The organism is Acinetobacter brisouioides, from assembly GCF_004331075.1.
Taxonomy (GTDB): Bacteria; Pseudomonadota; Gammaproteobacteria; order Pseudomonadales; family Moraxellaceae; genus Acinetobacter.
On record NZ_SJNX01000001.1, the window covers coordinates 1 to 57,671 of the forward strand.

50 protein-coding genes, 1 tRNA gene and 1 pseudogene (1 of these 52 running past the window's edge) are annotated in these 57,671 nt (G+C 41.1%); 19 read left to right on the plus strand and 33 right to left on the minus strand.

What is annotated here, in order from left to right:
• From hfq to tsaE, 4 genes are all read right to left on the minus strand, one after another.
• Positions 1 to 368 (minus strand): RNA chaperone Hfq (gene hfq, locus E0H77_RS00005; protein ID WP_131373951.1); only part of this gene is annotated, 368 nt, incomplete at its 3' end.
• A gap of 92 nt (positions 369 to 460) precedes the next feature.
• A complete protein-coding gene (gene miaA, locus E0H77_RS00010) occupies positions 461 to 1,405 on the minus strand; it encodes a tRNA (adenosine(37)-N6)-dimethylallyltransferase MiaA (protein ID WP_131373953.1) in 945 nt (314 codons plus the stop codon).
• Between the two features lie 6 nt (positions 1,406 to 1,411).
• Positions 1,412 to 3,331 carry a DNA mismatch repair endonuclease MutL gene (gene mutL, locus E0H77_RS00015; RefSeq protein WP_131373955.1) on the minus strand — a complete coding sequence of 640 codons (1,920 nt, stop codon included), beginning with the start codon at positions 3,329 to 3,331 and terminating at the stop codon, positions 1,412 to 1,414.
• A complete protein-coding gene (tsaE, locus tag E0H77_RS00020; protein ID WP_131374799.1) occupies positions 3,318 to 3,800 on the minus strand; it encodes a tRNA (adenosine(37)-N6)-threonylcarbamoyltransferase complex ATPase subunit type 1 TsaE in 483 nt (160 codons plus the stop codon). The genes mutL and tsaE overlap by 14 nt, the downstream gene beginning before the upstream one ends.
• An 86-nt stretch (positions 3,801 to 3,886) precedes the next feature.
• Here tsaE and E0H77_RS00025 point away from each other — a divergent pair, with 86 nt between their 5' ends.
• The 3 genes from E0H77_RS00025 to E0H77_RS00035 all read left to right on the plus strand — a co-directional run bounded on the left by E0H77_RS00025 (position 3,887) and on the right by E0H77_RS00035 (position 5,712).
• Positions 3,887 to 4,789: an RluA family pseudouridine synthase gene (locus E0H77_RS00025; protein ID WP_131373958.1), complete on the plus strand. Its 903-nt coding sequence runs from the start codon at positions 3,887 to 3,889 to the stop codon at positions 4,787 to 4,789.
• An 83-nt stretch (positions 4,790 to 4,872) separates the two neighbouring features.
• A complete protein-coding gene (locus E0H77_RS00030; protein WP_131314781.1) occupies positions 4,873 to 5,172 on the plus strand; it encodes a type II toxin-antitoxin system RelB/DinJ family antitoxin in 300 nt (99 codons plus the stop codon).
• 96 nt (positions 5,173 to 5,268) lie between these two features.
• Positions 5,269 to 5,712 (plus strand): GNAT family N-acetyltransferase, encoded by a 444-nt coding sequence (locus tag E0H77_RS00035; protein ID WP_131373960.1) that lies wholly within the window; start codon positions 5,269 to 5,271, stop codon positions 5,710 to 5,712.
• A gap of 1 nt (position 5,713) precedes the next feature.
• Here the strand turns inward: E0H77_RS00035 and E0H77_RS00040 are convergent, their stop codons facing one another.
• Entirely contained in the window at positions 5,714 to 6,427 is a 714-nt protein-coding gene (locus E0H77_RS00040) for a pseudouridine synthase (protein WP_131373962.1), read from the minus strand.
• A gap of 125 nt (positions 6,428 to 6,552) precedes the next feature.
• On the opposite strand from E0H77_RS00040, the gene E0H77_RS00045 reads away from it, so the two are divergent.
• Positions 6,553 to 7,008, plus strand: coding sequence for a DUF441 domain-containing protein (locus E0H77_RS00045; RefSeq protein WP_131373964.1), 456 nt, complete (start codon positions 6,553 to 6,555; stop codon positions 7,006 to 7,008).
• A 61-nt stretch (positions 7,009 to 7,069) separates the two neighbouring features.
• On the opposite strand, the gene E0H77_RS00050 is transcribed toward E0H77_RS00045, so the two are convergent.
• Positions 7,070 to 7,990: a LysR family transcriptional regulator gene (locus tag E0H77_RS00050; protein WP_131373966.1), complete on the minus strand. Its 921-nt coding sequence runs from the start codon at positions 7,988 to 7,990 to the stop codon at positions 7,070 to 7,072.
• Positions 7,991 to 8,117: 127 nt separating this feature from the next.
• Between E0H77_RS00050 and metE the strand changes: the two genes are divergently transcribed.
• Complete coding sequence (gene metE, locus E0H77_RS00055; protein WP_131373969.1) at positions 8,118 to 10,406, plus strand: 5-methyltetrahydropteroyltriglutamate--homocysteine S-methyltransferase; 2,289 nt, start codon at positions 8,118 to 8,120, stop codon at positions 10,404 to 10,406.
• Positions 10,407 to 10,484: 78 nt separating this feature from the next.
• Here metE and E0H77_RS00060 read toward each other — a convergent pair whose 3' ends face one another.
• Both E0H77_RS00060 and tkt read right to left on the minus strand, forming a co-directional pair.
• Positions 10,485 to 11,717, minus strand: a complete 1,233-nt coding sequence (locus E0H77_RS00060) for a chloride channel protein (RefSeq protein ID WP_131373972.1) — start codon at positions 11,715 to 11,717, stop codon at positions 10,485 to 10,487.
• Positions 11,718 to 11,868: 151 nt separating this feature from the next.
• On the minus strand, positions 11,869 to 13,857 hold the full coding sequence (gene tkt / locus E0H77_RS00065) for a transketolase (RefSeq protein ID WP_131373974.1): 1,989 nt from the start codon (positions 13,855 to 13,857) through the stop codon (positions 11,869 to 11,871).
• Positions 13,858 to 14,248: 391 nt separating this feature from the next.
• Between tkt and metK the strand changes: the two genes are divergently transcribed.
• A complete protein-coding gene (gene metK / locus E0H77_RS00070; RefSeq protein ID WP_131314789.1) occupies positions 14,249 to 15,415 on the plus strand; it encodes a methionine adenosyltransferase in 1,167 nt (388 codons plus the stop codon).
• A 71-nt stretch (positions 15,416 to 15,486) separates the two neighbouring features.
• Here metK and E0H77_RS00075 read toward each other — a convergent pair whose 3' ends face one another.
• A complete protein-coding gene (locus E0H77_RS00075) occupies positions 15,487 to 15,723 on the minus strand; it encodes a hypothetical protein (protein WP_131373977.1) in 237 nt (78 codons plus the stop codon).
• 191 nt (positions 15,724 to 15,914) lie between these two features.
• Between E0H77_RS00075 and E0H77_RS00080 the strand changes: the two genes are divergently transcribed.
• Positions 15,915 to 16,094, plus strand: a complete 180-nt coding sequence (locus E0H77_RS00080; protein ID WP_131373979.1) for a hypothetical protein — start codon at positions 15,915 to 15,917, stop codon at positions 16,092 to 16,094.
• 45 nt (positions 16,095 to 16,139) lie between these two features.
• Here the strand turns inward: E0H77_RS00080 and E0H77_RS00085 are convergent, their stop codons facing one another.
• Together E0H77_RS00085 and E0H77_RS00090 are read right to left on the minus strand one after the other, a co-directional pair.
• The gene (locus tag E0H77_RS00085) at positions 16,140 to 16,688 is read right to left on the minus strand and encodes an FxsA family protein (protein ID WP_131373982.1); all 549 of its coding nucleotides are present in this window, start codon (positions 16,686 to 16,688) and stop codon (positions 16,140 to 16,142) included.
• Between the two features lie 253 nt (positions 16,689 to 16,941).
• Positions 16,942 to 17,124, minus strand: coding sequence for a hypothetical protein (locus E0H77_RS00090; RefSeq protein ID WP_131373985.1), 183 nt, complete (start codon positions 17,122 to 17,124; stop codon positions 16,942 to 16,944).
• A gap of 193 nt (positions 17,125 to 17,317) precedes the next feature.
• Here E0H77_RS00090 and ruvC point away from each other — a divergent pair, with 193 nt between their 5' ends.
• Positions 17,318 to 17,863 carry a crossover junction endodeoxyribonuclease RuvC gene (gene ruvC, locus E0H77_RS00095; protein WP_004901216.1) on the plus strand — a complete coding sequence of 182 codons (546 nt, stop codon included), beginning with the start codon at positions 17,318 to 17,320 and terminating at the stop codon, positions 17,861 to 17,863.
• A 2-nt stretch (positions 17,864 to 17,865) separates the two neighbouring features.
• Here ruvC and E0H77_RS00100 read toward each other — a convergent pair whose 3' ends face one another.
• A complete protein-coding gene (locus E0H77_RS00100; protein WP_131373987.1) occupies positions 17,866 to 19,341 on the minus strand; it encodes an NAD(P)H-hydrate dehydratase in 1,476 nt (491 codons plus the stop codon).
• A 19-nt stretch (positions 19,342 to 19,360) separates the two neighbouring features.
• Between E0H77_RS00100 and queG the strand changes: the two genes are divergently transcribed.
• Positions 19,361 to 20,461: a tRNA epoxyqueuosine(34) reductase QueG gene (gene queG / locus E0H77_RS00105; protein ID WP_131374801.1), complete on the plus strand. Its 1,101-nt coding sequence runs from the start codon at positions 19,361 to 19,363 to the stop codon at positions 20,459 to 20,461.
• Between the two features lie 231 nt (positions 20,462 to 20,692).
• Complete coding sequence (gene bioB, locus E0H77_RS00110; protein WP_131373989.1) at positions 20,693 to 21,688, plus strand: biotin synthase BioB; 996 nt, start codon at positions 20,693 to 20,695, stop codon at positions 21,686 to 21,688.
• Between the two features lie 60 nt (positions 21,689 to 21,748).
• On the opposite strand, the gene E0H77_RS00115 is transcribed toward bioB, so the two are convergent.
• From E0H77_RS00115 to E0H77_RS00130, 4 genes are all read right to left on the minus strand, one after another.
• Positions 21,749 to 21,958, minus strand: a complete 210-nt coding sequence (locus tag E0H77_RS00115) for a hypothetical protein (RefSeq protein ID WP_131314797.1) — start codon at positions 21,956 to 21,958, stop codon at positions 21,749 to 21,751.
• Between the two features lie 1,051 nt (positions 21,959 to 23,009).
• A complete protein-coding gene (gene proB / locus E0H77_RS00120) occupies positions 23,010 to 24,143 on the minus strand; it encodes a glutamate 5-kinase (protein ID WP_131373991.1) in 1,134 nt (377 codons plus the stop codon).
• A 17-nt stretch (positions 24,144 to 24,160) separates the two neighbouring features.
• Positions 24,161 to 25,366 carry an Obg family GTPase CgtA gene (cgtA, locus tag E0H77_RS00125; protein ID WP_131314799.1) on the minus strand — a complete coding sequence of 402 codons (1,206 nt, stop codon included), beginning with the start codon at positions 25,364 to 25,366 and terminating at the stop codon, positions 24,161 to 24,163.
• 100 nt (positions 25,367 to 25,466) lie between these two features.
• The gene (locus E0H77_RS00130) at positions 25,467 to 25,829 is read right to left on the minus strand and encodes a winged helix-turn-helix transcriptional regulator (RefSeq protein WP_131373993.1); all 363 of its coding nucleotides are present in this window, start codon (positions 25,827 to 25,829) and stop codon (positions 25,467 to 25,469) included.
• A 122-nt stretch (positions 25,830 to 25,951) separates the two neighbouring features.
• Here E0H77_RS00130 and E0H77_RS00135 point away from each other — a divergent pair, with 122 nt between their 5' ends.
• A complete protein-coding gene (locus E0H77_RS00135) occupies positions 25,952 to 26,806 on the plus strand; it encodes an SDR family oxidoreductase (RefSeq protein WP_131373995.1) in 855 nt (284 codons plus the stop codon).
• 59 nt (positions 26,807 to 26,865) lie between these two features.
• On the opposite strand, the gene E0H77_RS00140 is transcribed toward E0H77_RS00135, so the two are convergent.
• From E0H77_RS00140 to uvrB, 4 genes are all read right to left on the minus strand, one after another.
• Positions 26,866 to 28,323, minus strand: coding sequence for a glyceraldehyde-3-phosphate dehydrogenase (locus E0H77_RS00140; protein WP_131373997.1), 1,458 nt, complete (start codon positions 28,321 to 28,323; stop codon positions 26,866 to 26,868).
• A gap of 183 nt (positions 28,324 to 28,506) precedes the next feature.
• The gene (gene rarD, locus E0H77_RS00145) at positions 28,507 to 29,451 is read right to left on the minus strand and encodes an EamA family transporter RarD (RefSeq protein WP_131373998.1); all 945 of its coding nucleotides are present in this window, start codon (positions 29,449 to 29,451) and stop codon (positions 28,507 to 28,509) included.
• A 165-nt stretch (positions 29,452 to 29,616) separates the two neighbouring features.
• The gene (locus E0H77_RS00150; RefSeq protein ID WP_171478292.1) at positions 29,617 to 30,159 is read right to left on the minus strand and encodes a lipocalin family protein; all 543 of its coding nucleotides are present in this window, start codon (positions 30,157 to 30,159) and stop codon (positions 29,617 to 29,619) included.
• 134 nt (positions 30,160 to 30,293) lie between these two features.
• A complete protein-coding gene (uvrB, locus tag E0H77_RS00155; RefSeq protein ID WP_131374002.1) occupies positions 30,294 to 32,309 on the minus strand; it encodes an excinuclease ABC subunit UvrB in 2,016 nt (671 codons plus the stop codon).
• 131 nt (positions 32,310 to 32,440) lie between these two features.
• Here uvrB and E0H77_RS00160 point away from each other — a divergent pair, with 131 nt between their 5' ends.
• The 3 genes from E0H77_RS00160 to E0H77_RS00170 all read left to right on the plus strand — a co-directional run bounded on the left by E0H77_RS00160 (position 32,441) and on the right by E0H77_RS00170 (position 36,233).
• Positions 32,441 to 33,223: an A1S_2505 family phage non-structural protein gene (locus E0H77_RS00160; protein WP_131374004.1), complete on the plus strand. Its 783-nt coding sequence runs from the start codon at positions 32,441 to 32,443 to the stop codon at positions 33,221 to 33,223.
• Between the two features lie 49 nt (positions 33,224 to 33,272).
• A complete protein-coding gene (locus E0H77_RS00165) occupies positions 33,273 to 34,712 on the plus strand; it encodes a sensor domain-containing diguanylate cyclase (RefSeq protein ID WP_131374006.1) in 1,440 nt (479 codons plus the stop codon).
• A gap of 132 nt (positions 34,713 to 34,844) precedes the next feature.
• Positions 34,845 to 36,233, plus strand: a complete 1,389-nt coding sequence (locus E0H77_RS00170) for an FAD-binding oxidoreductase (protein ID WP_131374008.1) — start codon at positions 34,845 to 34,847, stop codon at positions 36,231 to 36,233.
• A 54-nt stretch (positions 36,234 to 36,287) separates the two neighbouring features.
• Here the strand turns inward: E0H77_RS00170 and E0H77_RS13690 are convergent, their stop codons facing one another.
• Complete coding sequence (locus tag E0H77_RS13690) at positions 36,288 to 36,452, minus strand: hypothetical protein (protein WP_165491465.1); 165 nt, start codon at positions 36,450 to 36,452, stop codon at positions 36,288 to 36,290.
• A gap of 210 nt (positions 36,453 to 36,662) precedes the next feature.
• Between E0H77_RS13690 and E0H77_RS00175 the strand changes: the two genes are divergently transcribed.
• A complete protein-coding gene (locus E0H77_RS00175; RefSeq protein ID WP_131374010.1) occupies positions 36,663 to 37,895 on the plus strand; it encodes a pyridoxal phosphate-dependent aminotransferase in 1,233 nt (410 codons plus the stop codon).
• 87 nt (positions 37,896 to 37,982) lie between these two features.
• Here E0H77_RS00175 and E0H77_RS00180 read toward each other — a convergent pair whose 3' ends face one another.
• Complete coding sequence (locus E0H77_RS00180) at positions 37,983 to 38,414, minus strand: hypothetical protein (protein WP_131374012.1); 432 nt, start codon at positions 38,412 to 38,414, stop codon at positions 37,983 to 37,985.
• A 233-nt stretch (positions 38,415 to 38,647) separates the two neighbouring features.
• Between E0H77_RS00180 and E0H77_RS00185 the strand changes: the two genes are divergently transcribed.
• Positions 38,648 to 38,723, plus strand: a tRNA-Asn gene (locus tag E0H77_RS00185).
• A 274-nt stretch (positions 38,724 to 38,997) separates the two neighbouring features.
• Here the strand turns inward: E0H77_RS00185 and E0H77_RS00190 are convergent.
• The 6 genes and pseudogenes from E0H77_RS00190 to E0H77_RS00215 form a co-directional block, all read right to left on the minus strand.
• On the minus strand, positions 38,998 to 39,231 hold the full coding sequence (locus E0H77_RS00190) for a hypothetical protein (protein WP_116726236.1): 234 nt from the start codon (positions 39,229 to 39,231) through the stop codon (positions 38,998 to 39,000).
• A gap of 203 nt (positions 39,232 to 39,434) precedes the next feature.
• Positions 39,435 to 39,851 carry a DUF6691 family protein gene (locus tag E0H77_RS00195; RefSeq protein ID WP_131374014.1) on the minus strand — a complete coding sequence of 139 codons (417 nt, stop codon included), beginning with the start codon at positions 39,849 to 39,851 and terminating at the stop codon, positions 39,435 to 39,437.
• 1 nt (position 39,852) lies between these two features.
• Positions 39,853 to 40,266 carry a YeeE/YedE family protein gene (locus E0H77_RS00200; protein WP_131374016.1) on the minus strand — a complete coding sequence of 138 codons (414 nt, stop codon included), beginning with the start codon at positions 40,264 to 40,266 and terminating at the stop codon, positions 39,853 to 39,855.
• A gap of 12 nt (positions 40,267 to 40,278) precedes the next feature.
• Entirely contained in the window at positions 40,279 to 41,073 is a 795-nt protein-coding gene (locus E0H77_RS00205; RefSeq protein ID WP_131374018.1) for a sulfite exporter TauE/SafE family protein, read from the minus strand.
• A 25-nt stretch (positions 41,074 to 41,098) separates the two neighbouring features.
• Positions 41,099 to 42,319: pseudogene (locus tag E0H77_RS00210) on the minus strand (NAD(P)/FAD-dependent oxidoreductase); the annotation flags it as partial.
• 52 nt (positions 42,320 to 42,371) lie between these two features.
• A complete protein-coding gene (locus tag E0H77_RS00215) occupies positions 42,372 to 43,076 on the minus strand; it encodes an MBL fold metallo-hydrolase (RefSeq protein ID WP_004901156.1) in 705 nt (234 codons plus the stop codon).
• A gap of 182 nt (positions 43,077 to 43,258) precedes the next feature.
• Here E0H77_RS00215 and E0H77_RS00220 point away from each other — a divergent pair, with 182 nt between their 5' ends.
• Complete coding sequence (locus tag E0H77_RS00220) at positions 43,259 to 44,536, plus strand: sigma-54 interaction domain-containing protein (RefSeq protein ID WP_131374022.1); 1,278 nt, start codon at positions 43,259 to 43,261, stop codon at positions 44,534 to 44,536.
• 154 nt (positions 44,537 to 44,690) lie between these two features.
• On the opposite strand, the gene E0H77_RS00225 is transcribed toward E0H77_RS00220, so the two are convergent.
• The 5 genes from E0H77_RS00225 to E0H77_RS00245 all read right to left on the minus strand — a co-directional run bounded on the left by E0H77_RS00225 (position 44,691) and on the right by E0H77_RS00245 (position 55,750).
• On the minus strand, positions 44,691 to 44,912 hold the full coding sequence (locus E0H77_RS00225) for a hypothetical protein (protein ID WP_131374024.1): 222 nt from the start codon (positions 44,910 to 44,912) through the stop codon (positions 44,691 to 44,693).
• Between the two features lie 206 nt (positions 44,913 to 45,118).
• Entirely contained in the window at positions 45,119 to 47,758 is a 2,640-nt protein-coding gene (locus E0H77_RS00230) for a bifunctional aconitate hydratase 2/2-methylisocitrate dehydratase (RefSeq protein WP_131374026.1), read from the minus strand.
• A gap of 438 nt (positions 47,759 to 48,196) precedes the next feature.
• Complete coding sequence (locus E0H77_RS00235; RefSeq protein WP_131374028.1) at positions 48,197 to 48,541, minus strand: hypothetical protein; 345 nt, start codon at positions 48,539 to 48,541, stop codon at positions 48,197 to 48,199.
• Between the two features lie 21 nt (positions 48,542 to 48,562).
• On the minus strand, positions 48,563 to 53,068 hold the full coding sequence (locus E0H77_RS00240) for a translocation/assembly module TamB domain-containing protein (RefSeq protein WP_131374030.1): 4,506 nt from the start codon (positions 53,066 to 53,068) through the stop codon (positions 48,563 to 48,565).
• A gap of 15 nt (positions 53,069 to 53,083) precedes the next feature.
• The gene (locus tag E0H77_RS00245; RefSeq protein WP_131374032.1) at positions 53,084 to 55,750 is read right to left on the minus strand and encodes an autotransporter assembly complex protein TamA; all 2,667 of its coding nucleotides are present in this window, start codon (positions 55,748 to 55,750) and stop codon (positions 53,084 to 53,086) included.
• Between the two features lie 141 nt (positions 55,751 to 55,891).
• Here E0H77_RS00245 and E0H77_RS00250 point away from each other — a divergent pair, with 141 nt between their 5' ends.
• Positions 55,892 to 57,208, plus strand: a complete 1,317-nt coding sequence (locus tag E0H77_RS00250) for an MFS transporter (protein WP_131374034.1) — start codon at positions 55,892 to 55,894, stop codon at positions 57,206 to 57,208.
• A 3-nt stretch (positions 57,209 to 57,211) separates the two neighbouring features.
• Positions 57,212 to 57,671, plus strand: the 5' portion of a protein-coding gene (gene coq7 / locus E0H77_RS00255) for a 2-polyprenyl-3-methyl-6-methoxy-1,4-benzoquinone monooxygenase (protein ID WP_116726248.1). Its footprint extends 176 nt past the window's final position; the window shows 460 of its 636 coding nt (coding positions 1–460); it begins with the start codon at positions 57,212 to 57,214; its stop codon lies off the right edge, out of view.

The window sequence follows — 57,671 nt, forward strand, 5'->3', positions numbered from 1 at the left end:
CCGCCTTGACCACCGAAGCCACCCTGACCACCAAAGCCACCGCCTTGACCGCCACCGAAGCCACCTTGACCACCGCCAAAGCCACTCTGACCACCAAAGCCACTACCTTGTTGACCACCACCAAAACCACCTTGACCGCCAGCTACAGGCGCGCCTGCTGGACGAGGGTTACGTGCTGGAACTACTGTTGAAATCGCATGTTTGTAAACCATTTGGCTTACTGTGTTTTTCAATAAAACCACATATTGGTCAAAAGATTCGATATGACCTTGTAATTTAATACCGTTTACTAAAAAGATAGAAACTGGAATGCGCTCTTTACGAAGCGAATTCAAAAAGGGATCTTGTAAAGTTTGACCTTTAGACATGTCGTTACTCCAAAAAAAATAAAAATGTAATCAGCGCAAAAACTATCTTTAATTTTTTAAATTTATAAAAAAGATAGTTCGCAAATTTTGCTTTATCTGTAACAGATACGCAAGTCTTCTTGAGCCTGCTTTAACGTTAAAAAAGTGGTGAATTTGTGATTTTCTCTTAATGAACGTAACCAAGTATATTGACGCTTAGCCAATTGTCTTGTAGCAAATAAAGCCTGCTCACGCATTATATGCTGATTATTGTGATTTTTGTCACTATTTATCAAGAAATTGAGCGCTTGTCGATATCCAACACAACGCATTGAGGGAATATCTGGATTTAAATCGTATTTACCAATCAACGACTCAACCTCATTTAAAAATCCAATTTCCCACATATCATTGAGTCTTTGCTCAATTCTCTGATGTAATTCTAACCGATCTGGTAGCAAAGCATAATTATGAAATATGTAACGGTATGCTACATTTTTAGGCTGCTGTGCTTGCAACTGAGTAATTGGAATACCTGTTAAGCGAAAAACTTCTAGAGCACGAATAATACGCTGTTTATCGCTCACCTTAAACTTCATTCCTGCTTCGGGGTCAACTCGGCATAATTCTTCATAGACATCTTCCCAGCCTAATTGTTCTGCTTGAGCCATAATTTGGTCTCGAATCTGCTGATCTGCACTTGGAAGTTGATCAGATAATCCTTCAAGCAAAGCTTTGAAGTACAACATCGTACCACCAACCAAAATCGGAATTTTACCTTTAGCATGAATTTGATCAATCAGACGAGTAGCATCCTCTACAAACTCTGCTGCTGAATACACTTGCAGCGGTGTAATAATATCAATTAAATGATGCGGGTATTTTTCCTGCTCTGCTTTGCTTGGCTTGGCTGTACCAATATCCATATCCTGATAAACCAGAGCAGAATCGACAGAAATCAGCTCAAAACTCCCTTGCTCATAGAGCTCACATGCCAAAGCGGTTTTACCACTTGCAGTTGGACCCATTAAATTGATGACGGGCAATGTATTTGGCATGTAACTCTATTCTCCTCGAGCAAATAATTTATCTAGTTGTGCCAGTGGAAATGCTCGCCATGTCGGGCGCCCATGATTACACTGGCTGGCAAATTCGGTTTGTTCCATCTGGCGCAGTAGCGCATTCATTTCGGATAAACTCAATTGGCGATGCGCACGTACAGCACCATGACATGCCATACCTGCTAGTAATTGATCCCGCTTTTGCAGTAGTCCCTGCACTTCATCATTTGGATCTAAATCGTTGAGTAATTCAGGAATCAATTGTGAGAAGTCTGCTTTATGCAAAATGGCAGGTACACCACGCACAATTGCCTGCTCATCTCCGTACTGATCTAATTCCAAACCCAAACGCTGCAACTGTGGCTTGAGTTCATCAATTCGCATGGCTTGCATACGGCTAATGGAAATGACTTTAGGAATTAAAAGCTGTTGTGATGTCCAAAACTCAGGTTTATCCCATGCTTGTTTCATCTGTTGCAACAAAATTCGTTCGTGTGCAGCATGCATATCGACAATAATCAAGCCTTGGGTATTTTGCGCCAAGATGTAAATACCATGTAACTGTGCAATGGCAATACCTAAAGGATATTCATCCTGTGGATTTGATGGAGAAGTTAAAGCTTCTTCAGTTTGACGCAGCGGCGTTAAATAGGTTTTTAACGCATTATTAGCCTGTGGGCTTGGCTGATAATTCGCCATCGTTGAGCGTTGATACTGCACAGGTTCGACTTTTGCTTGATCAAACTCGGTCATCAACTCAGTCGATGGCTGAGGTATTTCAATTTGTGGCTGTTTAGCGGCATACTCTGCATACTGATGCAGAACGAACTGTTCCTGAATTTTCGGCTGAGCCAATTCTACAGTTGTACTCATCGCTTGCGCTAAATCTGCACTTGCCGTTTGAAACCGCGCCAAAGTATCTTTAGCATAATGTCGTACAAATTCATGTACTTCACGTTGATTTAAAAAGCGAATTTCATGTTTGGTTGGATGTACATTCACATCGACATTTTCAGGTTCAACTTCTAAAAATAGTAAATATGCTGCATGTTGATGCCCATGCAAAATGCCATCGTATGCCATACGCAGTGCATGGGAAATGGTTTTATCTTTAACAATCCGACCATTCACATAAACATATTGCAAATCTGCCTGGGCTCGCGCATCAGATGGATGCCCTAACCAGCCGCTCAAGCGCATCGAAATACTTTCAGCATCAATCCAGTACGCATTTTCAGTAAAAGAGCGACCTAAAAGCTGTTGCACACGTTGGAAACGCAATTCACCACTATCGGCAATCGGTAAATTCAAGCGAATCTGATCATTGTGTTCAAGTACAAAACGAATATCAAAATGCGTGAGTGCCAAACGGCGTACAACTTCTTCAATATGCCCAAATTCGGTACTCGGCTTTTTTAGAAATTTACGACGTGCGGGAACATTAAAAAATAAATCTTGCACACGAATCTGTGTACCTTGGTTACTAGCAACAGGTTTCACGTCTTGCACATCAAACGCAGTGCCATTGACTTCAACCTGATAACCAATCCCTGACTGATCTTGGCTACTGGTCAAACTTAAACGCGATACTGCGGCAATCGATGCCAACGCTTCTCCGCGAAACCCTAAACTAACAATCGCGTGTAAATCATCAGCAGTCTGAATTTTACTGGTAGCATGGCGCATCACTGCAAGTGGCAGATCTTCAGGGTGGATCCCTGAACCATTATCCATGATTTCAATCAGCGTGCTGCCGCCCTGTGCCACCCGAATAATCAATTCTGTTGCTTGGGCATCAATTGCATTTTCCAGCAGTTCTTTAACCACAGATGCAGGGCGTTCAATAACCTCTCCTGCGGCAATCTGGTTAGCAAGCGCAGGGTTTAATGTATGAATCCGCCGCATGGCATCATCCAACGACATTGAAAGCATCCTGAATCTGTAACAATACTTGTGGATCTTGGGCAGTTAAAATTACGCTACGCTGCAATTCATCATCTTCATTTTTTAAAATTTCGATACTCAGATCGGCATCTGGAATTTCATCACCGCCTTTACTTGGCCACTCAAAAATAAATAATGCGTTTGGTGTTTCCAGATAGTCACGAATCCCCATCAATTCCAATTCATACGGATCATTAAGACGGTACAAATCAAAATGAAATACCGCATGTTCGGCGATTTGATAAGGCTCGACAAGCGTATAAGTCGGGCTTTTGACTGCGCCTTTGTGTCCAAGTTTTTGTAAAAAATAACGCGTCAGTGTGGTTTTGCCTGCACCCAAATCACCCATTAGATAAATCACGCCTTGTGAGAAATGGTCAGCTAATGCTTGTGCAAGTCGTTGCGTATCCTGTTCAGAGGCTAAAGAAAGTTGCAAGGTATTACTCATAACGCTGGAAATAGTCAATAATGCTATGCTTATGATAGCATTGCCCCCTATGAAAACCTACCACCTGTTATGTCAGTTGCTGTGCCATGAATAAATCTGATTTCACTCCACCCATGATGCATGGTGTTACTGCCAGTAAAGTATTTTTAATGCCACAGACTGAACATGACACAATTTTTGCTTTTCTCTGTGCACATTTTCCGCATATTCAAGCAACAGAATGGCAACAACGCTTTGATGATGGTTTAGTTTTTGATTTGTCAGGTGAAAAAATCACTCGGCAGACACCTTACCAAAGTAATCGACACATTTATTATTATCGTTTTTTAGAAAATGAAATCGTTGTTCCGTTTGAACACCAGATTGTTTTTAAAAATGATGACTTACTGGTGGTTGATAAGCCACATTTTCTAACCATGACACCTACAGGACAATATGTACAACAAACGCTTTTGGTTCGTCTAAAGCAACAAACTGGCAATGCTGAATTAACTCCAATTCATCGACTAGATCGCGAAACAGCAGGAATTGTATTATTTTCCAAACGACCTGAAACACGCGGTGTATATCAACAACTGTTTGCAACACGACAAATCGAAAAAATCTATCATGCGATTGCCCCCTACCGTGCTGAACTCAAGTTTCCCATCAGAACGCGATATCGTATGGAAAAAGGCCAACCTTTTTACACCATGCAAATTGTTGAAGGCACAGTCAATAGTGAAACTGATATTGAACTTTTAGAACACAATCAAACCTGGGCGAAATATCGCCTCTACCCAAAAACCGGAAAGCAACATCAGTTACGGGTGCACTTAAATGCATTGCAAATTCCAATTCGCAATGACCCATTTTATCCTGTTGTTGCACATAAAGCAGACGATGATTTTTCTCAGCCACTTCAGCTTCTTGCTAAAGCACTTCACTTTTATGACCCAATTACCAAGCAAGAATTGAGATTTACATCACAAAATGATTTATTTTTGTAATGACACAACCATAACATATGCATTGAATTTCGTTATGATTTGATTAAAATGGATCAATACTTATTTTTGTTCTGGTTTTAGCCATGAGAAAAACAGAAGTCTATCAAGTGCGTTTAGACTCACAAGAAAAAAAACAGGCTTTTGCAGTATTTAAGCAATTGGGGATTACGCCTGCACAAGCCGTTCGTTTATTTTTCAAACAAGTTGTTCTCACAAGATCTATTCCTTTTTCGATAGAAAATCAGAATATTGATTTGGATCAACTCCTCAAACTAAAAAAATATCAGCTGACCGCAGCAGCATCTCTTGTCGAATCAGAAGCCGATCATCAAGATATTTTTGATGAACTCGATGCAATTTTAAAAGAAAACTCTCAGAATTAACGGTATTACATTTTTCTACAATACGCATAATTCTTTGAGTTTTTTTTTGCTATTCTCAAAAAGAATAATAAATCAAATACAGCAATGGAGTATGCCATGATTGTAAGACGTGCAACTGCTGAAGATCTACCACAACTCGCGGTGCTATTTGATGAATATCGACAATTTTATGGAGCGTCCTCTCATATTGAAGAATCACTCAATTTTCTAAAACAACGTTTTGACAATAAAGAAAGTGTTATTTTTATTCATATTAAAGACGATGTTTTTACCGGATTTATTTTGCTTTATTTAGGTTTTTCTTCTGTGACCTGTTCAACCTACTACATTTTAGATGATGTTTATGTCACACCTGCCTATCGACGCCAAGGTTCTGCACAACAACTGATTGATACAGCGATTCACTTTGCTCGCTATGAAAACGCACTGCGCATTACGCTTGAAACCCAAAAAACCAATCTCATTTCCCATAAACTCTATGAAAAAATGGGTTTTGTGAAAGATCAGGAATTTCAGACCTTTCACTGTTTTTTAAAGTAACCTAATCTTGTATACGTGCTGTTGCTAACTCAACCTGCTCAGGTGTGAGATAAATCCATTCACCATGTTTAAGTTCTTCTGGTAATGCAAATTGCCCTACCCGATGGCGGTGCAATTCAGTGACTTTATTGCCAACTGCTGCCAACATACGCTTGACCTGATGATAAACACCCTGATGAATGGTCATGCGCAATTCATGCTCAGATGTTTGTTGAAGCTGTGTGGCTTGAAAAATTCCTTTTTCATTGCGTAGTTCAACACCTTGTTCTAATTGCTGGATTTGCTCTGAGGTAATCGGATCGGCTGTGGTCAGCCAATATTCTTTATCGACATGTTTTTTAGGGTGAGTCAGTGCCTGTAAAAATTTACCATCATCGGTCAGCAAAATTAAACCAGTTGTGTCCTGATCCAGTCGCCCAACGGTTTGAATACCACGTTCGCGCAAATATTCTGGAAACAGCTCGAATACGCTAAAATGATATTGTGCTTGGTGTGAACATTCATAACCTTGCGGTTTATTTAACGCAATATAGACCTGTTCACGGTACAAAGCGTGTTGTTGCCCGACCTGAAATTGCAAGTTTTGGGGATCAATCTGCATTTTGGGTTGGTCGCACACCTCACCTGCAATCTTAACCATACCTTGTTTAATTAAACTCTGGCATTGCTTACGCGAACCAAAACCTTGAGATTGCAAAATTTTTTCCAACAACACGATATTTTATCTCAATGTTTAAATGTGCAGTATTTTACGCAATTTTTGAGGAATAATCTCGATTTATGAAAATTCCGACTATTTCAGTTAGAATACTTGGCATTTGAACTGACTGAGAATTGTGGATGACTTCATCTTTAGATTTAAATTTAATCGCGCTGATTGTCTTACTTGCCTGCGGTGTTCTTAGTCACAACACGTCTATCACTATTGCCAGTGCTGTACTGATTGCTGTCCGTATCTCCCCACTCGAGCAATATTTCCCATTCTTACAAACCCATGCGCTCAGTCTAGGCATCACCATTTTAACCATTGGTGTACTGACTCCCATCGCAAGCGGTAAAATTCCGGGAGAAATGATCTTAAAATCATTTATGAGTTATAAATCCATCTTAGCCATTGTGATTGGCTTAGTTGTGGCTTGGCTCGGTGGTCGTGGTGTCAAACTCATGAGTAATCAACCCGATGTTGTTGCAGGATTACTCATCGGAACTGTGGCTGGGGTGGCTTTACTCCGTGGTGTCCCTGTAGGCCCATTGATTGCGGCGGGTATGTTATCTCTACTGATTAACCACTCGTAAAATTTTTTAAATGTTATGCTCTCAAAAGAGAGCATAAAGTGAATCCATCGAAATGGATCATTTAAGAAGAATAGTAACTCATTCTTTTTTGAGAAAATTTATCTAACTGTTTTAAAAATCCTTCAAAATAATTTTTTTCTTTATCTTCTGTACGAAAACCTGCATATAAAGTACGGCGCAAACCTTTTGGAGAAACGCAGTCTAAACGGCGACTGGTCACCCAGCCTTTCTGTTCGTATTCATTCACCACCCAATCTGGCAATGCGGCAATTCCACGTCCACTTGCCACTAGTTGAATCAGCATTTGGGTGAGATCGGTAGTACGAATGTTTTTTGGCTGAATGTTGGCAGGAATAAACAAGTGCGACATGATGTCTAAGCGGTGTTTATCAACAGGATAAGTAATCAGAGTTTCTTCCGCCAGTTCCTGTACGGTAATGCGACCGACACGCACTAAAGGATGCGTATTTGACAAGACTAGACGCGATTCGTATTCAAAAATTGGGAAATATTCAATACCTTTTAGCGCGATTGGATCTGCGGTAATCAGCAAATCAAACTCGCCACTTTGTAGTAATTCATGCGGGTTGGATTCAAATGCAGAAGCAAAATCCAGATCTACATCGGGATATTGCTGACGATACTGGTTGAGCAGTGGCATGAGCCAGTCAAAACAACTATGGCACTCCGATGAAAAAATAATCCGTCCCGTTTGCCCATGCACAATACGGGTAATATCACTTTGGGTAATCTGAATTTGCGGCAAAATATCATCGGCAAGTTTTAACAGGCGCTGTCCGACATTGGAAAACTGCACGGGACGACTACGGCGATTGACCACTTCTACGCCATACCACAAGTCTAACTCTTTCAACTGATGCGAAATCGCAGAAGGTGTCAGGCACAGATCATTGGCAGCAGACACCAACGAACCATGCTCTCTTAAAGCAATTAAAGTTTTTAAATGTCGAATTTCTAACATACAGCAATCTTAAATTGAATTTAATTCACTATAACATGAAATTAATTAGTTTGCCTCAACATGAATTCTATTCCACTATTATTCCATCAAATGAATTCTACTAATATTTAGTTTTAGGTAATCTTCCATGACCATTCCAACTCATATTTTAGGCTACCCACGCATTGGGGCAAAACGCGAACTTAAATTTGCCGAAGAAGCATATTGGAAAGGTGAAAGCACTCAATCTGAGTTTTTAAGCAAAGCGCAAGCTATTGAAGCAAGCAACTGGCAGGCGCAAGTCGATGCGGGCTTATCTTTATTGACTGTTGGCGATTTTGTCTTTTATGACAGCATTTTAACCCATGCTGTACGTTTAGGTGTAATCCCTCCACGTTTTGATGAAGCAGCAAAACTCAACCCAGTCGACCAACAGTTCTATTTGGCGCGTGGTCGCGCACCTGTTTGTACTGACGTTGCAGCACTTGAAATGACCAAATGGTTCAACACCAACTACCACTACTTAGTGCCTGAATTTACAGTCAACCAAACATTTACAGCTGACTTTTCTGACTTGTTTGCTCAAATTGACCGTGCAAAAGCATTCAACACCCCATTAAAAGTGGTTGTTCCTGGCCTGCTCACCTTCCTGTATTTGTCTCGTATCGTAGATGATCAGCAAAAAATAGAAGAAACTCATGTATGTGGTTATGGTTCAGAACACAAAGACATTGCCGCAGACAAAGCAACTTTACAATTTGTAGATGCTTTAATTCCTGTTTATGCGCAATTGTTTGACGAACTAAAAGCGCGTGGCGTAGAACATGTTCAAATTGATGAACCGATTTTAGTTCTGGACTTGGCATCTGAATGGCAAGCCGCATTTGAACGCGTATATAACCTGTTACAACGTCGCGACGGCTTAAAACTGATTGTCACCACGTACTTTGAAACTTTAGGTACGAACCTGAATCTGGCAGTCAATCTTCCTGTTGCAGGCTTGCACATCGACATTACCCGTGAAAAAGTAGGCGAATTTTTCTGGAAGAAAGTGATTGACCAGCTGCCAACTCATAAAATCCTGTCTTTAGGCGTGATCAATGGTCGTAGCGTTTGGGCAAGTGACCTACCTGCACTGAATGAAGTGGTTGAAACTGCAAAGAAAGCGCTTGGTGATCGTCTATGGTTGTCAACGGGTTGTTCATTACTACACGTTCCTGTCGATTTAAACTCTGAACAAGTGCCTGCTGCAATTGAGGGTAAATTGGCATTTGCACGTCAAAAACTCGATGAACTGGTGGCTTTGGTGACTGGCAACATTTATGCCAATGAAAAACTCAACAAAACAGCTCAATCCGCATTTGAGTTAGTCGGTCAATCTCGCCCAGAACCTTTTGCAGTACGTTTCAAAGTTCAGCAAGAGAAATTCAACTTGCCGTTGATTCCAACCACAACCATTGGTTCATTCCCGCAAACGGCTGAAATCCGCGCCGCACGTGCCGCATGGAACAAAAGCAACTTATCCAATGCCGACTATGAAGCAGCCATGAAAAAAGAAATCACCTATGCGATTGAGCAGCAAGAACAACTTGATCTTGACGTACTTGTCCACGGCGAAGCTGAACGTACCGACATGGTTGAATATTTTGCAGGTTTATTAGACGGTTTCTGGTTGTCTAAGTTTGGTTGGGTTCAATCGTATGGTAGCCGCTGTGTACGTCCACCTATTATCGTGGGCGATATCACTCGTCCAAATGCAATGACTGTAAAATGGATCAAATACGCCAATTCATTGACGGACAAAATCGTCAAAGGCATGCTGACTGGCCCTGTTACGATTTTGAACTGGTCTTTCCCACCAGCATACCGTACACGTCGTGAAGTCTGCTTACAGTTGGCCGAAGCAATTCGTCTGGAAGTTGCAGACCTGCAAAATGTGGGGATTGAAATTATTCAGATCGACGAAGCTGCATTCCGCGAAGGCTTACCACTTCGTAAAGCAGATCAGGCTGAATACTGGGATTGGGCGGTGAAATCATTTAAACACTGTTCAAGCAGCGCCAATGTGAGTACACAGATTCATACTCACATGTGTTATTCAGACTTCAAAGACTGCTTACCGCAAATCACCGCAATGGATGCCGATGTGATCACCATCGAAACTTCACGCTCTGGCTTGCAATTACTTGAAGTGTTCCATCAGCAAGGTTATCCAAACGCGATTGGGCCAGGTGTATACGACATTCACAGCCCTCGCACACCAAGCGCTGACAACATGCGTACAGTCATTGATGGCGCACTACAAACCATTCCCGCTGAACGTTTATGGATCAATCCAGACTGTGGTCTGAAAACACGTAACTGGGAAGAAACACGCGCTGCATTGAAACAGCTTGTCGACATGGCAAAACAGGTTCGTGAAGAACTTGCTACATAATAATAAAAAACAATAAGATCAAGTGTCTAAGTTCACTTAGGCACTTTTTTATGCTTTGTACAATGCTAAAGCCTAACTCTATTTATATTCAGAATAATCAGGTTTTTGAATACGATACAGACCACAATTCCCTGAAAACAAATAAGCCAATAAACAGGTAATGACCGCATAAATAGAGACAGAAGTTCCGAATAATTCTATCGCCAAGACAATCGAGGTCAACGGCGCTTTACTCGCACCAGAGAACAAACTCACCAAACCCAAGCCTGCCAACAAAGACAGTGGCAAAGGTAAAAATTGACTCAAGCCATTACCTAATGTTGTTCCCACAAAAAATAATGGCGTAATTTCTCCACCTTTAAACCCTGAACCCAAAGTAATCGCAGTAAAGACTGTTTTGTTAATAAAATCAGTCATCGGCAATGGGACTTGAAATGACGCAATAATCGTTGGGATACCCAAACCATTATAATGCTGATGACCTGCCAACAAAGTCAGCAACATAATGATGATACCGCCAAGCATCGGACGAAATGGGATAAAAGTGACATACTTGGCAAACAAATCACCGACGGTATGAATCGCCACAATAAAAAAACGTGTCACCAAGCCAAAGATTAAACCTGCGACAATTAAGCTTAAAATGACAGATAAATTGAACTCAGGAAAGCTGGCAATTTTATAAAAACGATGCGGATGCAAGATGTGAAAAAACTCAGGTACACTTGCCGCAACAATAGAAGAAACAAAACAAGGAAATACTGCAGAATAACGCAAACTGCCTAATGCCGTAATCTCCAGACCATAAATCGCACCTGCCAATGGCAAACCAAAAATGGCTGAAAAACCAGAACCAATACTGGAAATCAGAAAAATCTTGCGGTTATCTTTGGATACTCTAAGCAACTGGGCAATATGATCAGTCAATGCCCCTGAAAGCTGAACCGCAGGTGCTTCCCGCCCTGCTGAACCACCAAAAAACTGGGTTAAAATCGCAGTAAAGAAAATCAGTGGACTCATACGTTTGGGAATAAATGAACGAGGCTCATGAATTTCATCAATCAGTAAATGCGTACCCCGTTCAATGGGCGTGCCATAGCGATAAAATAAAAAACCAATTCCCAAACCGACAAAAGGTAAGAAAAAAACTAACCAGGGATACGCTGTCCGAACTTGGGTTGCCAAATCAAAACAAGTAAAAATGAGCGTAGATGCCAAACCCGAAATTAGCCCGATTACTGTCGATGCAACCAACCAATACAGTGAATATCGAATAATTTGCTTATATTCAGAAGAAGGGAAAATTTTCATTGTGGTCACATGCCGCAAAGCAGCGATTTACCAAGGCGAGTTGAGTATGGGGCAGCTATTTTAGCATGAGTTGTTTTGATTTGAGTTGGCGTTTTTAACCAAACAAAAGAAGCCCTGAATCATTCAGGGCTTCTTTCAGATATACGATAAATTATGCAGTCAATTCATTCACAGCGGCTACAACAGCATCCGTTGTAATTCCGAAGAATTTAAACAAATCTTTAGCAGGTGCAGACTCACCATAAGTCGTCATGCCAATCACTTTGCCATCTAAACCAACAAATTTCCACCAGTAGTCAACATGCGCAGCTTCAACTGCAACACGTGCACGCACGGCAGCAGGAAGTACAGCTTCACGGTATGCAGCATCTTGCTTCATGAACTCTTCAGCACATGGCATAGACACCACACGCACACCTTCAAGTTGTGCATAAGCCTCCATTGCCAAAGCAACTTCTGAACCTGTTGCAATGATGATGGCTTTTAACTCGCCTTTTTCTTGAGCAAGAACGTAACCACCTTTAGCCGCATTCGCAATTTGTTCAGCAGTACGAGTTTGGAATGGTAGGTTTTGACGAGAAAGGATCAACGCTGTTGGGCCATCTTTACGAACCAAGGCAGATTTCCATGCAATCGCAGTTTCAATCGTATCTGCTGGACGCCATGTATTTAGGTTTGGTGTACCACGTAAAGATGCAATTTGTTCGATTGGCTGGTGTGTTGGGCCATCTTCACCAAGACCAATAGAGTCATGTGTATAAACATGAATTACACGTTGTTTCATGAGTGCAGACATACGCACAGCATTACGCGCATATTCCATAAACATCAGGAATGTTGCAACATAAGGAATGAAACCACCATGCAATGCAACGCCATTGGCAATTGCAGTCATACCGAACTCACGTACACCATAATGCACATAGTTACCCGCAGCGTTGTCTTGCACGCCTTGGCAACCTTTCCAAAGTGTCAGGTTAGAACCTGCCAAATCCGCAGAACCACCTAGAAGCTCAGGTAATAATGGGCCAAAAGCTTGTAACGTATTTTGGCTTGCTTTACGTGTTGCAATGGTTTCTGCTTTTTCATTGGTTTGAGCAATGAACGCATCCGCTTGAGCTACAAATTCAGCAGGCAAATCACCCTCAATACGGCGAAGTAATTCTGCTGCTTCAGTTGGGTATTTTGCTTGGTATGTTGCAAATACAGTATTCCAAGCCGCTTCTGCTTGAGCACCCTTCGCTTTAGCATCCCATGCTGCATAAATATCAGCAGGAATTTCAAACGCAGCTTCAGTCCAGCCTAAAGCTTGACGAGTTAATGCAATTTCATCATTACCGAGCGGAGCACCGTGGCAATCTTCTTTGCCTTGTTTATTTGGTGAACCTAAACCAATAATAGTTTTACAGATAATCAGCGTTGGTTTATTGGTTTCAGCTTTGGCTTCAACAGTTGCTTGACTGATTGCAGCAGCATCGTGACCATCTACACGTAGAACTTGCCAGCCATACGCTTTGAAACGTTGTTCTGTGTCATCACTGAACCAGCCTTCCACTTCACCATCAATTGAAATGCCATTGTCATCGTAATACGCAATCAATTTACCAAGTTGCAGTGTACCTGCCAAAGAACATACTTCGTGTGAAATACCTTCCATTAAGCAGCCATCACCCAAGAAACAGTAAGTGAAGTGATCAACAACGGTTAAATCATCTTTGTTAAATTGAGCAGCCAAGGTTTTTTCAGCTAAGGCAAAACCAACAGCATTCGCAATCCCTTGACCTAAAGGACCTGTAGTCGTTTCAATACCAGGTGCATAGCCATATTCTGGGTGACCAGGCGTTTTAGAATGTAACTGACGAAATTGTTTCAAATCTTCAATTGAAAGGTCGTAACCTGTTAAATGAAGCAAAGCATAATGCAACATAGAGCCATGACCATTTGACAATACAAAGCGGTCACGGTTTGCCCATTGTGGGTTGGTCGGGTTATGTTGTAAAAATTCACGCCAAACCACATCGGCGATATCTGCCATCCCCATTGGCGCACCAGGATGCCCTGAATTAGCTTGTTGCACTGCATCCATCGCAAGTACACGAATTGCATTTGCAATACGACGTTCGTTTAAAGGGGTTGTCATAGGTCAGAATCCAAAAATTGAATGTTTAAAGAGAAATAAGTGAATTAAATATTCAAGACCCGACTATTGTCTTAAAAAAATGGTGGTGGGTAAAGCCTATTGCTGATGAATTCAACAAATCCCATGAAATTCTTTAGCAATTCACTCAGATTACATACAATCTGCAAAAAATCCAGCTTAATTCACTTAGCAACTATAACAATCTGTTTTTATTCTAAAATCACAATTTCTTAAATATTTCAAATAACTTATCAGTTTTGCGAATGCTGAATATCAGTAAAAAGAAAGCTATTTAGCAAGAAATTTATTCAATTTATTCAGGTTTCTCTAGTCGTATCGTGCTAGTCGAGGTAACATATTGCGTCTTTAAATTTACTGTGATAGGACTTTCATGCGCGAGTACGCTGTTTTTACTTCGGAATCTGTAAGCGAAGGTCATCCAGATAAAATGGCCGATCAAATCAGTGATGCTATTTTGGATGCAATTTTAAGAGAAGACCCATATGCGCGGGTGGCTTGTGAAACATTAGTAAAAACCGGTGCGGTTGTACTTGCGGGTGAAATCACAACCACTGCCAATGTCGATGTTGAAGCGATTGTGCGTAAAACAGTGAATGGTATCGGTTACCATCATTCAGATCTTGGTTTTGATGGCTCAACATGTGCTGTTATTAACATGATTGGTAAGCAGTCTCCTGAAATTGCACAAGGTGTTGACCGCCAAAAACCTGAAGATCAAGGTGCAGGCGATCAAGGTTTAATGTTTGGTTACGCAAGCCGTGAGACTGATGTACTCATGCCTGCGCCAATTTCTTATGCGCACCGTCTCATGGAACGTCAGGCTGAATTACGCCGCTCTGGTACATTGCCTTGGTTGCGCCCAGATGCAAAAAGCCAAGTGACTTTTGCTTATGAAAATGGCAAACCTGTTCGCCTAGATGCAGTGGTACTGTCAACACAACACGATCCTGAGATTTCACAAGCGAACTTAAAAGAAGCCGTAATTGAAGAAATCGTGAAAAAAATCATTCCTGCTGAAATGTTCCATGCAGGCACTCAATTCCACATCAACCCAACAGGTATGTTTGTGATTGGTGGTCCTGTAGGTGACTGTGGTTTGACAGGACGTAAAATTATTGTAGATACCTACGGCGGTATGGCGCGTCACGGCGGTGGAGCTTTCTCTGGTAAAGATCCATCTAAAGTTGACCGTTCTGCTGCTTATGCAGGTCGTTATGTTGCAAAAAATATTGTTGCAGCAGGTCTTGCTGACAAATGTGAAATTCAAGTGAGTTATGCAATTGGTGTTGCAGAACCAACTTCGATTTCAATCAACACATTTAATACCGCAAAAGTGGATGACGAAGTGATTGTTGCTTTGGTTCGTGAACACTTCGACTTACGTCCGTACGGTATTACTCGCATGTTGAACTTGATCCAGCCAATGTACAAGCAAACAGCAGCATACGGTCACTTTGGTCGCCAAGGCTCTGACACTGCATTTACATGGGAAAAAACTGACAAGGCCGAAGCACTTCGTCAAGCTGCTGGTCTGTAAGCGTAAATGTAGATACAGTTCAACTCAAAAATAGCTCGCTCTCAGCGGGCTATTTTTATGCCCGTTTTAATTTATTGTTTTTTCTCTGAATTTAACAAATCTGTAATCGTCTTTGACTCAGGCTCAACTTGATGATTATTAAAATAAAGTTTGCCTAGAGTAACTCCCAAAGCAATCACCACTCCAGCAACACAACAAAAGAACCAGAAGCCAAAAGGACTACGAATATTGTGAGAGCCACAATTTGGACAGGTGTTATCCGTTGCACGAACAACCTGATTACAACAGCCACAGCGATACTGATACATTACCTCCCCCCTTTAATTTAGATGAAGCGATTATGTCCAAGCCATTTTTTGATCATAGTCACAGAATAAAATTGCTTCAAGATATTTTTATGAATTTAGTCGAGTAAATTATTCAAAGATATTATCTATAGAGTTCGATGTATTCTCAGTTTAAAATAGCATCTTTATCGCAATCCAAACATCTCTAGCTTATGGAAAAACTTATTGTTAAAGGCGGTTTTCGTGAACGTGCCAATCGCCAGCGCAAATACCAAAACTCGGAAAATCAGCAAACAACTCTACAGCCACATCGCTATACAACAACTGATCAAGCACCTGCCACACCCAGCAAGACTCAAACGACGGAATCAGAGACAAAATCTGAACAATAAAAAACCGAATCTAAAGATTCGGTTTTTATACATTCAATTTAAAATTTAGTTTTTCTTTACATCTTTCATTTCAATTTTTTGACGGTCTGGATTCACTTCACGCGCTTCACCATCAATAACACTTGAATCATGCCTATTACCTTGGTGATTTTGTATGCCTTGCATTTGACGCATTAAATCTGCAAAAGGATTTTGAGCGTTCTGTTCACCGCCCATCATCTTATTCATCATGGCTTGTTGACGTTTTGCCATTGCTGACATTAGAGCATTGACCAACAGTTTTTGCACAGGAGGTAATAATACTAAAACAGCGATCACATCAGTGATTAATCCAGGAATCATCAACAAGATGCCTGCAACCGCAACGGCAATTTTACGTGTCACAATGGGGTCTGTCGCAAGCTGCCCTGTCATTTGTAATTGCTGTAACTGCGGCATAATGGTAGCTGCACTTGAGCGCAACAACTTAAAACCGATGACGAATGCAATGATGAACCAGAAAAACACATACCATCCACTAATGAAATGTGCTACACCAATCCATACCGCAATTTCAAGTATTGCGCCAATCAGCACAGCTAGTATTAAGTTCATGAAATTTAAGTTAATCCTTTCAAAATAAATCAGATATACTGCTTTTTTCAAGCTATCTTTTAACAATATGGGCATTCTTTTATTTTTAAAGCCCTAGAGATTTAGAATTATTGATTTTTACAAAAATACAGTCTTTTTTTAACTTTTACAGAATAAAGGACAATCCAATCAAAACCCATAAATTGCCCTCTATTCTTGTTCTCATACTCATTACCCCATGAGGGGAAATTCAAGTAAAAGCTTGTTTTACAACCTAGCAACGTCCTTTCTTCGCTTGTCCTGGTGGGCAAAAATTACCTCTATCTCCGTCATCACCATAACCGCCGTAGGAAGCATGACCAGGGTCGACCACAACACTTCCCGCTGGGGTATATACAGCACAGGCAGATAAAGACAAAGTGAATATCACGCCTAAACCTAAAAGTATTTGTTTCATTTACTTAACAGCCTTTTGATATTTTATTTCTGTATGATGTAACATTTATTCATAATAATCAGTATTATTTTGTTACTTATCTGAAAGTTGAATCTTGCAGAACTACAAATTCCTGCGGTTTCCAGCAGATTCAACTGCATAAATAATCATGAAACCCTATAATGAAAAATGTTTGTATAACACAGTGAATAGAATGTCATTAATTATTGGTATCGATCCTGGTTCTCGCCTGACTGGTTATGGGATTATTGAGCATCAGGGTAGCCAGCTAAAATTTGTCGATGCGGGAACGATTCGCACAGAAACTCAAGAGATGCCCGAACGCCTAAAAAGAATTTTTGCAGGGGTTGAACGTATTGTAAAATTTCATGGTCCAACTGAAGCCGCTGTTGAACAAGTATTTATGGCACAAAACCCTGACTCGGCACTGAAACTTGGACAAGCGCGTGGCGCAGCGATTGCTGCTCTCGTCAATCTTGATTTGCAAGTTGCCGAATATACTGCCCGCCAAATCAAGCAGTCTGTGGTCGGTTATGGTGCTGCGGACAAAGAGCAAGTGCAAATGATGGTCATGAAGCTTTTAAAACTCGAAATTAAACCTCAAGCCGATGCTGCCGATGCACTTGCTGCGGCGATTTGCCATGCCCATGCTTCAGGTAGCATGAGCAAACTTGCAGTACTGAATGCTTTAGGCGGTATGGCTCGTGGACGTAGTCGTTATAGCTCTCGCCGCCGTTAAGCTTATTGGGCAGCATTAACAACTTGATATACGGCTTGTGGCATGTGAGATGCCTGAATCCCTCGCATGCCCTGTTTCGCAAGTAAATCTCCTGCCTGCGCATGCAATGTCACCACTTGATGTAAAGCAACCTGCTCATGCAACTGTACTTTTAACCCTGCTATCATGCCTGCTAACGTATCACCCATCCCGCCTGTACCCATACCTGCATTGCCCGCAGTACACACCCAAAGCTGCTGTTTTTCCAACACTAAACTTCCTGAACCTTTGAGCAGCCATTGCCCTGAAAATTTGGCAGCCAATGCTTGAATTGCAGCCACCCGATCTTGTTCGACCTCTGCACTGCTACAACCCAACAAACGCGCAGCCTCACCAGAATGCGGCGTTAGATACATCTGTTCAGACAGTTGCATCGGCTGTTCGGCCAAGAACCATAAAGCATCTGCATCCAAAACTACTTCTAAATGCGTATGTTGTCGCAAAAGCTTAAACCATGCCTGAAACACCTGCCTTGACCAAGCATCACGCCCAAGCCCCATACCCAAACAGACGGCATCAACAGCGTGTAAAGTTTCATCAATCTGCTCGGCAGTAAAAGCTTCAATATCTCGCACCATTACATTTGGAGCACGTGCCAGTATGGCTGCATGATGTCGCCGATGACAAATCACACTCACCTTGCCTGCACCTACTGCAAAAGCGGCTTCAGCTGCCATAATCACTGCGCCGCCCATATCAGCATGCCCACCAATCACCAACGCATGCCCATAACTGCCTTTATGCCCAAAAGCCTGTCGCGGAGGTAAATCAATGGTGGTCGGTGATAACTGCGCTAAAGCATTTAACTGTGAATCGGGTGGAATCAGGGAGAGTAATTCTACCTGCCCTGAAAATTCTTTGCCTTGCCCTGTCAACAATCCAATTTTATAACCTAAAGCAGTCAAGGTCAGATCGGCTTTAATGGCACAAGGTAAAGGCTGACCTGTATTGGCATGCAAACCACTTGGAATATCCACACTGACTTTTAGCCCAGTACAACCATTAAACTGCTGAATGATCTGCTGCCAGTCCTGATGCAACTCACGGTTTAATCCAATACCAAACAAGGCATCGATATGAGCATCGTAGTGATCTGCTACATTAAAATGTGTATATAGGTTTTCAACTTTATCTTGTGCATACAAAAATGCCTGTTGCAATGCTGGAGAGTCACCACGTTCAGCCGCATAAATATCAACCTCATATCCTTGCTCTGCCAAGTAAGCAGCAATAAAATAACCATCTCCTGCATTATTGCCTGTACCACACCAGACTGCGATACGTTTTATCATCTTAGACTGCTGTACAAAATAGCCCAGCAAGTACACATGACTCTGCCATGCAACCTGTTTCATCAAGCCCAATGCGCTATTATTCTGAGCAAACCAGCGTTGCTCCCATGCTTGAATTTCACGGCTATGGTACACTTGCTGCTGCATGTTTATTCCCCTTGTTGTTATGCCGTCCACCATACCACTTCAACAATTTGATCCACAAGAATTAAAAGCATGGATTAAAGCTGAAGCTTTAGCACTTGGCTTTGCTGATTGTGTTGTTGCAAAACCCGCTCACCAAGACAAAGAAATGCCACGGTTTTTAGAGTATCTGGAGCGTGGTTATCATGCGGATATGCACTATTTAAACGACAATTTAGATAAACGCGCCGACCCGACCTTATTGGTACCTGGTACGCAAAGCATTATTTGTGTACGCATGAATTATTTGGTTGAAACCCCAAAACCTCGCTATGTGCCATTTGCACCAAACAATGCAATCATCGCCCGTTACGCCCGTGGGCGCGATTACCATAAAGTCATGCGTGGACGACTCAAGACTTTGGCACAAAAAATCCGTGAGCGTGTTGGTGACTTTGAAGCCCGGCCTTTTGCCGACTCGGCCCCTATTTTTGAAAAAGCTATTCATGAAAGTGCGGGTATGGGCTGGACGGGCAAACATACACTCCTCATTCAAAAAAAATCAGGGTCTTTTTTTGTTTTGGGCGAGTTATTCACTTCGCTCGACTTACCTGCCGATTCACCGACAACTGCGCACTGTGGTTCATGCTCAGCGTGTATAGATATTTGCCCAACACAAGCCATTGTTGAACCTTATATGCTCGATGCGCGCCGTTGTATTGCTTATTTAACCATTGAGTATAAAGGGATTATTCCTGAAGAATTTCGTGAAGGCATTGGTAACCGTATTTTTGGTTGCGATGACTGTCAACTCATTTGCCCGTGGAATAGCTTTGCGAAAGTCACCCCGATTGAAGACTTTCATCCACGTCACGGATTAGATCACGCTTCTTTACTCGACCTCTGGACATGGAATGAAACCACATTTTTACAATGCACAGAAGGTAGCCCTATTCGGCGGACAGGATTCCAAAGTTTTAAACGTAATGTGGCGATTGGTTTAGGTAACGCTCCTTATCATTCTGAAATTATTAAAGCTTTAGAACAAGGCAAAAACCTGCATGATGAAATTGTCAATTTACATATCGACTGGGCGATTCAGCAACAACTTAAAAAAGCTACTTCAACGCATTTTTTTAAATAACAAAATATAAGATGAATAAACTCCCTCATTCCAGATTGAATTATTTTTCACCAAAATAAAAAATCCAACAGGTAAATTCGAGGTTTTTGCAATGATCTTGCAATCAATCGCTTTAAATTCACAAAAGATAAGCAATCAAATTTTTTAACAAATTTTGGAAAGTTTTGCCCTGTTGTTTTTATATGAACGAGTTAATATCATGCTATTAACTTGATGCACAACAGGGCGATTATGCACGTGAGAAACGATTGGACTCGTGAAGAAATCCAAAAGCTATATGAACAACCTTTTCTAGACTTGGTGTTTGAAGCTCAGCGTGTTCACCGCGAGAATTTTTCTGCCAATACTATTCAAGTCAGCACGTTACTTTCAATTAAAACAGGGAAATGCCCTGAAGACTGTAAATACTGCTCTCAGTCTGCACATTATGACTCTAAATTAGAAGCCGAAAAACGTATTACTGTTGATAAAGTGATTGCTGAAGCTAAAGAAGCTAAAGAATCAGGTTCTTCACGTTTTTGTATGGGCGCAGCATGGCGTAACCCGCATGAACGTGACATGCCTTATGTGTTAGAAATGGTTAAAGAAGTGAAAGCGCTTGGCATGGAAACATGTATGACTTTGGGTATGCTCAACCAGTCACAAGCTGAACGCTTACGAGATGCAGGTTTAGACTACTATAACCACAACCTGGACACATCTCGCGAATACTATAGCAACATCATCAGTACACGTACCTTTGATGACCGCCTCAACACGTTAGACCATGTGCGTAACGCAGGCTTAAAAGTATGTAGTGGTGGTATCGTTGGTCTAGGCGAACAAAAACAAGACCGTATTGGTTTGCTGCATGAATTAGCAACACTGCCAATTCACCCTGAATCTGTGCCAATCAACATGCTTGTCCCAATTGAAGGCACACCACTTGAAGAAGTGGAAAAACTTGAAGTGACTGAGTGGATTCGTACCATTGCTGTTGCACGTATTATTATGCCAAAAAGCTATATTCGTCTATCGGCAGGTCGTGAGTCATTATCAGACACTGACCAAGCAATGGCATTTATGGCAGGTGCAAACTCGCTATTTTCTGGTGAGAAACTACTGACCACACCAAACGCAGGTGAAGGTCGCGACAAGGTACTGTTTAATAAACTTGGTTTAGTTGCTGAAAAACCAAAACTGAGCGCGGCAGAACTTTCTGTAGATGCAATGACTGAATCAGCTTAAAATTAAAAGCTAATTTCAAGAGGCGGTTTATACATATAAATCGCCTCTTTTTTTCATGTTTCAGGAAGTCACTAAAATTCCATACTTTGCTGTTAAATACATTCCTAGACGAATCTGATCAACACCTGCTGCATGCGTCACGGTCAGTTCTTGCTGTTGAACATCAAAATGTAATTCATCAAAACAATCCTGATGCTGCAACAACCACAGCATTGTATCCGCAATATTTTCATCGACAATATATGTTTCTGCCTGAAAATCTTTCATCATTTTTCTCTTTCACCCTACAACTACAGCCTATTTTAGCTGATGATTCTCACAAGAAATTAATCTCATTTTTTTAATTATTGCACATAAAAAAACACCATCAGTAAAGATGGCGTTGGAAAACTGGTATAATCTTAAACATGCATTTCATATACATCTTAAATTATATTAACACTTTAATTTTAAATATATTTTTAACAAAATATCGGTATACATAAAAGTAGCATGGGTTTTTTATAAAAACAATACAACTAAATAATAAAATTAAAACAATGAATATCCAAACATATCTTTTTAATGATTTACAAACAATCATATTAAAAATAAGGTATTGTTTATAAAGCATTAAATTAATCAAATAAAAATAAATTATTAGTCACCAGTATTCTTTTCATCTTTGTAACAAAAAACATTATTTTTCTTACTGAATCAGCAACATATCATGACAATATCAAATCAAACTATTAGTGATAAAAAATATCCAACTATGTATCTAAAACCTCTTTCATCAATCCAGTTTATTTCTCTTGTGCTTGATTGAAATATATTTTTCTTGTGCTCCACGAGCAAAAACAAAAAAATTTCAATCAATTATGAAAGAAACATATAAATTATTTTCATAGAAAAAATATTATAGATAACAGCATAATTAAACTCTTTTAATCATTTTATTGCTTGTATTTTCTCCATAAAAATTCCATCAAAGTGATAATGCCTATCAGTCAAGAAATAGAATACCATTTTCTTTTTTAATTTATGGTGTTATGCAATTCATACAAGCTTCATCTACAAGTTATCTTTTAAATAAAGAGGCTTTCAATGATATAAATGAAGAAAATTACCGAGTTTTGCGGCGAAGGATGATGCCACCCTACAATATATTTTTCTTGCATGGTTTCTTTTGTTATGGGGAAAAGCCCAAGATAGTTTTATTGCAAAAATATGATTTATATTAGAAACTTATATTCAATCTCACCAAAAAATTAAGGAGATCATCTAGAATCTCCTTAACTGATTAGTATTCACCAAAGTGAATTTCTTTAGCAATAATAGACTAATAAATCGCCATGTGATTGCGATGAATCATTTCCAAAGAGCGTGCTTCACCTAAGACTTGGAAAACCTTATCCGATGCCAACCCTTTGACAATATCCGCGGAACGAGAGCTAAAATTCACACGCCCTACAGCAACACGCTGTCCATTCGTATCGACACATTCAACCACGTCGCCGCGATCAAAATGCCCTTCCACAACTTTCACACCCACAGGCAATAGGCTACGATGTTTCTTTTTAATCGCTTCAACTGCCCCATCATCGATAACCAGACGGCCAGCTGTTTGCAAATGTGCAGCAAGCCATTGTTGATGAGCCGTCATGCGATCATTGTCTGTCACAAACAATGTTCCGAGCATTTCACCTGACATTAAACGCGACAACACCAAATCACTATCGCCACTCGCAATCAGAGTTGGACAACCTGATTTTGCTGCCAGACGTGCTGCTCGAACTTTAGTGACCATACCACCACGCCCAAGCAGACCACCACCACCTGCCATTTCAAACAATGTTTCATCTAACGCACGCACGCTCGACAACAATTTGGCATTTGGATTGGAACGTGGATCAGCATCAAACATCCCTTGCTGATCGGTCAGAATAATTAACAAGTCAGCATGTACCTGACCTGCAACCATTGCAGCCAAAGTATCGTTATCACCAAAACGAATTTCGTCCGTCGATACCGTGTCATTTTCATTGATCACGGGAATGACATGCCATTCAATCAAGTGTTGCAACGCATCACATGAGTTTAAGTAACGCCGGCGATCGGCCAAGTCATCGTGAGTTAAAAGAACCTGTGCGGTCTGAATCTGATGTTTTTCGAGAACACTTGACCAAGTCTGAATCAAGCCCATCTGCCCAATCGCAGCACAGGCCTGTAGACTTGGCAAATCTGTGGGTCGTGCGGCAAGTTTCATACGTACCATGCCTTCTGCTACAGCGCCAGATGAAACCAGAATGATTTCATGCCCAGAACGATGCAAATCGGCAATTTGACTTGCCCAATGAGAAATTGCATCGAGGTCTAAGCCCTGACCGTTTGCTGTAAGTAAAGAAGAGCCGATTTTCACAACGATACGTTTACAGCCGTTTAGCTGACGTTGCCCATTCACCACTTCAATCATTATGTCCTCAGTCGTACTTAACGTACGTATATTACTTCCACGTCACCATCATCTTCATCGTCATCATCAAAGTCATCATCACCTTGACGTTGTGCTCTGCGCATCGCACGATACGCTTCTTTGGCAGCCAATGTCTGCTCACGTGTTTCAGCTTCAAGCTGATCACGGAAGGCTTTCATTTCTGCTGCATATTCAGGATCTTCAAGCTCACGCTCACGCTGCTGTTCAATCTGATCCATCAAATAATAGACAACTTCTTTGGTGCCTTCTTCAAGCAAGCCAGATGTTCTAAACACAGGCCCATGCCAGTCCAGCTCAGTTAAAATATGCTGACACCATTCTTCACGGTTTTCTTCATCAATCTGATCAAGTTTGTTCAAAACCAAAACAACAGGCAATTTAGCCAGTGTTGGAGAGAATTTCTTCAACTCACTCACAATGGCTTTGGCATTATGTGCAGGGTCAGAACCATCAATCGGCTGTACATCAACAATATGTAACAAGATACGAGTACGTGCCAAATGTTTCAGGAAGCGAATTCCTAAACCTGCACCTTCTGCTGCACCTTCGATTAGTCCTGGAATATCCGCCATAACAAAAGAACGATGACGGTCAGCATCGACCACGCCCAAGTTTGGCACCATCGTGGTAAATGGATAATCAGCAACTTTTGGTTTTGCCGCAGATACTGCACGAATAAAGGTTGATTTCCCTGCGTTTGGCATACCTAACAAGCCAACGTCAGCAAGAACCTTGAGTTCCAAACGAATTTCACGGAATTCGCCTTTAATCCCTGTAGTAAATTTACGTGGGGAACGGTTGGTTGATGATTTAAAATGGGTATTCCCTAAACCACCATCACCACCTTGTGCAACAAGCACACGTTGACCATTTTCAATAAGGTCACCAATAATGTCGCCAGATTCTGTATCTACAATGGTTGTCCCAACAGGAACTTTTAAAATGACATCGGGCGCACCACGACCAGCACAGTTTGCACCAGAACCATTTTTTCCACGTTCAGCGCGGAATTTACGGGTATATCGATAATCGACCAAGGTACTAGTGTCAGTATCAGCCTGAATATACACGCTGCCACCACGACCACCATCCCCACCATCTGGACCACCAAATGGGACAAATTTTTCACGGCGAAAACTGGCTACGCCATTGCCACCGTCGCCAGCATCTACGGTAATGACTGCTTCATCAACAAAGCGCATTGGCCAATCCTCTAAATCTCTAAAACCGTCTATTCTGCCATATTTTAATAAATTTCTCGAATAGAAAAATGACACAATTGGTTTTTATCGTTATTACAACTCAAATTTTCTTATGTTGAAGAATAAATTCAAGATTTTGCTCAATCCACTCGACTAGTTGGATAATTTGCTGTGCGGCCAGTTCTCCAAGTTCTGTTAGCTGATACTCCACCCTTGGCGGAACTTCGGGATAGGCTGTTCGACTGACAAAACCATCTTTTTCCAAAATTTTGAGCGTTTGGGTCAGCATTTTTTCACTAACACCATCAATTCTCTTTCTAAGCTGACTAAAGCGCTGCACCCCTTCGCTTAAACAACGCAGCACCAATACAGCCCATTTGCTGGTGAGATGTTCCAAAATTTCTCGTGATGGACACTGACTGGATAAAACATAACCCATTAGATTTTGATCTGTCTGTTTCATAGCAAAAATCTTACCTCGACATCACTAACTTACTTTTAGGTGTGTACTTACTTTTAGTAAGTTTTGGAATTAAGATCATATCACAAAATAGATTACAGAATACTCAACGTCAGGAGTTCACTATGAAAATTGCAATTACAGGTGCAACAGGTCAGCTTGGAGAATGTGTCATTCAGTTTTTATTACACAGCCAAGCCCCAGAAAATATTGTGGCTTTGGTGCGCAATCAAGATAAAGCTCTACACTTCACACAACAAGGAATTGACGTTCGTTATTTTAATTATGATGAACCTGCCTCTTTAACGCCTGCACTTCAAGGCATCGACAAATTACTTTTAATTTCAGCCAATGAAGTCGGCCGTCGCACACCACAACATCAAGCTGTGATTGAAGCAGCCAAACACGTTCAAGTGAAGCATATCGTCTATACCAGTTTATTGAACGCCGAACATTCGCTATTGTCTTTAGCAAAAGAACATCAAGAAACTGAAGCTTTAATCAAACAAAGTGGTTTAAATTACACCTTCTTGCGTAACAATTGGTACAGTGAAAATTATTTAGCGACTTTGCCACAAATTATTGAGCAAGGTGTTTTATATGGAGCAGCGGGTGAAGGTAAAATTAGCTCAGCCTCACGTCAAGATTATGCCGAAGCCGCAGCTAAAGTGCTTAGCAGTTCAGGGCATGAACAGAAAGTTTATGAGCTGGCGGGTTCAAGTAGTTTTACCCTTTCAGATCTAGCACACACTATAACTCAAATCGCAGGGAAAACAGTACGCTACCAAAATCTGGGCACTCAAGAATATACTGAAGCCTTGCTTGCGGCTGGACTACCCGAAGGTTTAGTGGATGTGATTGTCGATGCCGATATACAAGCAGCGAAAGGTGCAATGTATAGTGAATCAAAAGACCTAGAACACCTGATAGGTCATGCAAACACTGATATTAAATCCCAAATCGAACAACTGATCACCTAAAACCGAAAATGAAAAAACCCAGTCTTTTGACTGGGTTTTTTCTAGAGAAACAACAGCAATTAAGCTTGAGTTGTACTCGGAACTTTAGGGTAGCTGATGCCACTCATTTGTTCAGCAATACGTAACACTTGGCAGCTATAACCTACTTCGTTGTCATACCATACATAAGCAGTTAAACGGTTGCCAGAAACGATTGTTGCTTGCGCATCAAAAATACCTGCGCTGCGTGAACCGATAAAGTCGCTTGAAACCACTTCAGTCGAGTTGGTATAACCAATTTGACCTTGTAGGTTTGAATTGATTGAAATTTGGCGAACATATTCGTTCACTTCGTCACGATCAATTTCTTTATCTAACGTCAAGTTCAAGATTGCTAAAGATACGTTTGGTGTTGGAACGCGTACTGAGTTACCAGTCAATTTACCTTTCAATGCAGGCAATGCTTTCGCAACTGCTTTTGCTGCACCTGTTTCAGTAATAACCATGTTCAGTGTCGCAGCACGACCACGGCGATCTGCTTTATGATAGTTATCAATCAAGTTTTGGTCATTGGTAAATGAGTGAACAGTTTCAACGTGACCATTAAGAACTTTATATTTGTCGTCTAATACTTTCAACAATGGTGTGATCGCATTCGTCGTACAGCTTGCAGCAGAGATGATTTTATCTTCATCCAAGATGTCTGCCTGGTTTACACCAAACACCACGTTTTTCATCTCGCCTTTACTTGGTGCAGTCAATACAACACGTGCAACACCTGGACATTTCAAGTGTTGAGCAAGGCCTTCTGCATCACGCCATTTACCTGTATTGTCAATCAACAATGCATTTTCAATGCCGTATTGTGTGTAATCAACTTCTGATGGATTAGATGCATAAATTACTTTAATGAAGTTACCGTTAGCAATGATTGCTTCGTTTTCTTCATCAATTGAAATTGTGCCAGCAAAAGAACCATGAATTGAATCGCGACGTAACAAAGATGCACGTTTTGCTAAATCACCATCTGAAGTTTTACGTACAACAATAGCTTTTATGCTTAAACCACGACCAATACCTGTTTGTTCGATGATTAAGCGTGCCAAGATACGACCGATGCGACCAAAACCATAAAGAACAACATCTTTAGGTTCAACTTCAGTAGCGCGGTTTTGAATTGCTTGTACAGCATTTGCAACAAAGGCGTCTACATCGCCACCTTTTTCTTTGTATTCTACAGCAAGTTTACCAAGGTCAACTTCAGCAGAACCAATATTGTCGATTTTTGCTAATGCTTCTAAAATCGGGAAAGTATTAACAACAGACAATTCAACATCTACAATACGAGTGCGACGATGTGCTTTTAAGATCTGAATCACTGAACGGTTAACTAAAGCGCGACCGTAAACAGAAGTGACGATGTTTTTTTGACGGTATAATTGACCGATCAAAACAATCATTTGCTCTGCGATTTCTTCGCGGTTCTTCCAGCGACCCTGATGTTCTGCATGTAGAGCGACAATCGTTTCTTTGCTCACAAGTACGTCCTCAAATTATAGAAGTGTTTATCGCGAATAATTTTAAAGGAAAACGGAGCAAGTTTAAATTAAAATAACGATAGTATTATCACAAAAAGATTATACTATCGTCATATTCATAAAAAAATATTATGTATTTACAAAAAAAATGAATATAAAACTCATCCAATTAGTTGAATTTAATTATTTTTCTCGATTACTATTAGCACGTTCAGAGAATTTTTCAATATTAGTAATCAGTGCATGGCGCTTACGCTGTTGCAGATAAATATGCCACATTCCTTCTAAAACTAGAATACTAACAGCACACCAAATTGGAATATAAGTAAACCATTCTTCTGCATGAATCTTCTCCCCTAAAATTACAGCAGAAATAGCTAAAAGCACAGGTTCAAGATAGCTTAATAAACCAAACAGTACCATAGGCAAATAACGGCTTGCCAAAATATAGCTTCCAAGACCTATGGCACTCAAGATTCCCAAACCAATAATTGCAGCAATTAAGTGGGGCTGGGTAAGAAATATACTCCAAGGCAAAGTCCATGTCTGTACAAAATAAATTGCGATAGGCAACATCAGCATGTTGTCCCACCAAAAACCACCCAGATGGTCAGTTTTAATGACTTTGCGTAGAAAGAAATAAGCTGAATAGCCCAAAGCAACCAACAAGGTTTCCCACGCAATACTACCTATGCGCCAAAATTCATGAGCCACACCCAATACAGCGCATAAAACAGCAATTTTTTGAAACCATGACAGCTTTTCTTTGTAAAAAACGCTTCCAACCAGCACCAACACCAAAGGCAATAAAAAATAGCCCAAAGATACCTGCATGCCGCGCCCATGCATCGGTGCCCAAAGAAACAACCAAAGCTGCACAGCAGCCAACATCGCGGTCAACAGCAGTAATAATAAAAATGTCGGCTTTTGTTTGACGCGTTCATATACCTGACGAATCAGATGAAGATCACCACTCAACCACATAAACAGGGTTAAAAATGGCAATAATGCAATCATTCTCCAGCCAAAGGTTTGCGAACCATCAAAAATTTTAAGGAATTGACTGTAAAAATACAAAATCCCGAAAACTGTAGAGGCTAAAACAGAAAAAATTATGCCTTTAACCACCTACACCTCCGAGAGGAATATCACAAGAAAACATACAACAACCAAATAATTTGAAAGCGAAAAGTAAGACGAGAAAATACGGTTTGAATTTTAAAAATTTTATACCGTTTACTCAAAAAATCACCGACAGATTATATCGAGATTTGCTTGTTTTCTGTGGTTTTTTTAATTATTTTTTTCCGTTTGTAACGTGCGAATCAGATCAGTGGTGTTATAACCTAGGCTTTGTGCATACTTGATATATTCCTGCACCACATCCTCCGACAAATGTGGTTCACGAGATAAAATCCAAAGGTACTTTTTCTTTGGCTCACCTACAAGCACGGTATGATAATTCGCATCAAGTTTTAAAATCCAGTAATCTCCTCGCCCTACAGGTAACCAACGTAGCGATTCTGGCAAAAAGCTCACACGCAATTTGCTGTTATGTGGTGCATTGACCACATAAGCCTCACCCTGTGCCTGCTCTAAGTGCCCATCGGTATTAATACAACTATTTTCAACACTGATATTGCCATTCACATTGAGCGTATAAACTGCCTGAACATTACGCGCGCATTGTTTTTGGTAATACATTGGCTTTCGGGCAATTTCATACCAAACACCCAAGTATTTTGCCAAATCAACCTGCGCAATGGTCGGCATCGGCTTTTGTGCATGTGTCATCACCGATGCCCCCACTCCGAGCAGAATGGTCGCTACCATCATTTTTTTGAACCATGATTTTGTTTTCAGTTTTTTATTCACTTTTGACCATCCTCATCGATCCTCAAAAAGGATTTTTACTTTTTAAAACATAACTATAATTTAGCAACCACACTGTTATGATTCTGTAAAACCCATCACATGATTAAATGGTTTTTTAACCGCACAATTTCATCTCGCAACCGAGCTGCCTGCTCAAATTGTAACTCTTTGGACGCTTTAAGCATTTCTTTTTCCAGTTTTGCCAAATGCTTGGTCAATAATTTTGGATCAGCAATCAAGTGTTGCTCGTCAGCACTTAAACTTTGCAGTTGTTGATATTGTTGCTCTGCAGGTTCATCGGCAATGATTTCACCTGTATCAATTTCCTTAATAATCTGCCGTATCGCACTACGTGGCGTAATTCCGTGTATTTGGTTAAATTCAATTTGCTTATTACGACGGCGGTCAGTTTCATCAATGGCCTTTTGCATCGAATCAGTGACACGGTCAGCATATAAAATGGCTTTACCTTTTAAATGTCGTGCAGCACGCCCAATGGTTTGAATCAACGAACGCTCGGAACGTAAGAAACCTTCTTTGTCTGCATCTAAAATGGCAACCAACGATACTTCTGGCATATCCAAACCTTCACGCAGCAAGTTAATCCCGACTAAAACATCATGCACACCTGTACGCAGCTCATGAATAATTTTGACCCGCTCGACCGTATCAATATCCGAATGCAAATACGCAACCTTGATACCGTATTCTTTTAAATAAGAGGTCAGGTCTTCTGCCATACGTTTAGTCAGGGTAGTAACCAGTACCCGTTCATTGAGTTGCTTACGAATATTAATCTCTGACAAAACATCATCGACTTGGGTTAACACAGGGCGAATTTCTATTTCAGGGTCAATCAATCCCGTTGGACGCACGACCTGTTCGACCACTTGCTGTGATTTTTCCAGTTCGTAATGGGCAGGTGTTGCAGTAACAAAAATAGTCGCAGGAACAATCCGTTCCCATTCTTCAAATTTCATCGGGCGATTGTCGAGTGCACTTGGCAAACGAAAACCATAATTCACCAAGTTTTCTTTACGTGAACGGTCACCTTTATACATCGCGCCAATTTGCGGCACAGTCACATGTGATTCATCGATCAGCAGCAAAGCATCTTCAGGAATATAATCAAACAATGTCGGCGGTGCTTCGCCAGCTTGCCGCCCTGACAAATGTCGCGAATAATTTTCAATGCCGTTGGTATAACCCAGTTGTTGCATCATTTCCAAATCATAGCGTGTGCGCTGCTCAATCCTCTGAGCTTCTAACAGTTTTTCATTGGTTTTAAAGAACTCAATTTGCTGTTTGAGTTCAGTTTTAATTGTACCAATCGCACGTTGCAAGTGGTCTTGCGGTGTCACATAGTGACTTTTCGGATAAATAGTGACGCGTGGCACTTTACGCAGCATTTTTCCAGTCAGTGGATCAAACCAGCGAATCGAGTCGACCTCGTCATCAAACAGTTCGATACGTATGGCTTGCTGATCAGATTCAGCTGGGAAAATATCAATAATTTCACCGCGAATACGGTATGTGCCTCGTACAAACTCCAGTTCATTACGACTGTACTGCATTTCAACCAGACGGCGAATGATTTCATCACGACGAATAACATCACCTTCAACCACATGCAGTAACATTTGCATATAGGCATTTGGGTCACCCAAACCATAAATCGCCGAGACCGATGCCACAATAATCGCATCACGACGTTCTAGTAATGAACGTGTTGCAGAAAGACGCATCTGATCAATGTGGTCATTGATCGCTGCATCTTTTTCAATAAAAGTATCTGACGATGGAACATAGGCTTCAGGCTGATAGTAGTCATAATAACTGACGAAATACTCAACCGCATTGTTGGGGAAAAATGCCTTAAACTCACCATATAACTGTGCAGCCAGTGTTTTGTTATGTGCCATCACAATGGTTGGGCGTTGTAACTGGGCAATCACATTTGCCATGGTGTAGGTTTTGCCTGACCCCGTCACACCCAGTAAAAGCTGATTCTTCAGCCCTTGCTGAACCCCAGTGACCAACTTTTCAATCGCTTGAGGCTGATCGCCTGCAGGGGCATATTGGGTGACCAAATCAAAAGGCTGACTACTCACTCGCTTCTCTCATTATTCATTTATAAAAATAAATTGGACTGAACACAGATTATTCAAGTATTTTTTACTTGACCGCCTTACCAATCAATTGCAACATGGCAAACAAGAGCATAGCAAAAAACACAACGACGATGACTTACCAGTATCATGATGAAAGCATAATTAAAAGTTTACCTGAAGACACGGTTTTTGTTTTTGGCAGCAACCTTGCGGGTCAACACAATGATGGCGCTGCTCGTATCGCACAACTGTTTTTTGGTGCAATGGCAGGCATAGGACGCGGCTGGTCAGGTCAAAGCTTTGCCATTCCAACACTAAATGAACATTTGCAGCAAATGCCGATTTCACAAATTGCGCATTATATTGAAGATTTTAAAATCTATACAGAAAACCATCTCACTACACAATATTTTATTACCGCACTAGGCTGTGGTATTGCGGGCTATCAGGTGTCTGAAATTGCTCCTCTGTTTCAGGGCATTTCTAATAATGTCATTCTGCCCGAATCTTTTCGCCCTTATGTGGAAAAAAATGCGAGCCGTTTATTTCCCAATCTAACCAGTAAATTACTACATAGCCTTTTTAGCCCTGAAGTGATTTTGGCAGAAGATTATGCTGAAGCCCTCAAGCACACCACGTTAAGTAAAGAACAAAAACAAATTGCACTCAAAGTACTGGAACAAAAAATGTATCCAGAAGACCAGTACGGACGCAGTCGCAATTATGAAATTGAAGACATTTTAAAACAGATCAATCACAAGATTTTTAATTTGCCGAATCACTCCGACGAGAGTTATATCTATGGTGGTGTAATCCTCGCATTAATGGAGCTTTATGATTTCAATGAACAAGATTTTATTCGCGTCTGGAACGCTGAAATTGAAATTAAACACCCAATTAAACGCCATCACTAATTCATATATTTTATAACTTTTAAACTGCATTTCAGGATCGAGTTAAGCCATGCAACATTTTGATTCTTCAATTTTTGATTTAGCTCCCATTCCAATGTGGCTTGAAGATTTTAGTGAAGTCAAACAGCAATTTGATGCGTGGCGAGCGCAAGGTGTTGAAGATATTGTCAGTTTTCTACAAGAAGACTTACAGCGAGTGGTTGAGTCAACACAAAAAATTAAAGTAATCAAAGTCAATCAAAAAACGCTTGAAGTTTTTGAAGCGGACAATCAAGAGTATCTGTGTAGCAATCTCTCGAAAATTTTTAAAGCAGATATGCTCGACACACATGTTTATGAACTAGCTGCTCTCTGGAATGGCGAAACCGAATTTTCCAGCACAGGGGTCAACTACACCCTTTCAGGCAAGCGTCTGGATGTTCAGCTTCGCGCCTCAATTTTACCAGGCTTTGAACATGATTTGTCACGTGTGCTATTTACCACCGAAGATATTACCGCTTATCAGGATGCACAGCGTCTTGAAGCCAAAAACCGTATTTTGGCAGAGTCGATGTTTACTTACTCGCCTGCTTCTTTGTGGGTTGAAGATTTCAGTCGCATCAAACGCCGCATTGACCAGATTCGTCAGCTCGGCATCGAAGATTTTCGAACGTTCCTCGATGTTCATCCCGATTTTATTCAGCAATGTACTGAAGACATTATTTTGCTCGATGTCAACCAAGCTACCCTGACGCTATTTAAAGCGCCCGACAAGCCGACATTGTTTAAAAACCTGCACAAAGTGTTTACACAGGAAATGCAAAATACGTTTCGTGAACAACTCATCGAGTTATGGAAAGGTAACATTCATCATCAACGTGAAGCGGTCAACTATGCCCTCGACGGCACGATTCGTAACGTTCTGCTGCAATTTACCGTATTTCCAGGATATGAGCATGACTGGGGACTGGTACAAGTTGCACTGACAGATATTACTGCACGTAAAAAAGCCGAAAATTATTTGGAATATTTAGGCAAACATGATGTGCTGACCAAGCTGTATAACCGCTCATTTTATACAGAAGAAATTAACCGCCTAGAGCGTAGTTTTGCTCGCCCTGTGTCTTGTATTTATCTAGACATGAATGGCTTAAAACAGATTAATGATGAATTAGGGCATGATGTCGGAGATGGTTTATTACGGCGTGTTGGTGCCGTCTTGAATCAGGTTATTTTAAATACACCCTATTCCGCCTCACGTATCGGTGGCGATGAGTTTGTGATTTTAATGCCATCTGCGGATGAAGTGGCAACATTATCCACATTACAAACCATTCATGAACTGTTTAATATCGACAATCAGTATTATTCTAGCCAGCCAATTAGCATTTCAATTGGACATGCCACCACCGCACCCAATGAAAGCATAGAAGCATTGCTCCGACGAGCAGACCAAGACATGTATTTAAGAAAGAAAAGTTTTTACTCTAACCAAAATGCAAGTGCTTAAAACAAAACACCCCAAGCCAGTTCTTTTTAAACTGGCTTTTTTCTTAGTGGTACAGGGAAAAACCTGCTCATGCCGAGTGGCATGGGATTACACTATGGGCATTGCATCCATCATCACAAAAAAGGAAAGGACATGAGCACCCAACTACAAGTGGTTGAGCGTTGTCGAGTATTTTTGACTGAACAGCAAATTGCCATGGGCGATGCCATCAATATTCGTCACTATACCGATTGGAGTAATTACAAACGCATTCAACCCTATGCTGTGCTCTTTCCTAAAAATACCGAACAAGTCTCACAAATTCTTTCAATCTGTAATGAACTCAAACAGGCTGTTGTGCCTCAAGGCGGCATGACAGGCGTTGCAGGTGCAGGTATCGCCAATGCAGATGAAATTGTGATTGCACTAGATAAAATGCATAAAATCGAAGAAATTGATCAATATGCTTCAACCATGACTGTACAAGCGGGTGTGACGCTTGAAGAAGTACAAAATGCCGCACGTCAGGCAGGTTTGTTTTTCCCTGTCGATGTAGGTGGGCGCGGATCTTGTCAGATTGGTGGAAATATTGCCACAAATGCTGGCGGATTATCGGTGATTCGTTATGGCATGATGCGTGAACATGTACTGGGCATAGAAGTAGTGCTTGCCGATGGGCGTGTGTTAAATTTGATGAATAAAATGATCAAGAACAATGCTGGCTATGACTTAAAACAGAATTTTATTGGCTCTGAAGGCACACTTGGCATTGTGACTCGTGCAGTTTTGAAACTCTCGGCACCACCAAGTGAACTCAGTACCTGTTTATGTGCTTTTCCTGATTTTTTATCGGCGGTGCATCTATTACGCCGTTTGCAAAAGAACCTGACCACACCGAATGCTTTTGAAGTCATGTGGGATGAATACTATCAGCTCAGCTTGTCATGGATGCAAAACAGCAGCAACCCACTGACTCAGTCCTATCCTGTCTATGCGGTATTTGATGTTGAAGCCCCTGCTGAAAGCTTGGAAAATCTGCTGGCGGAAATGTTTGAAACAGGCGAAATTTTAGATGCCGTGATTGCACAAAATCAGGTACAAGCGCAGCAACTCTGGTTGATTCGTGAAACTGTGCCTGCTGAAATTTCTAGTACGGGACGACCATTATGCTTCGATGTCAGCTTACCGATTGGCGAATTAGGCGAATTTAAAGAAGTCTGCCAAGCGCGCTTAGACCAGCATTTTCCAGATTTGGTCAGCCTGTTCTTTGGGCATATCGGCGACAGCAATATGCATATTATTTTGGATTTAAAACATCTACCAGAAGATCAGCTTGAGTCAGTGATGACAGGAATTGATGAAGTTGTCTATGGTGTGGTACGCGAATTTAAAGGCTGTATTTCGGCAGAACACGGTATTGGACTCCTTAAACGGGACTATTTGCATTATTCAGTCGATGAAAATACCCTGAACATGATGCGACAACTCAAACAACTGTTTGACCCCAATCTGATTTTAAACCCGCATAAAATTTTTAAATAAAAAGCAAAAAAGCACGTCATCTGACGTGCTTTTTACTGGTATTTCAAGGGTAAATTAACGTTTACCCATAGAGCGACGTGTGCCACGTGGTGGTGCCCAAGTCCGATCAGCATAACGCTTTGGTTTTGGACGAACATGGTTATGTGCCGTACTATCTTCTTGATCCTGCTGCGTTGGCAGCGGAAAAGGCAACTGGACTTGCGGTTTATCTTGACTCATACAACAAACAAAACTCGAAATTTTGCTTATTTTAAGCTTTTTCGAGCACCTTGACGAGTCTCGATGATCAAATAGATCTCTGTAAGTTGCATAATTTAAAATTCCTATGAATTTTTCTCATTTTGGGCGATTTGTACCTAGCATGTTGGGTTTTTTACGTTAAGATAAGATGCTTTTATTTTTTAATCCCACTAAAGAAGGAATATCGCAGTGGACGTACGTCTGTCAGATCGTGTAAACGCTATCAAACCGTCTCCTACGCTTGCCGTAACAAATAAAGCTGCTGAACTCAAAGCTGCTGGTAAGAATGTGATTGGTTTGGGTGCAGGTGAACCTGATTTCGATACCCCGCAACACATCAAAGATGCAGCTATTCAAGCGATTAACAATGGCTTTACAAAATACACTGCTGTTGATGGTACGCCAAGCTTAAAAAAAGCAATCATTGCTAAGCTGAAACGCGACAATAACCTTGACTACCAAGCGAACCAGATTTTGGTTTCTTGTGGTGGTAAACAATCATTCTTTAACTTGGCGCTTGCTTTGTTAAACAAAGGTGATGAAGTGATTATTCCTGCACCGTTCTGGGTAAGCTATCCAGACATGGTGATTATCGCTGAAGGTACACCTGTGATTGTGAAATGTGGTGAAGAACAACGTTTCAAAATTACCCCTGAACAATTAGAAGCTGCGATCACTGAAAATACTCGTTTAGTGGTATTGAACAGCCCTTCTAACCCAACAGGCATGATCTATACCAAAGCTGAGCTAGAAGCTTTGGCTGAAGTATTGCGTCGCCACCCACAAGTATTTGTTGCATCTGACGACATGTACGAACCAATCCGTTGGGATAACGAATTCTATAACATCGCAACTGTTGCACCAGACCTTTACGATCGCGTTATCGTATTGAACGGTGTATCTAAAGCATATGCAATGACTGGCTGGCGTATTGGCTACGCAGCGGGCCCTGCAAAGCTGATCGGTGCGATGAAAAAAATCCAGTCTCAATCAACTTCAAACCCAACTTCGATTTCACAAGTTGCTGCTGAAGCTGCATTGAATGGTCCTCAAGACGTACTTAAACCAATGATCGAAGCGTTCAAACGTCGCCATGACTTGGTTGTAAACGGTTTGAATGACATTAAAGGGATTTCTTGCCTACCTGCTGACGGCGCATTCTATGCGTATGCAAATATCCGCCCGTTAATTCGTGCGAAAGGCTTAAAATCTTGCACAGAATTCTCTGCATGGTTACTTGAAGAAACTGGTGTTGCAGTTGTTCCTGGCGATGCATTTGGTTTAGGCGGTTACATGCGTATTTCTTACGCGACTGCTGACGAAGTACTTGTTGATGCACTTGCACGTATCAAAAAAGCTGCTGAATCAATTGACGGCGTAGATGCTGCAATTGCTTCAATCGAAGCTGAGAAAAAAGCGTAATTCATTACGCTAAAACAAAAAACCCATCAGTAAACTGATGGGTTTTTTTATCATCTAAAGAAAAGTGTAAATAATAAAAAGGTCAAGTTAAACTGCACTATGTTTTGGGCGTTCTAACGCAATGAAATTAAAATAATAGGGTAAGACACGATCTAAATAAATTTCACGGATTTGTGCATCATGCTGTGACCAAGCCAACGCTTTAGCATGTTTTCCAATGCCTTGCCCTTGGATTGCAAACACAAAAATATCACTACTGGCATAGTCTTGCTGCACAGGCTGCCAGTAATTACTTTCACCTTGTTGCAATTGCTTCGCCTGATGCTCTGTCCATTTGTCACCAAACCACAGTTGCAGCAAGTCACCCAGATAAACTTTTTGCTCACTCAGAATAGCAAAATGAATACAAGCATCGGCAACAGGTTGATAATAACTTTGCGGATTTTTTAAAATTGAAAGATAGTTTTCTTTATAAAACTGAAAATTAGCGAAAATATCTTGGATGCGAAGAACTGGCATATTGCCTCCGATTTAGCCATTTGTGTGCTGGCAAGTTGGGTTAAATCCACACTGTTTAAAATTTAAAACAACTTTAAACGACCTATTTATTTTTTTAATTTAGCAAAAAAAATGCAAAAAAAGTAACTTTTTTAGATATCGCTTGAACATTTGTTTAAATATACAACATCCAAAAACCATAGCCAGATTTTCACTTGACCCTTATTAAAATCACATTATAATCGCTGGCAGATTCTCCAATAGCTCAGTCGGTAGAGCGACGGACTGTTAATCCGCAGGTCCCTGGTTCGAGCCCAGGTTGGAGAGCCAAAATTCAAAAAAGCCCGCAGCATTAAAGCGGGCTTTTTTATGTCTGTTATTTTGCTTCAAACTCCGTAATCGCTTCTTTGGCAATACGAAAACCTCCCTGCTACCGTAGATACATTACCTATCGTCAAGTGTGTGCAGGTTGCACCGATATCATGATTAGTATTGTTGCGGGGTAAAAATAGTCATACATAAATGACTTTAATTGCAATGAAAATTGTAGAAACAAAAACGACAGCAAAGACCAGTTTTGCTGTCGTTTAAGTCAGATCAGGGTTTAGCATAACACTTCGACTTTATGGAACTGTTTCAACTGCAATAACGCAATAAATGGATTTTCAGATTGGCACAACTGATTCAAATGCTCATGAAACTGGTTCGATAAAGCAGTATTACACTGAATCACCCAGCCTTTCACTGAAGCCGTATCATTATGTTGCATATACAGCTCACAAGTACGCGGATCGGTCAGGCGAATATTTTTTATTTTAAACATACTCTGTTCAGTCATGGCGTGTTCTCCTTTGCGGGTTGTCTTATTTAAAATGCAAAGGATATGCCAAAATATTAAACCATTATTTTATATCATTTTTATATTAAAATATTTTAAATATTCCTTTCAGGAATTTTTATTGCATTAATATTGTGCAGTTTTTGCACAATACAAACCCATTTCATATAAGCGTCCTTGCTTTAGAAATGGTGATTGAAGTTTTAAGCTTTTTGGCTCAGTTTGTATAAAAACATACCAAGCAACATCGGAATAATAAAATAGAACGCTTCCCAATGCCCCAGTCCAAGCAAGGTTAAACCTGGTGCAGGACAAATACCAGACAAGCCCCAACCAATACCAAACAGGATTGAGCCCATAATTAATCGTGAGTCAATCATCTTGCTTGTTGGCAAATCAATCGGTTCATTAAAAATGGTCTTTGGGTGCTCTTGACGCATTGCACGCTGAAATGGATAGAATGAGATCAACACTGCTCCACCCATCACAAACATCAGGCGTGGACTCCATGCACCAAACACATCGAAGAATGCCTGTACCACCGCAGGGTTTGACATGCCTGAGAGCATCAGCCCCAGTGCAAATACACCACCACAAATAAATGCAATCAGATTTTTCATGTTAGCCACCAAAAAGATAACGCGTAACCAATACAGTTAAAAACGCACATGCCATAAAGCAGCCCACTGCAACAAAAGAACGTGTCGACAAACGACTTAACCCACAAATCCCATGTCCGCTGGTACAACCCGAGCCTAGACGTGTTCCCACACCCACCAGCAATCCACTCAGCATCAGCACCCAAGGCGATGCTTTAACCTGTACAGGCAAGTCTAAAAATTGATGATAAATAAATGGCATGCCGATTAGTCCAAGTAAAAACCAAAATGCAGGCGTACTAAACCAGCTTTTAGGTGTCAGCATCTGGGCAATCAATCCGCTGACTCCAGCGATTTTCCCAATACTATACAAGTAACTAATGGTTGCTATTCCAAGCAGTACACCGCCACAGAATGCCAAAGCATATTCATGCATATTGTAAGACTCCTATAAGGCAAAAATAGCTTTAAGTGATTTAAACAGCATCAGTACAGCCACTAGTATGACCGTAATTGCAAAAATTCGCTGCACATAATGAATTGAAATACGTGTTGCAACTTGTCGACCCAGCAATAACCCAACCAAACATGCACCAGCAAATACTACCGTTACCGTAGTTGGGTAAACAAAGCCTTCTACAACATGTAGGCCGATGCTTAAACCACCCACCAAAAAGATAATCATCAGGGATGTTGCGACAATACTATGCAAATCCAGATTCGTGGTTTTCTTTAGTGCTGGAACAATCACAAAGCCACCACCCACACCAAGCAACCCCGTCAGAAATCCTGCGATTATACCAATCCCCCCCAAAATCAGGGCGGTTGGAATGTCCCACTGCAACTTGCCTGTATACGGATTTATTCGACAAGGTGGGTTATGAAAATCTTCATGCGGATGGCTAAATAGCCGATATGCCACCACAAACATCACCAAGGCAAACAGTAAGCTCAACCACATCGGTGAAGTATGCTGACTCGCCCAAATTCCCAAATGTGATGCGGGAATACCAACGAGTGCGATCCACAATGCTGCACGATAGCGAACAATTTTCTTGAACAAGCCTTGCAGCGTGCCAATAAACGTCGAAAAAGTTACAGCTAACAACCCCACTGGTGCAGCTTGCGCTACCGTCCACCCCTGAGATGCCATTAGTGCAGGCACAGCCAATATACCACCACCTGCCCCTGTCAAGCCCAATAGACAACCAATGGCAAGACCTTCAACAACCAGTATCCACATGACGATTTTCTCTCATAACGCCAAATTAAGCCGCATGACGTTTTGGTTTAACGAGCCATTCACGCCCTTTAAGCATGCCTTTCCAGTAAATTTCTGGCAGCATACGCGCTTTTAAAAACCAAGCTAGCTGGGTAGGTTTTTGCCCATCACATAACCAGCGTGGGAATGAAGGCAACAATTTTCCACCATAGCCAAATTCTGCCAGTACGATTTTGCCGCGCTCAACTGTTAGTGGACAGGAACCGTAACCATCGTAATGACAAAAATCATCGCGACCATTTAGGTAAGTTAAAACATTAACTGCCACAATCGGGGCTTGCTTTCGCGCAGCCGCAGCCGTTTTAGCATTGCTGGCACTGATCACATCCCCCAAGCCAAAAACATTGGCATAACGTGGATGTTGCAATGTTTCAGGATTAACCTCAAACCAGCCAGCAGCATCGGCAAATGCACTGTGACGAATAAAATCGGGTGCATGCTGAGGTGGAACAACATGTAACATGTCAAATTGAGTCGAAACCTGAGTCGTTTCTCCGTCTTTTTTCACTTCAAACCATGCAGTTTTACTCGCACCATCCACTTTGACCAATTTATGTTCAAAATGTAAATGTGCTTTATAGCGCTGCATATATTCCATCAAGGCAGGCACATATTCTTTAACACCGAACAGCACTGCACCTGCGTTATAAAAATTCACTTCAATATTATTCAGCACATTATTTTTCAACCAATAATCTGAAGATAAATACAACGCTTTTTGCGGTGCACCCGCACATTTGATTGGCATTGGTGGTTGAGTAAAAATCGCTTTACCCTGTTTTAGCTGCTGTACCAGTTGCCACGTATACGGTGCTAAATCCTGACGGTAATTGGAAGTCACACCATTTTTACCCAGAGTTTCACTCAAACCTTCAATCGCATTCCAGTTCAGTACCAACCCAGGACAAACAATCAGAGATTGATACTCAATCTGCTGACCATTTTGCAATATCAACTGATTTTTCTCAGGTTCAAACGCTGCAACTGCCTGCTTGACCCAATTGGCACCGACTGGAATCACATCCGACATTGCACGACCTGTCGATTCCACCTTGAAAATACCACCACCCACCATGGTCCAGCCTGGCTGATAGTAGTGCGTTTCAGCAGGATCAATAATCACCAAATTTAGGTAAGGTGAACGTGCCAATAAACTTGATGCCACGGCAATCCCTGCCGAACCACCGCCGACGATCACAACGTCATGTTTAAGAACATGTGTAGTATTCGATTGTTGAAGTGGTTGCATAGTTTGTTCCTTATTTCTTACAGTCTGCATCTACATTTCCACAGGCTTTATTTGCAGGGAGTGCCACATCAATTTTTGCAGGATATGGCAAATCCAAATGTTTCATCAGTTCAATAAAATCTTCGCGAGTTTGCTTATGACCTAAGCGCGCATTGAATTCGCGTTCATGGCCAATGCTTGAGTGGGTGCGACCTTTATAATCATGCCCTGGATAAACCACGGTATCATCAGGCAAACTAAACAACTGGTTGTGAATGCTGTCGTATAAGGTTCCTGCATCACCTTCCTGAAAGTCAGTCCGTCCACATCCATCAATCAAGAGTGCATCACCTGTAAAGACCATGTTATCAACAACATAACTGGTACAAGCATTGGTATGCCCTGGTGTATAGCGTGCTTCAACTTCAATTGAACCGATGCGTAATAAACAGCCATCCGTGACTAAAATATCACCACATGGTACACCTGAATTACGATGTAACACCGCTTTAGAACCTGCACGTTCCTTTAATAGCTTCGCTCCAGTCACATGATCGGCATGTACATGTGTATCTAAGCTATATACCAAGCTCAACCCGTGCTGTTCAAGCAAGTCTAAATACGTCTCGATTTCTGATGCGACAGGGTCAATCAGAATGGCTTGTTTGGTATCCTCGCAAGCCAATAAATAAGTATAAGTAGAGCTTTCAGGTTCGAATAATTGTTTGAAAAGCATGGTCATGTTCCATTTCATTGTGCTTATATTGAATTTAGCAAAATTAATGCCAACTTTTAAGTAAAAATAATAATATTATATTTCAATATCTTATTTAAAATAATATTTTAAACTAAAAATATTGATGTTACATCTGAAATTTATTAAGATTATTTGAAACATTATTTGAAACATCAAAACTTATGAATCGTTTGTTTTTTGACTCGTTAGCATCTGCTCAGGCTTTTTTACAGCAGTTACAAAGTTTATTTCATCACGCGACTGTCTTTGTTTTAGATGAAAAACAAGTCATCTGGCAAACTCCAAATAAACATGACTTGCATCAGCAAGCACTATTGCAATATTTACACTTGCATCCAAGTGAAGATACCTCTCAGGAAAGCTATGTCGATCAGTTTAATAGTTTTTATATTAAGCATCCTGTTGAGATTGCAACTCAAATCTATAGCCTACATTTATTTCAGCCTTGCCCAAGTATTTGTACACCTGAAGCCACCACGCAGTTACAACCTTCTCAAGCAGAACTCCAGCTTGCTGAACGCTTTAACAGCCAAACCCCACAAATGTTTGCTATGTTTTCGATTATTCAACGCGTGGCTTCAACGCAGTTCCCAGTGTTAGTCCGTGGTGAATCTGGTAGTGGTAAAGAACTGGTCGCCCAAGCCATTCATGACTATAGCGAACGGCATAACCGCCCTTTCATCGCAGTTAACTGTGCCAGTTTAAATGCCAATATTTTAGAAAGTGAACTGTTTGGACATGTCAAAGGTGCTTTTACAGGAGCAATTCGTGACCATAAAGGCGTGTTTGAACGCGCTGCGGGCGGAACGCTGTTTTTAGATGAAGTGGCAGAAATTCCACTGGAGTTACAAGCCAAATTACTACGTGTCCTCGAAACAGGCGAATATACACAGCTTGGTGGTGAAAAGACTTTAAAAAGTGATGTTCGAATTATTGCCGCAACCCATCGTGCCTTGCGTGAAGAAGCGCGTTTAGGGCGTTTCCGTCAGGATTTGCTGTATCGGTTACGAGTCATTCCGATTTTTGTACCACCGCTACGGGAACGTAAAGCAGATATCCCTTTAATCATTAAAAAAATCTTGCAGGAAAACAGCCTACCGCAAGACCAAGCTGCACCGATGCTGACTCATCGTGCCATGCAAATCATGCTGCAATATGACTGGCCAGGAAATATCCGCGAACTAAAAAATACCCTACTTTATGCTTTAGCAATGTCACAAGGTCGAACTTATATTGATGTAAATGATTTGCCGTATGAAATTTCTAATGTTCAACATGGCGATACCCAAATCGCTGAACCGTTGTCGAATAAGAGCATTACAAAAGAATTACTAGCGCATTTGCTTGAGCAATATAACAAGGACTTACAAAAGGTTGCAGATGAGTTGAATATTAGCCGCACTACGCTGTGGCGTTATCGGAAGAAATGGGATATTTAAGTATGAATATAGCGTAATTTATGCTTTAATACGCGCAGTTTGAGATGAGCCTCATACAGTATATGACTTGATTCATATACGACTAGCCCCTAACCATGGGGCTTTTTATTGCCTGTCTTTTAAACTCTATGCTCTGAATAAAAATATCGGGCATTTAATTTGGTTCGATATCGTAAACCCAGTTTCGTGCTTGTTGGTCTGTCGTGGTTTCACAGACATAGTAATCATGATCCCACGAATCTTGATGGAAAATTTCCATTTTTCGGTAAGTGACTTGTTTGTTATTTTCGATACAAACAAAGCTTTCACCTTGGTCTTTTACACTTGAACCATTAAGAAAACCACCTATACAGAAAAATCTGGATTGTTTAGGCATTATTAAAAATTTCCAAAATTAAAAACTCCAACATTTTTGCATTATTTGTAAAACAAGAGATTGTATTATTTTTAACTTTTAAAAGAACCAAACTAAGAATTTTTTCTATTTTACGCAAGTTGACATCTAACATTTTAATTCTAAAAAAATAAGGGCTGAATTAATCAGCCCTTATCTTCACTCAATTAAATCTATTTTTCAATAAATTAGGTCAACTGAGCAGCAGCAATTTTCTTGGTATCTACTTTACCAGCAGCATCTGTATAATCTTCGATTTTGTCGAAGCTTAAATATTTATAGATGTTAGCAGACATGCTGTCAATTTGAGCAGCATATTCTTGGTACTCTGCTGGAGTTGGTAATTTACCAAGAACCGCAGCAACAGAAGCAAGTTCAGCAGAAGCTAAGTACACGTTCGCACCTTGACCCAAACGGTTCGGGAAGTTACGAGTAGATGTAGACACTACAGTTGTGTTTGGTGCTACGCGTGCTTGGTTACCCATACATAGTGAGCAGCCTGGCATTTCTGTACGTGCGCCAGCTTTACCATAAATGTTGTAGAAACCTTCTTCCATCAATTGGTGCTCGTCCATACGTGTTGGTGGAGCCAACCATAGGCGAGTAGACAATGAACCGCTTGGTACTTTGTCAAGCAACTGACCAGCTGCACGGAAGTGACCAATGTTTGTCATACAAGAACCAATGAACACTTCATCAATTTTCGCACCTTGAACGTCAGAAAGAAGTTTCGCATCATCTGGGTCGTTCGGGCAGCAAAGAACTGGTTCAGTAATTGTAGAAAGGTCGATTTCGTACACTTTAGTGTATTCAGCGTCAGCATCAGCTTTAAGAAGTGATGGGTTAGCCAACCATTTTTCCATGTTCTCAACACGGCGTGCAATTGTACGCGCATCGCCATAGCCTTGTGAAATCATCCACTTAAGCATTGTGATGTTTGAGCGTAGGTATTCAGCAACTTTCTCTTCAGAAAGAGTGATTGCACAGCCTGCAGCAGAGCGTTCAGCAGAAGCATCTGAAAGTTCAAATGCTTGCTCAACAGTCAGTTGAGTTTCCATTTCTGTTAAGTCGATTTCTAAGATACGACCAGAGAAGATGTTTTTCTTACCTTTCTTCTCTACAGTTAAGTCGCCTTCTTGAATCGCGCGGTAAGGAATTGCATGCACAAGGTCACGTAAAGTGATACCAGGTTGCATTTTACCTTTGAATTTCACAAGAATAGACTCTGGCATGTCAAGTGGCATAACACCAGTTGCAGCAGCAAACGCTACAAGACCAGAACCCGCTGGGAATGAAATACCAATTGGGAAACGAGTATGTGAGTCACCACCAGTACCTACGGTATCTGGAAGAAGCATACGGTTTAACCAAGAGTGAATAATACCGTCGCCTGGGCGTAAAGAAACACCACCACGGTTCATGATGAAATCAGGAAGCGAGTGTTGCATTTGTACGTCAACTGGTTTTGGATATGCAGCAGTGTGACAGAAAGACTGCATTACTAGGTCAGCAGAGAAGCCCAAGCAAGCCAAGTCTTTTAACTCGTCACGAGTCATAGGGCCAGTGGTATCTTGAGAACCCACAGTTGTCATTTTCGGTTCACAGTAAGTACCAGGAATTACACCTTGACCTTCTGGAAGACCACAAGCACGACCAACCATCTTCTGAGCTAAAGTAAAGCCTTTGCCAGTTGCAGCAGGTTGTACTGGAGTACGGAACAATGTAGATGGTGCAAGACCTAAAGCTTCACGCGCTTTAGTAGTCAAACCACGACCAACGATTAAGTTGATACGACCGCCTGCACGTACTTCGTCTAGAAGCACTGGAGTTTTAAGTTCAGATTCAGCGATTTGTTCGCCGTTTTTGAACGCAGTTACTTTAGCAGCAGCATGATCGATTTTAAGAGTAACTTCGTCACCCATGTTCATGTTAGAAACATCGATCTCTACTGGCAATGCGCCTGCATCTTCCATTGTGTTAAAGAAGATCGGAGCAATTTTACCACCTAAGCAGTAACCACCATCTTTTTTGTTTGGAATGTGCGCGATTTCGTCACCGAAGAACCAAAGTACTGAGTTAGTCGCAGACTTACGAGAAGAACCTGTACCAACAACATCACCCACGTAAGCAACTTGGTTGCCTTTCGCGATAAGTTCTTTGATTTGGCTTAATGGACCAACTTCACCTTGTTTCTCAGGGTTGATACCATCACGTTCGTTTTTAAGCATTGCATTTGCATGCAATGGAATGTCTGGACGGCTCCAAGCATCTTGCGCAGGTGACAAGTCATCTGTGTTGGTTTCGCCAGTCACTTTAAATACAGTGATTTTGATTTCTTCTGGAACATCTGGACGTGATGTGAACCATTCAGCATCAGCCCAAGATTGAAGAACTGCTTTCGCATTTTCGTTACCCGCTTTCGCTTTGTCAGCAACGTCATGGAATGCATCAAATACAAGAAGAGTTTTTTTCAATGCTTCAGCAGCTAAGCTTGATAATTCAGCATCTTCCAAAAGTTCAACTAAAGGCGCTACGTTGTAACCACCAAGCATAGTGCCTAGCAAGTAAACTGCACGTTCTTTAGATACCAGTGGAGAAGTCGCTTCACCTTTTGCAACCGCTGCCAAGAAAGCAGCTTTAACATAAGCGGCTTGGTCTACACCTGCTGGAACGCGATTTTCTAGTAAATCGACAAGGAATGCTTCTTCGCCTGCTGGTGGGGTTTTTAATAATTCGACTAATGCAGCAGTTTGAGCGTCATCAAGTGGCTTCGGTGGGACTCCGAGTGCGGCACGTTCTTCAACGTGTTGGCGGTAAGCTTCTAGCACAGTGTTATTCCTCTTTTTTAAAAAATCACTTATGAGTTCCTGCTTTTCCAAAAGCTTCATAAGTAATATGGACAGCAAAATTCTACTAAACTTCCTGTTAAAAGTTAATGCAGACAACCTATTAGTTTTTAATGGTCATTATTTCCTGACGAAATATATAGACAATTAATTACCTAAATATAGATTTTCTGCTTAACGCTTTATTTCTTTGGCAACCTCGATCATGTCATCCTTGCTAAATCACCAAAAAACATCAAGATATTGGCAGACTCTTTCTTTGATACCTATTCCACCTTAGTGGAAATAGATGACAAATTTACGAATTTTTCTGAATGAAATAAACAACTTAATGATAAAAATTATCATTATCCTGTTTAAATTCACTATTCAATAGAAAAATGATGATCATTACCATCACTTTTCCTCAAACTTTTTGTGCTATTTATTTTGAGCGACTTGCTTTAAACATTCCTGCTCACGCCCCTGACTAAACGCGTCTAGTGCTTTTTGGCGCTGATCACTGTTCGAGTAAACAGGTAGTTTGTACGCCTCTTTGATTAAAGACTCAAGATATTGTTGAGCATGTTGATCAGGGATTTTTTTCGCGTGTTCTAATGCATCAGCTTCTTTCACCCCTTGCTGACGATCAGTCATGATGTTAGCCGCCGCACTTGGAATGACTGAACAAAATTTTTGCCATGCTTCTTGAGGAGGCAATTGTTTAGGTTTACTGCAACCCACCAACACCATTGCTAACATCGCCAATAGCAAAATCTTCTTCATTCAATGCTCCAAAATTTAAAGTTAAAAGCGCCAGTTGTAAAATACATCGATTGCGCGTTCTAATGACTGGCTCGCTTCCAAGTATAAGCGTTTATTCATTTGATAACGCAAAGTTAACTTGTTGACGTTGGTAAATACACCAACACCATAACGCAAATACAGATCTGGGGTCAGATAACCTGTAACACTCACTTGAGTGTCATTGCCTGTACCTTCGGCATCTAGAGCCAAACCACTTAAACCAAAAGTTCGCCCAATCTGGTTAGTAAATGCTCGTGTCCCACCTAAGCCCAAACTAATCCCTGCTGCGGCAAGTGTATTGTTGACATCCGATTTAAAAGTCGTTGTCTGGTTTAAGCTGGTACTACCTTCATTGATTCGTCCCGAAAGCAACGCATTAAGTGCTTCTTGCTCAGACAAACCGCCATCATTATACACTTGAATATTTGGTGAAGATGCAGTTCCTGTAATATGCACCCCCACCGTTGTACCCGAAATATTTTTGGTCGTGTCAATATCTAATGTTGGGTTACCTACAGGGCCATTGAAACGAACAATGGCACGGTTTAAATCAAGCGTTTGCCCATACGGTTCAATCTTGACTTTTTGGCTAACGCCGATTGCCCCATTGGCACTCATCGCTGTTTCCAGACCGCGTTGGGTAAGGTATAAACGCCCCGCCAATGGAATACGACTATTAAAACCTTGGAAAATCACTTTACTTCCCAACTGCAAATCGACATCTGCCTGAATCTTCCAAGGTTTGGACTGGCGTAACACCTGTAGCGCATCTTGCCCAGCTTTGAGAACACGGACATCAGAAGAAACATTGACCACGTTGGCACTCGATTCTGGCATGTTCACCAAAGCACGTGGAATTTCGATATTACCTTTAACATTCAAGTTTTTCTGAAGCGGTAACATATCGACAGCCATGTTGGTATTAATCACAGCTGTAACCAACGGCGCTTGACGAACCAACAGGTTATTACCTTGTAAGTTCAAATGTACTCTTGGCTCACCTGCCCAGTCCACCTGCCCATCAATTTTCCCAACACCCTTACCACTATTAAATCCACCTTGAATAGAGGCATGGTTTTGTTGAATTGCCGAGTAAAGTTGCAGATTGTGAATATTAACAGGGATAGAAACCAAACTAAGCGCACCATCTTTTAGGCGAAGATCTCCTGCCAACAATGGCTTAGTCAAGGTTCCACTGACTTTTCCTGCAAATGCCAGCGTACCACTAATCGAACGAATATCCTGTACAAATGGCTTTAAAAACTTCAGGTCGACACGGTCAAATGCAATTTCGCCTTGCATCGGCAATGCATCGTTGTAAGGATTAATTACGACATTGGCATAGCCTGTACCAATATTTTCAGTTTTAACATCTAAGCGTAGCAATAAACCTTGTGTCACACTTTTGGCAATCAAACTCAGTTGCTGATAACTGGTTGTTGTTGCAGGATCATCAGGATCATCTGCAGTGACGCCAATTTGACCATTTTTTGTGATGAGTTTTGCATCAATATTGGGATGCTTGCCTTGTGCCCAAGCGGCTTTGGCATATCCATTTAGTTGCCCTGTCATCGCTAAACCATCTGGCATAAACGCAGAAAAATCATTTAAGTTCAAATTGCTTGCGACAAAAGAGACATTACCTGAATTTGGAGTCACTTGAATAGGCTGATCAAAACACAACTGGCTTTGCTTACTCGACCAACAATGCTGCCCAATATATAGTTGCTGAGTGGCACTGCGATAAATGACATTGGCATTTTGTTGTTGGGTCAGTATTGCGCGAACTGAGTCAAATACCCCTCTTTGAATCTGTCCTGTCCAGTCATTATTGGGGTTAAAGCCACCCGCCAATTGCACATAAAATTTAGAATAATTATTCCAGCCTTGCACTTGCAGTACATGTGCCTTTCGCGTTCCTGCAAGGGTCACAGCACCATATTGAATCTGACGGTTGCCACGGCGTAAATTGGTCATTTCAGCTTTAAGCATGCTTGGTGTCGTTTCTGAAGTAGGCAGCTCACCTCGCACCCGTAGCTTTTGAACACTCAGCAAATCTTTAAAGGCGAAGTTGTCTACGGCAAGATTTGCGGTTGCTTTCAAATGTGGACGAGTCTGCATGTCCAAATAACCATACGCCCGACCACGCAAGCCTGAATAAATCGCATATAAGGCAGGTGCATTCACTTGAAGATGCAAGTTTTGAGCATTACCCGTTGCCTGCACTTGGTTGCCCGCATAAGCTAAAAATAAGTTGTTGGCTTCAAACTGCTGTGGCACCAATCCTTTCTGGTTGCTATTGATTACAACCGCCAAATTTCCTTTACCACGTACAACTTGACGGTTAATCATCCCTGCCAAGTTTAATTGTTGAATACTGATACGTTTTAAAGCATCCGACCACAAGCCTTCTGTTTTAACCACACCAGAAATTTCACCATTCAGGCTACTAACAAAATACTGCGGTTTAAAATGTACCAGTGCGGCATTAATTTTCCATGCAATACCATTTTTCAGGCTGACTAGACCATCCGCTAAAATTTTACCTGCAGCACCATCATGACTTAGACGAGAAATTTTAATAAAATCAGATGTTCCCGACAGATCTAATTGTAAAATTCCTGCACTATTTGGCACACGGCTTGACTGTAACGCACCATTGTAACGAACTGCATAACCTTTTAAACCGCCACCTGCTTTTTCATCATTGAGGATGACTGCAACTGTTGAAGTTCCTGTCAGATGAACCGTATCATGTACCTGATCTGCTAACTGCCCAATTAGGTCAACACCTTTAAATTCAATAATTTGCTGATTTTTATTAGCATAACCATTGGCATTTAACTGACCATTTAACAAATTCACAGGTGCAACAGCAACAACACTTTGTGGGTTAAAGTTTTTGGCAGCCACAACTGCATTCCATTTGAACTGACGTTTGGACGTAGGAAGCTGCAATACAGCATGCCCAGTCAAACCGCCTTCTGGGGTCACATATTTAAATTCAGGAATATTCAAGTCCTGATTTTTAAAGTTCAGTTTGGCCTGATATTTCCCCGTAGGCAGCAAGCCTTGTTCGTGTTTGGTGACTTGCGTTGCCACCTGAATATTTTCTTGCCCTTTTTGTACAGTTACATCAACCTGACCTGACGGGCTATTCAACCAGCCTATATAGGGCATACCACGATTAATGTTTTGCCAAGCTAGATTGATCAACATCGGTTGGGCTTTTTTGTCTTTTGACGGTGCCTGATCGAGTTTTAATTTCCATGTTTCATATTTGTCAAAACTGACCGATGCTGTCGTATGCAGACCTTTTTCCAATGTTCCAGCAGATGCAAGATTTCCATCCAGATTTGGCGGTAGAAAATTGCGAATATTCGTAGGCAACAATTTATCTTTTGGCTGCATGCCCTGCATACGCCCTTGTGCCTCCCAACGCACGACATGCTGCCAGCTCACCAGCCCTGTAGCATGAACATTACCCTGCATCACCTGACCATTGAACTTACTAATATTTAACTGATGCAAATAATCAGTAAACATTTCAACTTGGTAATTACCTTCAGGAAGATCTTTACCACGCAAGTCAGTCTTGACATGAATATTCATTCCAGAGACATTACCATCAACTTTGGCAACCCCTGCTTTTGACCAAAGTTTTTCCCCTGTCAAAATCGGCCAGTCGTAATTTTTTAAATTCAACTGTCCCCACATCGGCACGTATGCATGTAAAGGCTGAATAATCATACGTGCTGACAGTAGATCTGGGGTATGTGTTGCTGCCCCCGCTGTAATGGTATCCAGCGTACCACCTGCATGCACGGTAATGTCATGAATGTTTAAAGCACGTAATGCTGGAATATTGAGTTTACCTGTTGCTTGCAACGGGTATTTCTGTTCAAACTTCATTTGCCCCGAAGCTTGTTTCACAGACAAATAACCCATATTGAAACTAGAATCTTTAAACTTCAGTTCAGTGCCAGACCACAATGCTTTATGTAGTTGAATATCATAAAAATTGACAACGGTCTTTCTAACCCGAATCTGTAAATGATCAAGTGTTGCTGCATCTAAACGCAAGGTAAATGGCAACTTGATTTGGTTGAACTTGAAAGGTTGATTGCCTGGTGGTCTTTGATCAATAATTTCTAATGATTCAACTTCAGCATGACTAAAATGCAGCTCTTTTTCTACAATTGCCCGCCAGCCAATGACCACTTTGGCACGTTTAACCTTAACCTCAATCCCATTAATATTAATGTCCATTTTACGCAGGGTTAAACCTTTGAGAAAGTTCCCCCCTTCGTATTCGTAGCGAATCATTTTCTGACTTTGCAAAACCCGATCCAGTAAAAACTGGCTACCGCGATCGGTGGAAAACATGACTGCCAATACCACAACCAAGAGCAATAGAATTCCCAAAAAACTTAGGGCAACAGTGCGCAAAATATGACGTTTAGGTTGGGCAGCTAAAATTTCTGGTTGCTGTTGTTGTTCAGTCATGTGAATTGAAAAGCCTTATTGTAATTGTGGACCAATAAAGAAATGTAACCGAATTGGATGATTTGGATCAGAAAGTCCAGAAGCCACATCTAGACGAATTGGGCCAATCGGCGATTGCCAGCGAATTCCAAGACCCACACTATATGCGGCTGAATTTGAAAAACTCTTGTCATAGGCATTCCCCACATCAGAGAAAATCGCAGCACGCCAGCCGTCTTTAAATTGATAGTTATACTCTAAAGATCCTACAGCCAGTGCCTGCCCCCCGATCTTGTAACCATTTTTAGTTGGAGAGAGACTTTTGTAGTCAAAACCACGAACGCTTTGATCCCCACCAGCAAAGAAACGTAGGTTATAAGGCACATTAGCAAAATCATCAGTAAAAATGTAGCCTAAATGCAAACCACCTACGAACTGGTGATCATAATTTTGCCCTATAGAATAAATAAAATTCCAGTCTGCATTGGCAATTGCCATATTGGCATCGGAAACAACTGACTTTGAACCTAACTGAATTTTATAGGTTTGCTTAAAACCTTTACTTGGATTCACAGGATTATTACTGTCAGTACGAGAAATTTGATAACCAAACAATAAAGCCTGTTGCTGCGCATTCGACCCTGGCTGCAAGAAAGCATCCGGGACATTAGCGCTGTTCACTTGCCCAATCTGATGAATCTGATCGAGACGGTAGCGGAAACCGTAGATTTGCTGCCAGTTCCCAAGCGGGTTTTTAATGAGATGCTCTGCACCCATCACGGCAGATTCTGTAGTCAGGCTCATGCCTGGTCCCACACCATTAAACTTCTCACGCTCATAGCCACCCACTAAACTAAAATAGTCATTTAACGGGTCTTTATTGGGAATACTGTAACGGGTATCGATTGCCTGACGGATTTGTGACACTTCCATATTGGCATCAAAAGAGTGCCCTGAACTGTTCACAATCCCACGGCGATATTGAGCACGGATACGTGGGCCTGTATCGGTTCCCCAACCAGCCCCTAGCTCAGCACTATTCAGTTTATCTGTATTTAAAGTCACAATCACAGGTACTTTTTTCTCTGCACGCGCCTGATCCTGCAACTGCTCTTTTTCAGATTTTTGCTGAACTTGCTGAGACTGGCTTTGCAAAACTTCATCTGATGCGTTTTGACCTGTACCCGCGAACTGGTTTTCATCTACGACGTTTTGTGTGACTTCTTTATTGGAATATTTGGCACGTTTTATCGTGCTATCTTGAGACTGTTGAACTGCTTCCACTTCTTGCAGTTTTTGTTCATCAACCAGCTTCTGAATATCAGGTGCCAACTCTAGCTGTTTCACAATCGGATTAGGTTTAATGGTGTCAACCAGACTCCAGTTAAAATAACGGGAATTGGTTAAATTATTCGCAAGAGTATTAACACGCCAAAAGGCATAATCATCCCCTTCTTTCCACGGCACCATACTCTGTAATACTTTGAGTTTGAGTGGTAATGGTTTCGATGGATCACTCATGCGAAACTCGACATTCGCGACCTTATAACGCTCACCAGTTTCATAACGCAAATTAATATCTGCTTTATTGTCTGGCAATTGCACCTTCACATCATGCAAACGCCAGTAGGCATCAAAGAAACCATTTTCACTGGCAGCATCATTAATACGGTTTTTGGTCTGTTCATATAAACCATGGTTGAAAATACTGCCAACATCCAGATCTGGAATTAAACGAATGACCTGAAATTGTGGGTTATTTTGCCCTGCTCCAGAAAATTCAATATTCTGCGTTTCAACTTTTACAGGTTCATTTGGCGTAACCTGAACGGTTAGATGATCCGTGCCTGTTTTGCTGAATTTAAACTTGGCATTGTAATATCCCACTGCCTGAGCTGCTTGATTTGCCATCGCTCGAAGTTGGGGCAATGCCGAGTTGTAATCTGCATAAGCTTCTGTGGTAAAAGTTGCCAGTTTATTTTTTATATTATCCTGCAAAGCCTTAGGTGCATCGGTTACAGTGACTGAAATCTTGGGAGTAGTGACCGCATTTACATCTTTCTTTGGTTTGATTTTAGCAATCACTTTTTGCAAAAAACCTTTTGGTTTTTGCTGTTCAGTCGCATGAGTCAGTTCAAAAGCACTCTCATTCTCAGCATTTTTATTGGTAGTTTCAGCAGCCACTGTCGTGTTTTGATCAGTCTGAATCTGATGCATCAGTGCATCAACATTTATAGGTGACTGTTGTAGTTCATTCACTTGCTGCGCAGTTTGTGCAATCGGCTGGCTTGAGATTACAGGAGTTGACGAAGTCGAACGAGTGGCTTGTGCTTCTTTCTTGGCTTGTTCCGCTTCACGTTCAATTTCATTTGCCATAGAAGTATCAACACTACTTACAGGCATTTGATCTAGATCATCAAAACTGATGGGCTTAAAATCAGTTAAATTCTGATTTTGTTGCTGCTGTTGCAGCATCTGCATGCTGTCTTCTGTGGCATCACTGGTTGTTGTGCTAATATTACTACTGTTCGTTATAGTATTTGCATTACTTGTATTGGTCGTGATTTCTTCGGCCCAAGCATAATGCTGGCAAAAACCATACAGTAAACTCACACACACAACTTTATGAATCTGATTTATTTTTAAAATTGTTTGTAAGTTTTCGACCAAGATTGTTTTTTGAAATCGTGTGCGAACATGCATAAAAACAACAACCACTGTGACTTTATAAAGATCAATTTTTACTTAAGCAGTTTTACTGCCGAGCTCTGTTGTATCATACATGATTTTATTTATGAGATACTCTCTACTAACAATTCTCCATTAAATTAGAGTGCAGAATGCATGGAAAAAACACAAAACCTGCTTGCTTCACGTCGTTTTCTACCGATGTTTCTCACCCAGTTCTTTGGAGCATTAAATGACAATGTTTACAAGCAATCGCTCTTATTGGTTATTACCTATGGTTTGATTCAACATAGCTCAGGCAATATCAGCACCTTAAATAATCTGGCTGCTTTACTATTTATTTCTCCCTATTTTGTATTTTCAGCAACAGCTGGACAAATTGCAGACAAATTTGAACGAGCTCAACTGGTTCGTGGTATTAAAATATTAGAAATCATTATTATGTCGATTGGCAGTGCTGGCTTTATGCTCGGTCAAATCTGGCTATTGTTGCTGGCACTGTTTTTGATGGGAGTACATTCGACTTTTTTTGGCCCAATCAAATACGCAATTTTACCCGAAATTCTGCATGCCAATGAACTGATGTCAGGCAATGCCTTGTTCCAGACAGGAACATCTCTTGCCATTTTATTTGGCATGATCTTAGGTGGTGCAGTCATTTCCATTTCTCATGAAACATTGATTTGGGTATGCTTAACTATATTGATTATTGCTATTTTGGGTTATATCTCTAGCCGCTTTATTTTGACCCAGCGCGTCAGTGCTTCCGAATTAAAAATTGATTGGAATTTTTTTCGTACCAGTTGGCAAACGATTCAATATGCCAAAGATATTAAAATTATATTTCTCATTTTAATGGGAAATTCATGGTACTGGTTTTATGGTGCATCTTACCTGACTCAAATTCCTGAACTGACCCACAAGTATTTATATGCCTCAGAAAACGTCGTGAGCTTATTACTGACATTCTTTTCGGTAGGAATTGGCGTTGGCTCGTTGCTGTGCCGTAAAATCGGCGGTGCAGAAGTCAATATTAAAATGGTGCCTGTAGGAGCCATTGGGCTGACTGTTTTTGCTTTTTATTTGGCATGGGCAATGTATCAATTGCCAGTGCATCACACGCTATTCAATATTCAGGACATTTTTTCGCACGGCTTAGCCTATTATCATGTCATGCTGGCGATTATTTTACTTGGAATTAGTGGCGGTTTTTATATTGTGCCCCTCTATGCCATGATGCAAGTCTATTCACCTGTATCACACCGCGCTCGTGTAGTGGCTGCTAACAATATTTTTAATGCAATTTTTATGGTCGCTTCAGCCATTTTTTCAATTTTAATTTTGAGTGTATTCCAACTCGACATGCAAATTTTATTCTGCATGACTGCTGTATTTAGTGCTATCTTCTGCACTGGCTTACTATTGAAATTAAAACCATTATTAAATGGTATAAACAATGCTTTAGAGGATTAAGTTATGCGCCATTATTCAGGTATTGATCGTCTTATTCAGTCCTTTGATCAGGGTTTACGCAGTTTAGTCCCTGGAGCAACCGCTGCTCACCGCAACAATCCAGCACAAACAAACCCAGCGCCACTTTCAGTGAGTGAAGCGCGCCATGTCGCGGGCTTAATGCGTGTCAATCATAGTGGTGAAGTCTGTGCTCAAGCGCTGTATCATGGGCAAGCTCTAACTGCAAAATTACCCAATGTGCGTCGCGAAATGGAACAGGCCGCGATTGAAGAACAAGACCATTTGGCATGGTGTGAAGACCGCCTAAAAGAATTGGATAGTGTTCCTAGTATTTTAAATCCTGTGTGGTATGGACTGTCATTTGCGATGGGTGCAGCAGCAGGTGTTGCAGGTGACAAATACAGCCTTGGTTTTGTGGCTGAAACTGAACGTCAAGTCAGCCTGCATTTAACAGATCATCTCA

Coding starts and splice junctions, on each gene's coding strand:
- E0H77_RS00135 (WP_131373995.1), top strand. CDS start 25,952: ATGAAAATTGCAATTACAGGTGCAACAGGTCAGCTTGGAGAATGTGTC.
- proB (WP_131373991.1), bottom strand. CDS start 24,143: ATGATTGAAGTGGTGAATGGGCAACGTCAGCTAAACGGCTGTAAACGT.
- E0H77_RS00200 (WP_131374016.1), bottom strand. CDS start 40,266: ATGCATGAATATGCTTTGGCATTCTGTGGCGGTGTACTGCTTGGAATA.
- E0H77_RS00150 (WP_171478292.1), bottom strand. CDS start 30,159: ATGATGGTAGCGACCATTCTGCTCGGAGTGGGGGCATCGGTGATGACA.
- E0H77_RS00180 (WP_131374012.1), bottom strand. CDS start 38,414: ATGCCAGTTCTTCGCATCCAAGATATTTTCGCTAATTTTCAGTTTTAT.
- E0H77_RS00050 (WP_131373966.1), bottom strand. CDS start 7,990: ATGTTAGAAATTCGACATTTAAAAACTTTAATTGCTTTAAGAGAGCAT.
- E0H77_RS00130 (WP_131373993.1), bottom strand. CDS start 25,829: ATGAAACAGACAGATCAAAATCTAATGGGTTATGTTTTATCCAGTCAG.
- E0H77_RS00045 (WP_131373964.1), top strand. CDS start 6,553: ATGACTTCATCTTTAGATTTAAATTTAATCGCGCTGATTGTCTTACTT.
- E0H77_RS00240 (WP_131374030.1), bottom strand. CDS start 53,068: ATGACTGAACAACAACAGCAACCAGAAATTTTAGCTGCCCAACCTAAA.
- metE (WP_131373969.1), top strand. CDS start 8,118: ATGACCATTCCAACTCATATTTTAGGCTACCCACGCATTGGGGCAAAA.
- tkt (WP_131373974.1), bottom strand. CDS start 13,857: ATGACAACCCCTTTAAACGAACGTCGTATTGCAAATGCAATTCGTGTA.
- bioB (WP_131373989.1), top strand. CDS start 20,693: ATGCACGTGAGAAACGATTGGACTCGTGAAGAAATCCAAAAGCTATAT.
- E0H77_RS00170 (WP_131374008.1), top strand. CDS start 34,845: ATGAGCACCCAACTACAAGTGGTTGAGCGTTGTCGAGTATTTTTGACT.
- E0H77_RS00250 (WP_131374034.1), top strand. CDS start 55,892: ATGGAAAAAACACAAAACCTGCTTGCTTCACGTCGTTTTCTACCGATG.
- E0H77_RS00115 (WP_131314797.1), bottom strand. CDS start 21,958: ATGATGAAAGATTTTCAGGCAGAAACATATATTGTCGATGAAAATATT.
- E0H77_RS00035 (WP_131373960.1), top strand. CDS start 5,269: ATGATTGTAAGACGTGCAACTGCTGAAGATCTACCACAACTCGCGGTG.
- E0H77_RS00215 (WP_004901156.1), bottom strand. CDS start 43,076: ATGCTTTTCAAACAATTATTCGAACCTGAAAGCTCTACTTATACTTAT.
- ruvC (WP_004901216.1), top strand. CDS start 17,318: ATGTCATTAATTATTGGTATCGATCCTGGTTCTCGCCTGACTGGTTAT.
- E0H77_RS00025 (WP_131373958.1), top strand. CDS start 3,887: ATGAATAAATCTGATTTCACTCCACCCATGATGCATGGTGTTACTGCC.
- E0H77_RS00190 (WP_116726236.1), bottom strand. CDS start 39,231: ATGACTGAACAGAGTATGTTTAAAATAAAAAATATTCGCCTGACCGAT.
- E0H77_RS00075 (WP_131373977.1), bottom strand. CDS start 15,723: ATGTATCAGTATCGCTGTGGCTGTTGTAATCAGGTTGTTCGTGCAACG.
- cgtA (WP_131314799.1), bottom strand. CDS start 25,366: ATGCGCTTTGTTGATGAAGCAGTCATTACCGTAGATGCTGGCGACGGT.
- E0H77_RS00245 (WP_131374032.1), bottom strand. CDS start 55,750: ATGCATGTTCGCACACGATTTCAAAAAACAATCTTGGTCGAAAACTTA.
- queG (WP_131374801.1), top strand. CDS start 19,361: ATGCCGTCCACCATACCACTTCAACAATTTGATCCACAAGAATTAAAA.
- E0H77_RS00085 (WP_131373982.1), bottom strand. CDS start 16,688: ATGAACTTAATACTAGCTGTGCTGATTGGCGCAATACTTGAAATTGCG.
- E0H77_RS00030 (WP_131314781.1), top strand. CDS start 4,873: ATGAGAAAAACAGAAGTCTATCAAGTGCGTTTAGACTCACAAGAAAAA.
- E0H77_RS00100 (WP_131373987.1), bottom strand. CDS start 19,341: ATGCAGCAGCAAGTGTACCATAGCCGTGAAATTCAAGCATGGGAGCAA.
- miaA (WP_131373953.1), bottom strand. CDS start 1,405: ATGCCAAATACATTGCCCGTCATCAATTTAATGGGTCCAACTGCAAGT.
- mutL (WP_131373955.1), bottom strand. CDS start 3,331: ATGTCGTTGGATGATGCCATGCGGCGGATTCATACATTAAACCCTGCG.
- E0H77_RS00225 (WP_131374024.1), bottom strand. CDS start 44,912: ATGCCTAAACAATCCAGATTTTTCTGTATAGGTGGTTTTCTTAATGGT.
- E0H77_RS00220 (WP_131374022.1), top strand. CDS start 43,259: ATGAATCGTTTGTTTTTTGACTCGTTAGCATCTGCTCAGGCTTTTTTA.
- E0H77_RS00165 (WP_131374006.1), top strand. CDS start 33,273: ATGCAACATTTTGATTCTTCAATTTTTGATTTAGCTCCCATTCCAATG.
- E0H77_RS00235 (WP_131374028.1), bottom strand. CDS start 48,541: ATGAAGAAGATTTTGCTATTGGCGATGTTAGCAATGGTGTTGGTGGGT.
- tsaE (WP_131374799.1), bottom strand. CDS start 3,800: ATGAGTAATACCTTGCAACTTTCTTTAGCCTCTGAACAGGATACGCAA.
- E0H77_RS00195 (WP_131374014.1), bottom strand. CDS start 39,851: ATGAAAAATCTGATTGCATTTATTTGTGGTGGTGTATTTGCACTGGGG.
- E0H77_RS00080 (WP_131373979.1), top strand. CDS start 15,915: ATGGAAAAACTTATTGTTAAAGGCGGTTTTCGTGAACGTGCCAATCGC.
- E0H77_RS00090 (WP_131373985.1), bottom strand. CDS start 17,124: ATGAAACAAATACTTTTAGGTTTAGGCGTGATATTCACTTTGTCTTTA.
- metK (WP_131314789.1), top strand. CDS start 14,249: ATGCGCGAGTACGCTGTTTTTACTTCGGAATCTGTAAGCGAAGGTCAT.
- E0H77_RS00160 (WP_131374004.1), top strand. CDS start 32,441: ATGACTTACCAGTATCATGATGAAAGCATAATTAAAAGTTTACCTGAA.
- E0H77_RS00205 (WP_131374018.1), bottom strand. CDS start 41,073: ATGTGGATACTGGTTGTTGAAGGTCTTGCCATTGGTTGTCTATTGGGC.
- E0H77_RS13690 (WP_165491465.1), bottom strand. CDS start 36,452: ATGAGTCAAGATAAACCGCAAGTCCAGTTGCCTTTTCCGCTGCCAACG.
- E0H77_RS00060 (WP_131373972.1), bottom strand. CDS start 11,717: ATGAAAATTTTCCCTTCTTCTGAATATAAGCAAATTATTCGATATTCA.